Origin of the sequence: Actinomycetospora straminea (assembly GCF_028737255.1) — a bacterium.
GTDB classification, from domain to species: Bacteria; Actinomycetota; Actinomycetes; order Mycobacteriales; family Pseudonocardiaceae; genus Actinomycetospora; species Actinomycetospora straminea.
On record NZ_JAQZAN010000015.1, the window covers coordinates 1 to 57,275 of the forward strand.

The following is a 57,275-nucleotide window of genomic DNA, read 5'->3' on the forward strand; positions in this document are numbered from 1 at the left end:
CCGCGAGGCGAACCCACCGACCTCACCGCAAGATCCCCGAAATTCAACGCTACGCGACGCTACCGACGCGTCAGCCGGGCCGGAACGCCCGCCGCGCCACGGCGTGCAGGGCGGTGCGGCGGCGCTCGTGGTCGGCGGCCGGGTCGTCCGGCGCGGCGGTGACCACGGTCGCCGCCGGCGACCAGGACATCGACAGCGCGATCACCAGCGAGTAGACGTCCGCGGGTGCCAGGTCCGGGTCGACCAGCCCGTCGGCCTGGGCGGACCGGATCGCGTCGAGCTTCGCGGCCGTGACGTCGCCGACGGAGGTCAGCAGGTCGCCGGTCGGCACCCGCTCCAGGCGCGCCCATGTCGCGAGCAGGATGACCGACGGCTTCTCGAGGTAGGCGTCGTAGAGGCGCACCGCGTAGCCCGCCAGGTCGGTCGCGTCGAACGGGACGAGGTCCACGATGAGCGCGAGGTGCTCGGCGAACACGGCGTCGAACAGGCCGTCCTTCGACGAGAACCAGGCGTAGATCTGCGCCTTGTTGGCCTCGGCCGCGTCGGCGATCCGGTCGACGCGCGCGCCGGCGATGCCGTAGCGCGAGAACTCCGCGGTGGCGGCGTCGAGGAGTCGGCGGCGCGTGGCGGTCCCGTCCCTCGGCATGACCCGACCATAACCAACCGTTCAGTTGCGATCCACCGCCCGCCGCCCTACGGTGAAAGCAACCAACCGGTTAGTCATGAGGAGGATCCACCATGCGCCAGGTCACGGGATGGGCCGCCCACACCCCGGGCGACGCCCCGCGCTCCTGGGCGTTCGCCCGGCGCGACCCGCGCCCGGCCGACGTCGTCGTCCGCATCACCCACTGCGGCGTCTGCGCGACCGACCGGCACGCCCTCGCGTCCGGCGACCCGGCCGCGTTCCCGCTGGTCGCGGGCCACGAGATGACCGGGGTGGTCGAGGGGGTCGGCGACGAGGTCACCGACCTGCGCCCCGGCGACCGCGTCGCCGTCGGCAACATCATCGACTCCTGCCGGACCTGCCCGCCGTGCCGCGCCGGGCGCGAGAACGACTGCGAGGCCTTCCCGACCCTGACCTACGGCGGCGAGGACCGCGTCTCCGGCGGCGTCACCCAGGGCGGGTTCTCGACCGAGATCGTCGTCGACCGCCACTTCGTCTACGCCCTGCCCGACGCCCTCGACCCGGCGGGCGCGGCCCCGCTGCTCTGCGCCGGGATCACCACCTGGTCGCCGCTGCGCCGGTTCGGCGCGGGCCCGGGGACGACGGTCGGCGTCGTCGGGGTCGGCGGGCTCGGGCACCTCGCGATCAGGTTCGCCCACGCCCTGGGCGCCGAGACGGTCGCCCTGACCACCAGCGAGGCGAAGGCCGACGCCGCGAAGGTGCTGGGCGCCGACGACGTCGTCCTCACCCGTGACCCCGACGCGCTCGCCCGCCAGACCCGCCGCTTCGACCTGCTCGTCGACACCACGGGGCACCCGCTCGACCCCGCGCCGTACCTCAATGCGCTCGCGGTGGACGGCACCTACGTCCTCGCCGGCATCCCGCCGCAGCCGCTGCAGATCGACCCGATGAGCCTCGTCGTCGGCGAGAAGAGGATCGCCGGCACCGGCAGCGGCGGCGTGCCCGCCACCCGCGAGATGCTCGACGTCGCGGCCGAGCACGGGATCGTCGCCGACGTCGAGGTCGTGACGCCCGACCGTCTCGGCGAGGCCCTGGACCGGCTGGGGCGCGGGGACGTGCGCTTCCGGTTCGTGGTGGAGATGCCTAGCTGACCGCCCGGAGGTACCGCTCGCCCGTCGTCCGCAGCTGGGCGACGAGCGCGGGCGGACCCTCGACGCGGAAGTCGAGGTCGAGCATGCCGACGTAGGCCGCGAGGGTGGCGACGCTGTCCGCGCCTGTGACGAGCACGCAGGTCCGCGCGTCGCGGGTCTCGACCACCCCGACCGCGGGGTTGATCCGCGCCAGCACCGCCGACGCCGGCGCGTGGACGAGGACCCGCGCGTGCACCGTCCAGCCGCGGACGGCGACCTCGCGCAGCACCAGGTCGGTGAGGTCCTCGGGCGGCTCGACGGGGGTGAAGGGCGGGCCGCCCGGGACGCGCAGCTCCAGGCCGTCGGCGCGCAGCACGGTCCACGTCCCGCGCTCCGGCGAGCGCACCACGACGTACCAGCGGCGCTGCCAGCTCACGAGGCGGTAGGGCTCGAGGACCCGGGCGGGGCCCTCCGGGTCCGCGACCCGCAGCGCCGTGCGGTCCCGGATCGCCTCGGCGACGGTGCGCAGGAGGGCGGGGTCGACCTCGGGGTCGGGGGCGTCGGAGGTGGTGTTCGCCGGGCCCGCGGTCGTGGCCGCGGTCAGCGCGGCGACGGTGCGGCGCAGACGGTGGGGCAGGACGCGCTCGAGCTTGGTGAGCGCGCGTCCCGCCGCCTCGCGGGTCCCGGCGGGCCCGGTGCCGGCGCGCAGCCCGAGGGCGACGGCGACGGCCTCGTCGTCGTCGAGGAGCAGCGGCGGCAGCGACGCCCCGACGCCGAGCCGGTAGTGGCCGGCCCGCCCGGTCGCGGCGTCGACGGGGTAGCCGAGCTCGCGCAGCCGCGCGACGTCGTTGCGCACCGTCCGGACGCCGACGCCGAGGCGCTCGGCGAGCTCCGGACCGGGCCAGTCGGGCCGGGACTGCAGCAGCGAGAGGAGGGCCAGCATCCGGGCCGCGGTGTCGCGCACGATGGCGAGGATGCCGGAGAACGCCGGAGAACGAGGAACGATCGGTACCTGGTTGCTCCCTACCGTTCTCCCCATGAGCAGCGCGGACATCACCCCCTTCACCGTCGACGTCCCCCAGGCCGACCTCGACGACCTCGCCGACCGCCTCGCCCGCACCCGCCTCCCGCGGCCCGCGCCCGGCGACGACTGGGACTACGGCACCCCGAACCACTACCTCGCCGGCATGGTCGAGCGCTGGCGCACCACCTTCGACTGGCGCGCGCAGGAGGCGCGCATGAACGCCGTGCCGCAGTACCGCACCGAGATCGACGGCCAGACGATCCACTTCGTGCACGTGCCCTCGGCGGAGGCGGACGCGACCCCGCTGCTCCTGCTGCACACCTACCCCGGGTCGTTCGCCGAGTTCCTCGACCTCGTCGGCCCGCTCACCGACCCCGTCGCCCACGGCGGGCGTGCGCAGGACGCGTTCTCGGTGGTCGTGCCGTCGATGCCGGGCTTCGCGTTCTCGATGCCGCTGGACGAGCGCGGGTGGACCACGGCGCGCATCGCCCGCACCTACGACGCGCTGATGCGCCGCCTCGGGTACGACGCCTACGGCGCCCACGGCAGCGACGCCGGCGCGCTGCTCGCCCGCGAGATCGGCCTGCTCGACCCGCCCGGCTTCCTCGGCCTGCACGTGCTGCAGCTGTTCAGCTTCCCCTCGGGCGACCCGTCGGAGTTCGAGCGCCTCGAGCCGTCGGACTACGCCGGGCTCGAGCACATGGAGTGGTTCCAGCGGGTCGGCGGCTACAACACGATGAACGCCTCACGCCCCCAGACGGTCGCCGTCGGGCTCGCCGACTCGCCGGTCGCGCAGCTCGCCTACGACGAGCTCTTCAACGCCTTCGGCAACGGGACGAGCCTGGTCACCGAGGACCAGATCCTCACCCAGGCCTCGCTCTACTGGCTCACCAACACCGCGTCCACGGCCGTGCGCTTCTACCGCGAGGACGCGCAGGCCGGCGCGGAGGGTTCAGCGCCGCGGGTCAGCGCCGCGCGCACCGGGGTGCAGGTGTTCGCCGACGACTTCCAGACGATCAAGGTGTTCGCCGAGCGCGACAACACGGGTATCGTGCACTGGAGCCGCCACTCCCGCGGCGGGCACTTCGCGGCGCTGGAGGTGCCCGAGGCGATCGTCGCCGACCTGCGGGTGTTCTTCAGCCAGAGCTGATCTCCGCCAGGTCGCCGCCGGTCGCGGCGACCAGGTCGTCGGGGGCCAGCTCCACCTGCAGGCCCCGGCGACCGGCCGAGCAGAAGACGGTCGCGTGGTCGGCCACCGAGAGGTCGACCACGACGTCCAGCGGCTGCCGGCTGCCGAGCGGGGCGATGCCTCCGACGACGGAGCCGGTGAGCCGCTGGGCCACGGCGGGGTCGGCCATCACCGCCCGCTTCCCGCCCCGCGCGGCGGCGAGGGCCTTGAGGTCGAGGGTCCCGGCCACCGGCACCATCGCCAGCACCGGCGTCCCGTCCACCTCGGCGACCAGCGTCTTGAACACCCGGCGGGGGTCGAGGCCGAGGGCCTCGGCGGCCCCGGTGCCGTAGGCCCTGGTGCCGGGCGCCGTGTAGGGGTGCGTCGTGTACGCGACGCCGGCGTCGTCGAGCGCGGCCAGGGCCGGGGTCGCCGCCGCCGCTCGTCGCGCCACGGCGGCCGAGGGTAGTCCGGGGTGGGACGGTGTCGGTGGGGGCGGACCCGGGCAGGGGAATCGCGGACCTGGTCACGGCGTTGAGCCGGACATGCCAGCAGTGTTGACGATGGCGGCGCTCGACACGGCCGAGACGGCCGTGCCTGCTGCCGCGACGCCGTACCACGGCGTGACGTCGTCCGCGGGGCGGGATGTCCTGCGCCCGGCGCGGGTAGTCTCCCCGGGATTCAACGACGTCCCGACCGCGCCGAGGGCGCGGCCCGAAGGGAGCCCCGTGGCCGACGCGGCGAGGGCCCGTTCTCGCGACGAGACCCCTGACGAGAGCGACCAGGTCGACGTGGCGTCCGAGACGCCCGCCCAGCGTGCCGAGCGCTTCGAGCGCGACGCGATGCCCATGGTCGACCAGCTCTACGCGGCGGCGCTGCGGATGACCCGCAACCCCGCCGACGCCGAGGACCTGGTGCAGGAGACGGTGCTCAAGGCGTACTCCTCGTTCGCCTCGTTCACGCCCGGGACCAACCTCAAGGCGTGGCTGTACCGCATCCTCACCAACTCCTACATCAACACCTACCGCAAGCGGCAGCGCCAGCCCCAGCAGTCGCCCACCGAGGAGATCACCGACTGGCAGCTCGCCCAGGCCGGCGAGCACAGCTCGGCGGGCCTGCCGTCGGCCGAGGCCGAGGCGCTGGAGAACCTGCCCGACACCGACATCCGCGACGCGCTGCAGAACCTCCCCGACGACTTCCGGATGGCGGTGTACCTCGCCGACGTCGAGGGCTTCGCCTACAAGGAGATCGCCGAGATCATGGGCACGCCCATCGGCACGGTGATGTCGCGGCTGCATCGGGGACGCCGGCAGCTGCGCGAGGCGCTGACCGACACCGCCCGCGACCGCGGCTTCATCCGTGACGGCGTGGGCGGTGGTGTGGGCGGTGGTGACGGTGCGGCGCGCGACGGCGCGTCCCGTGACGACGCGGTCCGCGACGGTGCGGACCGGGTGACCACCCGAGAGGGGGCCGGACGATGAGCTGCGGGGAGCCCCACGAGACCGACTGCTCCGAGGTCCTCGCCGAGGTGTGGCTGCTGCTCGACCACGAGTGCGACGAGGACCGCGACGCCCAGCTGCGCCGCCACCTCGACGAGTGCGGCCCCTGCCTCGCGCGCTACGGCCTCGAGGAGAAGGTGAAGACCCTGCTCAGTCGCAGCTGCGGCAGCGAGCACGCCCCCGAGGGCCTGCACCAGCGGCTGCGCGAGCAGATCCGCGCCACGGTGCTCGAGCAGGCCGAGGTGACCGTCGAGCGCAGCGCCGCCGGCACCGTCGTCGAGGTCAACCAGACCCGCGTGGAGTCCTGGCGCAGCTGACACGACCCGGAACGCCGGAGGGCCCGTCCGCGATCGTCGCGGACGGGCCCTCCGTACGTCGTTCGTGCTGGGGGCAGGCGCTCAGCTGTTGGGGCGCTTGCCGTGGTTGCTGGCCTTCTTCTTGCGGTCCCGCTTCTGGCGCGCGCGCTTCGACATGTGCCCATCGTCCCACGTCGGTCGGCGGTGGCGGTGCGGTGGCATGATCCGGTGGTGAACCGCGCGCGACCGGTGTCGACGCTGCAGAACCTGCTCGCGGCCCACACGGCGCTCTCCGGGACCGCGGCCGCCCACCTGCAGCGCGTGGTCGCCGAATGGCAGCTGCTCGCCGACCTGTCCTTCGCCGACTTCCTGCTCTGGGTGCAGACCGCGGACGGCGGGTTCCTGTGCGTCGCGCAGAGCCGCCCGACGACGACGGCGACCGCCCACCCCGAGGACATGGTCGGCGCGGTCGCCTCGGCCAGCCAGCGCCCCCAGCTCGAGCGGGCGCTGCAGGACGCCGTGCTGCGCCGCGAGGACCAGCCGCGCTGGCACCGGGGCCGGTCGGTGCGCCGCGAGGTGGTGCCGGTGCGCGAGCCCGGCGGTGGCGTCGTCGCCGTCCTGGGCCGCGACACCAACCTCGCCGCGCCCCGCGTCCCGAGCACGCTGGAGATCTCCTACCTGGCCGTCGCCACCGACCTGTGCCAGATGATCGCCGACGGCACCTTCCCGACCGCCGAGGGGCACGACGAGGGCCGCTCGTCGCCGCGGGTGGGCGACGGGCTGGTGCGCATCAGCACCAGCGGTCGCGTGCTCTACGCCAGCCCCAACGCGTCCTCGGCGTTCCACCGCCTCGGCTGGAGCGAGGAGCTCGTCGGCGCGGACCTCGCCGCCGTCGTCCGCGAGGTCGCCGACGACGCCTTCGAGGGCAGCGAGGCGAGCGAGCACGTGCGCGGCGCGCTGGCCGGCACCCCCTCCCAGCGCGCCGAACTGACCGGTCACGGCGCCACCGCCGTCCTGCGGGCCCTCCCGCTGCACCCGCGCGGCGTGCCCAGCGGCGCGCTCGTCCTGGTCCGCGACGTCACCGACGTCCGCCGCCGCGACCGGGCCCTGCTCAGCAAGGACGCGACGATCCGCGAGATCCACCACCGCGTGAAGAACAACCTGCAGACCGTCGCGGCCCTCCTGCGCCTGCAGGCCCGCCGCACGCCGCACACCGAGGCCCAGGAGGCGCTCACGGAGTCGGTGCGCCGGGTCGCGTCGATCGCGCTGGTGCACGAGGCGCTCGCGGCGTCGGTGGACGAGAAGGTCGACATCGACGAGGTGCTCGACCGCGTCCTGCCGATGATGAACGACCTCGCCCGCCCCGGCGCCCGCGTCGACATGCGCCGGGAGGGCCGGGTGGGCGTGCTGCCGGCGGTGATGGCCACCCCGCTGGTGATGGTGGTGACCGAGCTGGTGTCCAACGCCCTCGAGCACGGCTTCGCCGAGCGGGCCTCGGGGTCGGTCGTCATCGCGGCGTCCCGGACCGCCGCCCAGCTGGAGGTGGAGGTCCGCGACGACGGGCGCGGCCTGCCCGAGACGTTCTCGCTGGAGCGGGCCACCGGCCTGGGCCTGCAGATCGTGCGCACGCTCGTCGACTCCGAGCTGGCCGGCACCCTGCGCCTGCGCCCGGGCGACGAGGCCGGCACGCGGGCGGTGCTGCGGGTGCCGCTGGAGCACCGGGGCCGCTGAGCAGGTCGCCGAGCAGGTCGCCGAGCAGGTCGCCGAGCAGGTCGCCGAGCAGGTCGCTGAACAGGTCCGGACGCACCGAGGCCCCGGTCCGTCCGTGGGGACGGAACCGGGGCCTCGGGGTCCTGCTGGGTTCCTGCTGGGGTTCGTGCTGTCAGCGGGTCTGTGTCGAGCTGGGTGCCGGACGCGTGGGGAGCGAGCGTCCGGCACGACCCGTGATCGCGACGCCGGGGAGCGTGGCGGCGCGATCAGAACCCGGTGTGCACCTCGGGCCGGATGCCGTGGCGCTTGAGCGCGCGGCGCTCGTCCTCGCTCGCGCCGCCCCAGACACCCGCGTCCTGACCCGACTCGAGCGCCCACTTCAGGCACTCGGTCATCGCCGGGCAACGCCGGCAGACACTTTTCGCGCGAGCGATCTGGGAGAGCGCGGGGCCGCTCGTACCGACGGGGAAGAACAGTTCCGGGTCCTCGTCGCGGCAAGCAGCGTCGTTCCGCCAGTCCATCGTTGATGTGCTCCTCGGTGGGGCGCTTCGGGGTGCGCACCCGTCGTGGTCGTCGTGTTCTCGACGTCGCCGCGGGCCCGTGGGGGGCCCGCGACCTGCCGGTGGAGACCGGGGACCTTCGCTGTCGCCCTGTCTCCCGCCCGCCGATCGCACTTCCACGACGGCGGACCCACCCGGTCCGAACTCGCGACCCTCACGGGCGGCGCGTCCTTCCCGGTATTCGCGGGGGATGCGAAACAATCTGCAGGACGTGACCGAGGAGATCGAGTGCCAAGCGGCTCGACGGGCGAACTCGGTCGGTGAGTGGAATAGCGCGGACCGTCATGACCGTCCGGCTGCGACGAGCGACGACCACAGCACGACGAACCGTCCACCCGTCCGGGGTTCCACGACGAGCGGTCAGCAGCTGGGCTCGATTCAGAAGCCCGCCGACGGCCGGTCACGGCTCACACCGAATTCACTCCCGGCCGGTTTCGGGCGCTCAGACGACCACGCGCAGGGCGTCCGGGACGGCCACGAACTCGACGTCGCTGCGCCGGCCGAGGTGGTCGCCGTCCACCTGGAGGTTGACCGGCTCCTCGCTGGTGATCCGCAGCGCGGGCACGTCGTCGTGCCGCACGACCGACGTCAGACCGCTCGCGCCCTCGGCGCTGAGGACCTGCGACACGAGGCGCAGCACCGTCGGCAGGCCGACCGAGCGCAGCGCGAAGAGCCCGAGGCCGCCGCCGAACGAGCAGCCGGGGTTGGTGCGCACCGGGCGGGCGCCCAGGTAGGTCCAGGGGTCGGTGTTGGACACGAGCGCGAGGCGCACGCCGTGGACCGGCTCCTCGCCGGCGATCTCGACGGTGAGGTCGGGCGGGTCGAGGCGGGTGCGCGTCCAGCGGCGGATCGAGGTGGCGACGTAGCGGGTCGGGGTCGCCTCCCGGCCCCGGCCGCGGGCGCGCTCCATCGACGCGATGACGTCGGCGTCCCAGCCGAGCCCGGCGTTGAAGCTGAACCACCGCTCGTCGGCACGCCCCAGGCCGACGGTGCGCGAGCGGCTCTCGGCGATGGCCCCCAGCAGCGTGTGGGTGGCCTCCAGCGGCTCGCGGGGCACGCCCAGCGCGCGGGCGAAGACGTTGGCCGAGCCGCCGGGCACGACGCCCAGCGCGGGCACGTGCTCGCCGGGCCCGTCGGCGAGCAGGCCGTTGAGCGCCTCGTTCACCGTGCCGTCGCCGCCGAGCACGATGACGAGGTCGACGGCCTCGGCGCGGGCGCGGGCCGCGAGCTCGGCGGCGTGGCCCCGGTAGCGGGTGGCGACGACGTCCAGCTTGATCTCGCTCGCGAGCGCGTGCGCGATGACGTCCTGACCGGCCGCCGTCGTCGTGGTGGCCGAGGGATTGGCCACGAGCAGCGCACGCACGGCGCTCACCGTAGACGGCCTTCCCCCTCCGGTCGGGGGGTGCGGTCCCTCGATGTCGCCGATCTCTCGGCCGACCGAGGGATGCGGGTGCTCGCGGCCTACCCTGTTCGGCGTGACACCACCGCGCCCCGTGCGTCTCGCGGCACTCGGCGTGCTCGCCGAGGGGGTGGTGGGCGTCGTCGTCGCGGCGCTCCTGGTGGCCGCCGGCGTGGTGTTCTCGGTGTGGGGCTTCGTCGCGCTGCTCGGCCTCGCGCTGGTGGTCGTGGCGGTGGCGTTGCTGCGCGGTCAGCGCAGTGCCCGGGGCCCGGCGCTCGTCGCGCAGCTGCTGACCATCGGCTGCGCCTTCTACGCCGCCGTGCCCTCCGGGCGCCCGGAGTGGGGTGTGCCGGTGCTCCTCGCCGCTGCCGTGGTGCTCTACGGCCTCCTGTGCGCGCCCGCGCGCGCGTGGGCGGAGGAGTAGGGAGTCTCCCGGCGGCCTGTCGGAGCCGGCGGCGGCGACCTAGCGTCGGTGGACGTGCCGATGAACGCGCTGCACCGCCGGTTGTGCCGCTCCGAACGCTGGGCCGCGCGGATGCACGGCGAGGTCCTGCCGTGGGCGCTCGAGGGCGTCGACCTCGGCGGCGACGTCCTGGAGATCGGGCCGGGCTACGGCGTGACGACCCACTGGCTCGCCGAGCGGGCCGGCGCGCTGACCGCCGCCGAGGTCGACCCGCGCCTGGCGAAGGACCTGGGCCGGGCGATGGGCGAGCGCGTCGACGTGCGCACCGCCGACGGGACGCGCCTGCCGTTCGCCGACGCCAGCTTCGACGCCGTCGTCTGCTTCACCGTGCTCCACCACGTGTCCTCGCCCGCCGCGCAGGACCGCGTCTTCGCCGAGGCGGCGCGCGTCCTGCGTCCCGGCGGGGTGTTCGCGGGCTCGGACAGCCGGCGCAGCCTGCGCTTCCGGCTGCTCCACGTCGGCGACACGATGGTGGTCGTCGACCCGGCCACCCTCCCCGACCGCCTGCGGGGGGCGGGCTTCCACGTGGCCACCGCGGACGCGGGGGAGCGGTCGTTCCGGTTCCGGGCGCAGCGGTAGCGACCGCTCAGTAGCGGTCCGCGGGCGGGGGCGGGGCCGCGACGAGCCCGCCGGGGGCGTTGAGCAGGTCGATGCGCGGCACGCCGCGCTCGTGCCCCAGCACCGTCACCGACGCCGCGTCGAACGCGAACCCGACCCCGGCGGGGGCGTCGAGGCCCAGGTAGCGGGCGATGAGCACCCGGCCGGCGTGGCCGTGGCCGACGATGACGAGGTCGCGCTCGGCGAGCACCCGCTCGGCGTCGGCGATGACGTGGTCGAGGCGCTCGGCCACCTCGGGCGCGGTCTCGCCGCCCGGGCTGGGGTGGGTCCACACCGTCCAGCCGGGGTCGTCCTCGCGGATCTCTGGGGTCGTGCGGCCCTCGTAGGCGCCGTAGTCCCACTCGACGAGGTCCTCGCGGGTGGTGGAGGGCTCCAGCCCGGCCAGGCGGGCGGTGTCGACGGCGCGCCGGCGCGGGCTCGTCCACACCTCGGGTGCGGGCAGGTCGGCGCCGCGCAGGGTGACCAGCAGGCGCCCGGCGGTCCGCGCCGCCGCCTCGCCCGCCTCGGTGAGGGGGAGGTCGGTGCGGCTGGTGTGCCGGCCGTCGCGCGACCACTCGGTCTCGCCGTGGCGCAGGAGGTAGAGGCGTCCGACGGGGCTGTCGCTCACGGCGGGCCGGGTACCCCGGGCGATCGGTGACGACGCGGCGGCCGTTGGGGGTCCCCCCACGACGACGCGCCCGCTCCCGCGGTGCGGGGACGGGCGCGTCGGGTGGTGCGCAGGGTCGCGGCGGGGCCGCGGAGGGGCTCAGCCCTTCTTGGTCTCCCAGAAGATGTCCGAGATCTCGGCGATGTAGTCCAGCACCTGCTGCCCGCTCTGCGGGTCCATCGACGACTTGGCGCCGCCCTCACCGCCGCCGGCGGCCTTCGTGGCCTTGTTGAACAGCTCGTGGAGCTGCGGGTACTTCTCGAAGTGCGGCGGCTTGAAGTAGTCGGTCCACAGCACCCACAGGTGGTGCTTGACGAGGTCCGCGCGCTCCTCCTTGATCTGGATGGCGCGGGCCCGGAACGCCGGGTCCTCGTTGGCCTGGTACTTCTCCTGGATCGCCTTGACCGACTCGGCCTCGATCCGGGCCTGAGCCGGGTCGTAGACGCCGCAGGGGAGGTCGCAGTGCGCGGTGGCCTCCAGACGCGGACGCAGGACCCTGGAGAGCAGTCCCATCTCGCCTCCCTGTTCCTCGTGGGGAATGGTGATCGTTCCGACGTCAGAGAACGTACCCCTGTGACCGGGGACCGACACGTGGAGCGCCGCCGGTGAGGACCCCCCGCGAGCTGCTGGTCACGGTCGTGCGACGCCTCCCTCGCCGCGTCCTCGTCCGTGGCGGCTCGATGGCGCCGACGCTGCGTGACGGGGACGTCGTGCTCGCGCGGCCGGGCGCGGTGGTGCGGCCGGGGGAGCTCGCGCTCGTGCGGTGGGCGTCGCGGCCGCGGCAGCTCTCGGTCAAGCGGGCCGCGCTGGCGTTCGACGACGGCTGGTTCGTCGTGGGCGACGCCCCGACGGCGTCCACCGACTCGCGCACCCTCGGCCCGGCCGAGGTCCTCGGGCCCGTGCGGTGGCGGCTGTGGCCCCGTCCGGGGCGGCTGCGGGCGCGCTGAGGAGGCGCCGGAGCGAGAGGAGCCGGGACGACCCGCGGCGCGCCGGGTGACGAGGGACGCAGACACGACCCCCGCGGACGCGCGAGGATCGCCCGCACCGGGCGCAGGAGCGCAGCAATCCGCACCCGGGCCGCGCGCCCACCCGCGCCGACGGCCCGCCCGGCGCTCGCCGACCGCGGGCGCCGCCTCCACGTCCTCCCGTCCGGGTACCCCGGTGCCGCGATGTCCGTCGCAGTGCCGCGACCCCTCGATCTCGCTTGGAGCCCCCGTGAGCGACGCGAACGCCGACACGACCAGCAACCAGCCCTCCCTCGACGGCCGCGACATCACCGAGGAGGAGGTCTTCACGGCGCACGAGGGCGGCAAGCTCTCGATCGCCCCGACGGTCGGGCTCGCCGGCCGGCGCGACCTCGCCATCGCCTACACGCCCGGGGTCGCGAAGGTGTGCCGCGCGATCGCCGACGACAAGGCGCTCACCGCCCGCTACACGTGGACCCACCGGCTGGTCGCCGTGGTCAGCGACGGCACCGCCGTGCTCGGGCTCGGCGACATCGGCCCGCGCGCCTCGCTGCCGGTCATGGAGGGCAAGTCGGCGCTGTTCAAGGCGTTCGCCGACCTCGACTCCATCCCGCTGGTCCTCGAGACCACCGACGTCGACGAGATCGTCGAGACGCTCGTGCACCTGCGCCCGAGCTTCGGCGCGGTCAACCTCGAGGACATCGCGGCACCGCGCTGCTTCGAGATCGAGCGCCGGCTCGTCGAGGCGCTCGACTGCCCCGTCATGCACGACGACCAGCACGGCACCGCGATCGTCGTGCTCGCGGCCCTGCGCAACGCCGCCCGCGTCCTCGACCGCGACCTCGCCTCGCTCAAGGTGGTGGTCAGCGGCGCGGGCGCGTCCGGCGTGGCCTGCGCGAAGATCCTGCTCTCGGCGGGGGCGAGCGACGTCGTCGTGCTCGACTCCCGCGGGGTCATCCACGAGAGCCGCGAGCGCATGAACGTGGAGAAGATCGCGCTGGCCGAGCAGACGAACCCGCGCGGGGTGCGCGGCGACCTCGCCGACGCCGTCGCGGGATCCGACGTCTTCCTGGGCCTGTCCGGGTCGACGGTGCCCGAGTCGGTGATCGCCTCGATGGCCGACGGCGGCGTGGTGTTCGCGCTGTCCAACCCGGACCCCGAGATCGACCCGGCCGTCGCGCGCAAGCACGCCGCGGTCGTCGCCACCGGGCGCAGCGACTACCCGAACCAGATCAACAACGTGCTCGCGTTCCCCGGGGTGTTCGCCGGGGCCCTCGACGCGGCGGCCCGGCGCATCACCGAGGCGATGAAGCTCGCCGCGGCCGACGCGATCGCCGACATCGCCGCGGGCGACGAGGAGTTCGGCGCCGACCACATCGTCCCCAGCGCGCTCGACCCCCGGGTCGCGCCCGCCGTGGCGGCCGCCGTCGCGCAGGCCGCCGCCGACGAGGGCGTGGTGCGCCGCCACGTCGCCGAGGTCGCGGCCGAGCACCACTGAGCCGCTCTCGGGAGAAGTCGGTCGCCCACGATGGTGTAGCGCGCCGACACGTCGGGTACCGAGGAGGTGCCCAGTGGTCCGACGTATCGATGTCGCTCGCCCGGAGCACGCAGGATCCACCGATCGGTGGTTGCCGAGCGCTCGCGGCAGAAACCGGACCGCTCGTGGCTCACGGGACGCACCGTCGGTAGGTCGGCGAGCCGCACGTGGGTGACCAGGCGGTCGATCGGCGCAGCAGCACTGGGCCGTGTGCCGCTCGTCGTGGACGCCGTCCGCTTCGGCGCGACGACCGGTCGGTGTCCTCAAGGTCGATCGTCCGTGTCGTGCAGCAGAACGCGTGCGGACTCGCGGTCGCCGCGTGCCGTCCCTCCACGGGGTGATCCACCCGGACCCCCCTCGCGTTTCCTTCGTTGCCTGAGACAGACGCGGACGCACCGTTCCACCTCGGGACGGCGGGGTCCCCGCGAGCGAGGAGCGCAGACGTGGGCAGTGCCGTGCCGGTGCCGGGCTCGCGCGGCCTCGCCGTCGTCCACGGGGCGACGGGGGGTCGGCGGTCCGAGGCGCTCGCGGTCCTGCCCGGTGGCGACGGCCCGGAGGGCCCGGGCGGTGCGGGCGCGCTGCCGCCGGGGGCGGCGCTGCGCCACGACGCGTGCGGACGCCTCGTCGCCGTCCGCGACGCCGTCGCCCGCCTCGTCGACCCGACCGGCGGCCTCGAGCCCCACCAGATGCTCGGCCGGAAGGTCACCGACCTGCTCGCCGACGTCCACGCCGCCGACGGCGCCCCCGAGGGCCTCCTGTCCGCGCGGGTCCGGCGCCTCCTGGCACCGTCGCTGCCGGTCCAGGTGGTCGTGTGGCCGGACCGGACGGGCGGCGCGGTGCTCGTCCTGGTGCCGCAGGCCGAGCAGGCCCCCGAGCCCGCCCGCGAGCCGGCTCCCGCCCCGGCCGACCGCCCCCTCGCCTTCGAGCCGCCCACCGAGCCCCTGACCGGCCCGAGCGCCGCCGACGTCGAGCGCATCGCCGGCCTCGGGCACTGGCAGGTCGACCTCGCGACGGGCTCGGCGTGGCTCTCGCCGGTGCTCACCGAGCTGCTGGGCCTCGACACCCGCCCCGAGTGGCGTGCCGAGGGGCTGCTCGCCGCGCTGCACCCCGCGGACCGCGCCGGCTTCGTGCGCCGCTGGGAGGCCCTGGTCGGCGAGGGTGCGGCGCTGGAGGCCGAGGTGCGCCTCGGCGACGGCAGCGGCCGCATCCTGCAGGTGCACGCCGCGCGGCGCCCCGACCGCACGGTCCTCGGCACCGCCGCCGACGTCACCGGCCGGCGCCAGGCCGAGGAGCGGCTGCGCGCGCTGACCCAGCGCTTCACCGACCTGCTCGCCGTCGCCCCCGTCGGCATCGCGCTGTTCGACGACGACGAGCGCCTGGTCAAGGCCAACCAGGCGCTGTGCCGGCTGCTCGGGCAGGGCCCGGAGGCGCTGCGCGGCCGGCGCGCCGACGAGCTGCTCGACCTCGGCGCCGAGGCCGCCGCCGGCGCCGGCCCGGCGACGCCGCTGCTCGCGCGGCCCGCGGGCTCGGCGGGGTCGGTGAGCTGGTCCTGCTCCCCGCGGGCCCTGCGGCGCCGCGAGCGCGGCGCGGGCGGCGCCGACGCCGACGCGGTGTGGTGCGAGCTGCACGTCTCGGTGTCGGTGCACGACGACGGCGGCGTCACCCACCTCGTGGTGTTCACCGACGTCACCGACGCCCGCAAGGTCGAGGCGAGCCTGCGCCACCAGGCGATGCACGACGAGCTCACCGGCCTGCCGAACCGCCGCGCGCTGCAGACGACGGTGTCGCGGCTGCTCGCGGGCCCGACGGCGCGGCGCACGGGGCTGCTGTTCTGCGACCTCGACAACTTCAAGCGCGTCAACGACTCGCTCGGCCACGACGCCGGCGACGAGCTGCTCGTCGAGCTGGCCCAGCGCCTGCGCGACCGGCTGCCCGCCGGGTGCGCCGCCTCGCGCAGCGCCGGTGACGAGTTCGTCGTCGTGTGCGCCGACGTCGACCTGCACGGCGGGCTGGACGCGCTCTCGGCGACCGTCGCCGGCATCCTGCGCACCGCCATCCCGGTGCACGGCCAGCTCGTGCGCATCTCGGCGACGGTCGGCGCCGCGGTCGGCGCGACGGTGGGGCTCGGGGCGTCCGCCGGTCCGGACGCCCGCACCGACCCCGGCCGGCCCGACATCGACCCCACCGGCGACCCGGTGGAGCAGGTGCTGCGCCAGGAGCGCGCCACCGAGCTCGCCGGCCTCGAGCCCGCCCCGGTGCACCCGGGCACCGGCGATCTCATGCGCTTCGCCGACGCGGCCCTGTTCGAGGCCAAGAGCGGCGGCAACGGCCGCTTCGCCCTCGCCGACGAGGCCATCATGCGCGGCGCCGACGAGGCGCTGCGGATGGAGACGCAGCTGCGCGAGGCCATGGTCAACGACGAGCTCGTGCTGCACTTCCAGCCGGTCGTCGGGGCCGACGGGCGGGTGCAGACCGCCGAGGCGCTCGTGCGCTGGCAGCACCCCGAGCAGGGCCTGATCTTCCCGGACAAGTTCCTGCCCGTGGCCGAGGCCGCCGACCTGCTCGGCGAGCTCGACCGCTGGGTGCTGCGCACGGCGGTGCGCGAGGCCGCGGTGTGGCCGTCGTCCGGTCCGGACGGGACCCCGCCGTCGGTGGCGGTGAACCTCGCGGGCCTGCTGCCCGGCGACCCCGACTTCCTCGAGACCGTGCACGAGGCCGTCACCGACGCGGGCCTGCCGTTGGACCGCCTGGTGCTCGAGCTCGTCGAGACCTGCCTCGCCGACCTGCCCGCCACCACGCTGCGCGAGATGAACGAGCTGATCGCGGCGGGCGTGCGCTTCGCGGTCGACGACTTCGGCACCGGCTACTCGTCGCTCTCGCGCCTGACCGGCCTGCCCGCGCAGATCGTCAAGCTCGACCGCGGTTTCGTCCGGGGCGTCGCCACCGGCGAGTCCGACCGCGCCGTGGCCCGGGCCGTCGTCGACCTCACCGCGGCCATCGGCCAGGTGTGCGTCGCCGAGGGCGTGGAGGACGCCGACCAGTTCGCGGTGCTGCGCGACCTCGGCGTGCACGCCTACCAGGGCTGGCTCTTCGCCCGCGCGATGCCGGGCGAGGCGTTCACGCAGCTCCTGCGCCGCGGGCCGCTGACCCCGGAGGACCGCGCGGCCGGCTGAGGTCGGCGCTGAGACCGGGGTCACACCGGGAGGTGTCGGGTGCCGGTGATCGGTCGCGGGCGTCGGGGGGCCCGGTTAGATTCACGCGCTGACCCGGTGGCCGACCCGTGAGCCGCCGGACACCGAACCCGGGGGCCAGGCACGTGATCGAGTTCCGGGGTGTGGGCAAGCGTTTCCCCGACGGCACGGTGGGCCTCGACTCCCTGACGCTGACGGCGCGCGAGGGCGAGATCACGGTGCTGGTCGGGCCGTCGGGCTGCGGCAAGACCACGTCGCTGCGCACGGTCAACCGGATGGTCGAGCCGACGTCGGGCTCGGTGCACCTCGACGGCCGCGACGTCGCCGAGGGCGACCCGGCGGAGCTGCGCCGCGGCATCGGCTACGTCATCCAGCAGGCGGGCCTGTTCCCGCACCGGCGGGTGATCGACAACGTCGCCACCGTCCCGGTGCTCCAGGGCCTGTCGCGGCGTGAGGCGCGCGCCCGCGCGGCCGAGGTCCTCGAGCGCGTCGGGCTCGACGCCACGCTCGCGCAGCGCTGGCCCGCGCAGCTCTCCGGCGGCCAGCAGCAGCGCGTCGGTGTCGCGCGGGCCCTCGCCGGTGACGCGCCGGTGCTGCTCATGGACGAGCCGTTCTCCGCGGTCGACCCCGTGGTGCGCGTCGAGCTGCAGGACGAGCTGCTGCGCCTGCAGGCCGACCTCGGCAAGACCATCCTGTTCGTCACCCACGACATCGACGAGGCGATCCGCCTGGGCGACCGGGTGGCGGTGCTGCGCGTCGGCGGCCGGCTCGCCCAGTTCGCCCCGCCGGACGAGCTGCTCGCCGCCCCGGCCGACGACTTCGTCGCCGGCTTCGTGGGGCGCGACCGCGGCTACCGGCGCCTGGGCTTCGTGCCGGCCACCGCGCTGCGGCTCTCCGACCTGCCCACGCGGGTCGAGGGCCCGGACGGCGCGGGCCCGCCGGGGGAGTGGACGGTGCTGCTCGACGGCGACCGGCCCGCGGCCTGGCTCGGTCCCGACGGCGCGCGCCACGACCTCGGCTCGCTCTACGTCACCGATGGGGGCCCGGACGGTACGGCCGCGTCCGACGGCGCCGGCACCCTGCGCGGGGCGCTCGACGCGACGCTGAGCTCGCCGGCGGGCCGCGGCGTGGCCGTCGACGGCGAGGGCCGCTACCGGGGCGGGGTGGACGCGGACGACGTCCTGGCGCTGCTGGAGAGGGACCCGGCCCGGTGAGGGCCTTCGGGTACGACCTCGACGTCCTCGTCGTCGCCCACGTCCTGCTGGCGCTGGTACCCGTGCTGGTCGGGCTGCTCCTCGCCCTGCCGCTGGGCTGGTGGGCGCACCGCTCGCCGGCCGCGCGACGGGTGCTCGTGCCGCTGTCCGGCGCGCTCTACACCGTCCCGTCCCTCGCACTGATCGTGTTCATCCCGGTCGTGCTGGGCACGCCCATCCTCAGCCCGGTCAACGTCGGGCTGACCCTGACGATCTACACGGTGGCGCTGCTCGTGCGCAGCGTAGCCGAGGCCCTCGACGCGGTGCCGGCGACGGTCACCACGGCAGCGGTCGCGGTCGGCTACCGGCCCGCGGGCCTGCTGTTCGGGGTGCAGCTCCCGCTGGCCGTCCCGGTGCTCACCGCGGGCGTGCGCGTCGCGTCGGTGTCGGCGTTCTCGCTGGTCACCGTGGGTGCGCTGGTGGGCATCCAGTCGCTGGGCACGCTGATGACCGACGGCTTCCAGCAGGACTACACGGCGATGGTGGCCACCGGCATCGTCGGCTCGGTCGTCCTCGCGTTCGTGTTCGACGCGCTGTGGCTCGCGCTCGGGCGCGCGCTCACGCCGTGGTCGCGGGCGGGGGTGTAGCCGTGCTCGGTCGTCTCGGCGAGTGGTTCAGCGACCCCGCGCAGTGGAGCGGGCCCGCCGGCATCCCCGCCCGCGTGCTCGAGCACCTCGGGTACACCGTCCTCGCCGTCGCCATCGCGGCGGTGATCGCGCTGCCGATCGGCGCGCTGATCGGCCACACGCGCCGCGGCGGGCTCGTCGTCGTCGGCGTCGCCAACGGCCTGCGCGCGCTGCCCGAGCTCGGCGTGCTCGTGCTGTTCGTGCTGCTGCTGGGCCTCGGGCTGCTGCCGCCGACCCTCGCGCTCGTGCTGCTCGCCATCCCGCCGCTGCTCGCCGGCGCCTACTCCGGGGTCGCCGGGGCCGACCCCGGCGCGGTCGACGCGGCGCGCGGCATGGGGATGCGGGAGCGCCAGATCCTGCTGCAGGTCGAGGTGCCCGCCGCCGTGCCGCTCGTCCTCGGCGGGCTGCGCTTCGCGACGCTGCAGGTGGTCGCGACGGCCACCATCGCCGCGTACGTCGGCCTCGGCGGGCTCGGGCGCTACATCATCGACGGCTTCGCCGTGCGCGACTTCCCGCAGATGCTCGGCGGCGCCCTGGTCGTCGCGGTGCTCTCGGTCGTCGTCGAGCTCGTGCTGCAGGGCCTCGGCCGCCTCGTCACCCCCGGCCCCGACCGGCTGCGGCTGCGCCGCGCGCCCGTCCCGGCCGCCCCGATCCCGGCCGCCCCTACCCCGACCGCCCCGACCTCGCCCGCCCCGACCCCGGACGCGTCGACCCAGGCGTCCTCGTGAGAAAGGCCCGACCGTGATCCGATCCCCGCGCGCGCTGATCGTGGCGGCGCTCGCCGCCGTCGGCGTGCTCCTCGCCGGCTGCGGCGGCGAGTCCGACCCGCTCGCCACCGCGCCCGCCGGCCCCTCGGCCCAGGGCACGGTCCGCATCGGCTCGGCGAACTTCACCGAGAACCGGCTGCTCGCCGAGATCTACGCGACGGCCCTGGAGACCCGCGGCGTCACCGTCGAGCGGCGCTTCGGCATCGGCAGCCGCGAGACGTACTTCCCGGCCGTCGAGCGCGGCGAGATCGACCTCGTGCCCGACTACACCGGCAACCTGCTGCAGTTCCTCGACCCGCAGACCACCGCCACCGCGTCGGACCAGGTCTACCAGCAGATCACGGGTCGCCTCCCGCAGCAGCTCCAGCTGCTCGAGCAGAGCCCCGCGGAGGACAAGGACGCCGTCGTCGTCACCCGCGCCTTCGCCACGCAGAACAACCTGCGCTCGATCGAGGACCTCGCCCCGCTGTGCCCGACGATCGCCTTCGGCGGCCCGCCGGAGTTCCAGCAGCGCGCCTACGGCGTGCCGGGCCTGCAGCGGCTCTACAACTGCACGTTCCGCGAGTTCCGCGCCCTCGACGCCGGCGGCCCGCTGACGGTCGCGGCGCTGCGCGACGGCACGGTGCAGGCGGCCGACCTGTTCACCACCGACGCCTCGATCCCCGAGAACGACTTCGTCATCCTCGAGGACCCGCGGTCGAACTTCGCGGCGCAGAACGTGGTGCCGCTGGTCAACCGGGCGAAGGCGGCCGACCCGCGCGTCACCGACACGCTCAACCAGATCTCCCAGCGCATGGACACCACGCAGCTCACGGCGCTCAACCAGCGCCTCGCGGGGCCCGACCGCCCCGATCCGGCCCAGGTCGCCCGCGACTGGCTGAACCAGGCGGGCATCCGGTAGCGCGCCTGTCCCCCCGGAGCGAACGGGTATCTCGCGGCCTCTACGCGCGCGAACTCCCCGTTCGCTCCGGGTGCCGGGCCGCCCAGGGTCGGCGTGCGAGGGTGGACGCGTGCCCCGTCGCGTCCCCGTCGTGCTGGTCGCCGGTCGCCTCGGGGTCGGCAAGTCGACGCTGGTCAACCATCTGCTGCGCCGCGCCGACGGGATCCGGGTCGGCGTCGTCGTCAACGACTTCGGGGCGATCGGCATCGACGCGATGCTGGTGGCGGGGCAGGCCAGCGCGGTGACCTCGCTGGCCGACGGGTGCCTGTGCTGCACCACCGACGCCAACGGCCTCGCCGGGCTGCTCGCCGAGCTGACGGCGCCGTCGGCCCGCCTGGACCTGGTCGTCGTGGAGGCCAGCGGCCTCGCCGAGCCCCGCGAGCTGGTGCGCCTGCTGCTCGACGCGGTCGCGGGCGAGGCGCGGCACGCGGCGTACGGCGGGCTGGTGGTGGTCGTCGACGCCGGCGCCGAGCCCGGCGCCGCGGGGGAGCAGGACGGGGTGATCCGCCTCGCCGACCTCGTGGTGCTCAACCAGGTCGACCGTGTCGCCGACCCCGCCCCGCTGCTCGCGTCCCTGCGGGCGATCGCCCCCGGTCCGGTGCTCCCCGTGGTGCGCGGGGCGCTCGACCCCGCGCTGCTCGTCGACCCGCCGGCCCGCCGCCGCCCGCCGCGGTCGGGCCAGCTGTCGTTCGACGTGCTCCTGCGCGAGGAGCACCCCGCCGACGAGCACGCCCACGCCGCCTGGGAGAGCGTCGCGGTGGAGCGGGACGCCCCGCTCGACCCGGCGCGGTTCGCGACGTTCCTCGAGGCGGGGCCGGCCGGGGTGTTCCGGTCCAAGGGCGTGGTGCGCTTCCCCGGCGCCGCCCCGTTCGTCGTGCAGACGGTCGGGACGGCGATCCGGGTGCGCCCCGCGCCGCGCTCCGTGGACGTCGCCGGCGCCCGGCTGGTGTTCCTCGGCGCCGGGCTCGACGGGGCGGGTCTGGAGGCGGCGATCGACGCCTGCGCGGCCGACCCCGCCCGCCCGGAGCCCTCGCTGCTGCCGGTGCTGCGCTACGAGGAGTCCGAGCGGGTCGACGCCGTCTGAGCACCCCACCACGGCAGCGAACGCGCTGTTCGCTGCCTCTAGGCGCGCGAACTCCCCGTTCGCTCCGGCTGCCGGGTCGGCCGGGGCGACGCGGCTACTCGTCGTCGCTGTCGTCGCGGGCGAGGAAGGTCGCGAACCGGTCGGCCGCCCCGGCGTGCTCGGGGTGGGCGTCGACGAAGGCGCGGAGGCGGTCGGCCAGCCAGGCCAGGCTGACCTCCTCCTCGCCCCGCCGGTCCTCGAGCTCCTCGATCCCGCGGTCCGTGAAGTACACGACCGGCTAGTCCGCGAGCGCCTCGGCGATGAGCGCCTTCTGCTCCACCTCGTGCACCTTCGCCACGCCGGCGGCCGGGGCGGCCATGCGGCGCCGCGAGATGCGCGTGATGTGGGGCAGGCGGCCGTTCATCCGCTCCGGCAGCCACAGGCCCAGGAACGGCCAGGCGCCCTGGTTGGCCGGCTCCTCCTGCACCCAGCGGACGTCGCCGCCCGCGTTCGGGTACCGGTCGAGGACGGCCGCGAGCTCCTCGGTGGCCAGCGGGTAGAGCTGCTCCATCCGCACGATCGCGGTGTCGTGGGTGCGGCCCGCCTTCTCCCGCGCGGCGACCAGCTCGTAGTAGATCTTGCCGGCGCACAGCAGGAGGCGGGTGACGCCGTCGGTGCCTCCGTCGGCGAACGCCGGGTCGTCGAGGATCGGCCGGTAGCCGCCGGAGGTGAACTCCTCCACCGGGCTGACCGCCGCCTTGTTCCGCAGCATCGACTTCGGCGTGAAGACGACCAGCGGGCGGCGCACCCCGTCGGTGGCGTGGCGGCGCAGCAGGTGGAAGTAGTTCGCCGGGCTCGACGGCAGCGCGACCGTCATCGACCCCTCGGCGCACAGCTGCAGGAAGCGCTCGATGCGGCCCGAGGTGTGGTCCGGGCCCTGGCCCTCGTGGCCGTGCGGCAGCAGCAGCACGACGTCGGAGGTCTGGCCCCACTTGGCCTCGCCGGACGAGATGAACTCATCGATGATCGACTGGGCGCCGTTGACGAAGTCGCCGAACTGGGCTTCCCAGAGCACGAGCGCCTCGTGGTTGGCCACCGAGTAGCCGTACTCGAAGCCGACCGCCGCGAACTCCGAGAGCGCCGAGTCGTAGGGCATGAACTTGCCCTGGTCGGCGGTCAGGTGGCGCAGCGGCACGTACTCCGAGCCGTCGTGGCGGTCGATGATCACCGAGTGGCGCTGGACGAACGTGCCCCGCCGCGAGTCCTGGCCGGACAGCCGCACGAGCTTGCCGTCGATGAGCAGCGAGCCCCACGCCAGCAGCTCGGCGTACGCCCAGTCGATGCCCTCCTCGGTGTCGGTCGCCGCGGCCTTGCCCCGGCGGTCGAGGACGGGCTTGACGCGTGGGTGCACCGCGAAGTTGTCGGGCAGGTCGGTGTGCGCCCGGGCGATCCGCTGGATGACGTCCAGCGGCACCGCGGTCTGCAGCGAGTTCGGCACGGCCTGCTCGTACTCGACCGAGGGGCTGGGCTCGGGGTCGGCCTTCTCCAGCTCGCGGACCTCGTTGAACACGTGCTCGAGCTGGCTGCCGTAGTCGCGCAGCGCGTGCTCGGCCTCGTCGAGGGAGATGTCGCCGCGGCCGATCAGCGACTCGGTGTAGGTCTTGCGCACCGAGCGCTTGGCGTCGATGACGTCGTACATCTCCGGCTGGGTCATCGAGGGGTCGTCGCCCTCGTTGTGGCCCCGCCGGCGGTAGCAGATCATGTCGATCACGACGTCGGAGTTCCAGCGCTCGCGGAACTCGACGGCGAGGCGCGCCACCCAGACGCAGGCCTCGGGGTCGTCGCCGTTCACGTGGAAGACCGGCGCGTCGATCATCTTCGCCACGTCGGTGCAGTAGTGCGTCGAGCGGGTGTGCTCGGGCGCGGTGGTGAAGCCGACCTGGTTGTTGACGATCACGTGCACGGTGCCGCCGGTGCGGTACCCGCGCAGCAGCGCGAGGTTCAGCGTCTCGGCGACCACGCCCTGGCCGGCGAACGCGGCGTCGCCGTGCAGGGCGACGGGCAGGACGGTGAAGCCCTCCGGGCCCTTGTCGAGCATGTCCTGCTTGGCCCGCACGATGCCCTGCATCACGGGGTCGACGGCCTCGAGGTGCGAGGGGTTCGACGTCAGCGACACCGTGGTCTCGCCGTCGCCGAACATGCGGAAGAACTTGCCCTCGGCGCCGAGGTGGTACTTCACGTCGCCGGAGCCGTGCGCCTGGCCCGGGTCGAGGTTGCCCTCGAACTCGCGGAAGATCTGCGACACCGGCTTGCCGACGATGTTCGCCAGCACGTTGAGGCGCCCGCGGTGGGGCATGCCGATGACGACCTCGTCGAGCTCGTGCGCCGCGGCCGTGTCGAGCACCGCGTCGAGCAGCGGGATCACGGTCTCCGCGCCCTCGAGCGAGAAGCGCTTCTGCCCGACGTACTTGGTCTGCAGGAACGCCTCGAACGCCTCGGCCGCGTTGAGCTTCGAGAGGATGTACTTCTGCTCGGCGACCGGCACCTTCTCGTGCGGGCGCTCGATACGCTCCTGGAGCCAGGTGCGCTTCTCGGGGTCGAGGATGTGCATGTACTCGACGCCCATGGTGCGGCAGTACGAGTCGCGCAGGACGCCGAGGACGTCGCGCAGCTTCATGCACCCGCGCCCGGCGAACCCGTCGACGGGGAACTCGCGGTCGAGGTCCCAGAGCGTCAGGCCGTGCGACGCGATGTCGAGGTCGGGGTGCTTGCGCTGGGGGTGCGACAGCGGGTCGGTGTCGGCCATGAGGTGGCCGCGCGTGCGGTACGCGTCGATCAGCTCGATGATCCGCGCAGTGCGGTCGATCTGCGACGACGGCAGGTCCTGGCGCCAGCGGATCGGCTCGTAGGGGATCCGCAGCGACGCGAAGATGTCGTCGTAGAAGCCGTCCTCGCCGAGCACGAGGTGGTGGATGCGGCGCAGGAAGTCGCCGGACTCGGCGCCCTGGATGATCCGGTGGTCGTACGTGGACGTCAGCGTGATGATCTTGCTGATGCCCATGTCGGCGAGCTTCTCCTCGCTCGCCCCCTGGAACTCGGCGGGGTACTCCATCGCGCCGACGCCGACGATGGTGCCCTGGCCGACGGTCAGGCGCGGCACCGAGTGGTTGGTGCCGATGGTGCCCGGGTTGGTCAGCGAGATGGTGACGCCGGCGAAGTCCTCGCTGGTCAGCGAGCCGGTGCGGGCCTTGCGCACCATGTCCTCGTAGGCGGCCCAGAACTGGGCGAAGCTCATGTTCTCGGTGCCCTTGAGGGCCACCACCACGAGCGAGCGCGAGCCGTCCTTGCCCGGCAGGTCCATCGCCAGGCCGAGGTTCACGTGACCGGGGTCGACGACGGCGGGCTTGCCCTTCTCGTCCTCGCCGTAGTGCCGGTTCATGTTGGGGAACGCCTGCAGGGCGCGCACCATGGCGTAGCCGAGCAGGTGGGTGAACGAGACCTTCCCGCCGCGCGTGCGCCGCAGGTGGTTGTTGATGACGATGCGGTTGTCGGCGAGCAGCTTCGCCGGCACCGCGCGCACGCTGGTGGCCGTCGGCAGCTGCAGCGACGCCGTCATGTTCTTGGCGATCGCGTTCGCGGCACCGCGCAGCGGCTTGGTGGTCTCGACCGCGCCGTTCGAGGCGCCCGGCTGGGCCGACTTCGCCGGGCTCGTCGTGCCGGCCGCGGGCTTGCTCGCCGCGTCACGGTCGCCGGTCGGGGTCGAGGTCGGCGTGGCCGGGCGGCTCGGGGTGGTGGCCTGGCTGCCGGCCTGGCTGTTCTTCCTCGCGGGCGCCGTCGCGGAGCCGCTCGAGGACGACGTGCTCGTCGTGCCGCTGCTCGCGGTGGTCGACGAGGTGGTCGACGAGGTGGTCGACGAGGTGGTCGACGAGGTGGTCGACGAAGAGCCCGACGCGGTGCCCGCCGGCGGGGCCTCGGTGCTCGCCGGCGCGGCGTCGTCGCCGGCGTCCTGGTCCGCCTCGGCAGCCTCGGCCGACCCGCCCGACAGCGGCCGGGAGCCGTTCGCGGCGTTGCCGGCGCTCGCGTGGGCGCCCGCCTCGTCGGGGGCGGTGTCCGGGCTGTAGTCGGCGAAGAAGTCGTGCCACGCGGAGTCGACGGAGTCGGGGTCGGCCAGGTAGCGCTGGTACATCTCGTCGACCAGCCACTCGTTGGGTCCGAACTGGGCGGTCGGGCTACTACTCGACACGACTAGGGATCGCCTCAATCAATCGTCGCGGTGGCGTCGGAAGCGTGTCCAGATTAGCGCTTGACACCGCGCGGGGCCGGTGCCCTGTCGCCTACTGCACCGGTCCACACCCGCCCGGACAGCTGCTCCGGTGGTGCTGCGCCGTCCGCTCCACACGGTACGTGCCCGAAATCACGCGTTCGGCGGTCGACCGCGGCGGTTCCCCCGGTTCCTGTCCGTCAGGGTGAACCGCGAGCGGGGCTGCTCGCGCCGGACGCCACCCTCAGCCCACCCGCGCGAGGTCGTCGTCGGCGAGCCCGTCGACGCCGTCGCTGCCGAACGCGTCGTCGACCGTCCCGGCCCCGGCCAGCCACAGGCGCGCGTAGGCGCCGTCGCGGGCGAGGAGCTCGTCGTGCGTGCCCTCCTCGAGGATGCGGCCGCCGTCGATCACCACGATGTGGTCGGCCCGCGCGGCGGTCGCGAGCCGGTGGGCCACGACGAAGGTGGTCCGCGGGGCCGCGAGCCGCTCGCCGGCCGCGAGCACCGCGCCCTCGGTGGCGGGGTCGAGGGCGGCGGTGGCCTCGTCGAGCAGCAGCAGGCGCGGGTCGACCAGCTCGGCACGGGCGAGGGCGACGAGCTGGCGCTGCCCGGCGGACAGGCCGCCGCCCCGCTCGCCGACGGGCTGGCGGAAGCCGCCCGGCAGGGTGCCGATCATGTCGAGCGCGCCGACGTCGCGCGCCGCCTGCTCGATGCGGGCCGGGGTGGCCTCGGGGTCGCCGTAGGCGATGTTCGACGCGACGTCGCCGACGAACAGGTGCGCCTCCTGCGGGACGACGCCCAGGTGCCGGTGCAGCGTCGGCAGGTCGTGGTCGCGGACGTCGACACCGTCGATGAGCACCGCGCCCGACGTGGCGTCGTAGAACCGCGCGACGAGCTTCACCACGGTCGACTTGCCCGCACCCGTGGCGCCGACCAGCGCGACGGTGCGCCCGGCCGGCACGTGCAGCGAGAAGCCCGACAGCGCCGGCGTCTCGGCGCCGGCGTAGGAGAAGCCGACGTCGCGCAGCTCGACCTCGCCGCGCAGGTCGCCCCGCGCCACCGGGTGCTCGGGTGCGGGCACCGACGTCGGCGTGCGCAGCAGCTCGCCGATGCGCAGCAGGCCGATGCGGGCCTGCTGGTAGCCGTCGAACACCTGCGAGAGCTGCTGGACCGGGCCGAAGAACATCGCGAGGTAGAGCAGGAACGCGGCGAGCACGCCGGGGGACAGGCCACCGGTGGCCACGCGTGCCGCGCCGACACCGAGCACCGCGGCCTGGGCGAGGTCCGAGAGCATCGCGGCGAACGGGAAGTACGTGGCGATGAGGCGCTGGGCCCGCAGCCGGGCCCGGCGGTAGGCGTCGCTGTTGTCGGCGAAGGTGGCCGCCGAGATCGCCTCGTGGGTGTGCGCCTGGGCGACCCGCAGGCCCGCGACGTTCTCCTGCAGGTCGGCGTTGACGACGCTGACCCGCTCGCGCGCCTCGGCGTACGCCACCGACACCAGGCGCCGGAAGATCACCGTCGCCACCACGAGCACCGGCATCACCGCGAGCGCGACCAGGGCCAGCTCGACGTCGGTGACGAGCAGGGCCACCGCGACGCCGATGATCGTCAGCAGGGCGACGACGGCCTGGGCGAGCCCGGTCTGCAGGAACGACGACAGGGCGTCGACGTCCGTCGTCATCCGCGTCATGATCCGGCCGCCGAGCTCGCGCTCGTAGTAGTCGAGGCCGAGGCGCTGCAGGTGGGCGAAGCTGCGGGTGCGCAGCAGGTAGAGCCGGCCCTCGCCGATCCGCGCGGTGAGCACGGTCTGCGCGGCGACGACCAGCCAGTCGACCGCCACCACGACGACGCCGAGCCCGACCGCCAGCCACAGCACGTCGAGCGAGCGCGACTGGATGCCGCCGTCGACGGCGAGGCGCGCGAGCGACGGGAAGGCGACGGTGGCGGCGGCGTCGAGGCCGATGAGCACGACGGCGACCGCGAGCGCCCACCGCACCGGACGCAGCAGCCGGCCCAGGCGGAAGGCCGGGTCGGGCGCCGTCGGGTCCTCGCCGTGCAGGTCGGGCTCCTCGGTGGCGGGCGGGAGCCGGTCGATCTGGGTGCGCATCTCGGGCGACCCGCCGCCGTCGATGCCGCCCGCGAGCGCCTCCGCCCCGACCGACACCACCGCGGGCGCCGGCGCGGGCACCGGTCGGTCGGGCGCGGGGTCGTCGGGCCAGAGGGCGCGGGTGATGGTGGGGGCGGGCACCGCGTCCACCGCGGGCACCGACTCCACCGCGGGCACCGCGTCGTCGCGGGCTGGGGCGTTCGCGTCCTCGTCGACCCGGCCGGTCTCGTCGATGCGCTCCGCCGGCCCGGCGAGCAGCTCGCGGAACAGCCGGCAGCGGGCCTCGAGCTCGGCGCGGGTGCCGACATCGACGACGCGGCCGCCGTCGAGCACGGCGATGCGGTCGGCGAGCGCCAGCGTGGAGCGCCGGTGGGCGATGACGAGCGTCGTGCGCTGGGCGGTGACCCGGCGCAGCGTCTCGCCGATGGCCGCCTCGGTGGTGGCGTCCACCGCGGAGGTGGCGTCGTCGAGGACGAGCACCCGGGGGTCGTAGAGCAGGGCGCGGGCGAGCGCGACGCGCTGGCGCTGGCCGCCGGAGAGCGTGAGGCCGCGCTCGCCGACGCGGGTGTCGTAGCCCTCGGGCAGCGCGGCGATGAAGCCGTCGGCCTGGGCCGCGACCGCGGCGGCGCGGACCTGCTCCTCGGTGGCGTCCGGGCAGCCGTAGGCGATGTTGGCCCGCACCGTGTCGGAGAAGAGGAACGCCTCCTCGAACACGACGCCGACCGCGCGCCGCAGCTCCTCGAGGTGCACGTCGCGCACGTCGACGAGGTCGTCGGCCGGGCCGATGCGCAGCGCGCCGCCCTGCACGTCGTAGAACCGCGGCGCGAGCAGGGCGACCGTCGACTTGCCCGAGCCCGCCGTGCCCACGAGCGCGACCGTCTCGCCCGCCCGGATGTCCAGCGACAGCCCGTCGAGCACCGGCTCGCTGCGCGCGTAGCCGAAGCGCACGTCGTCGAGCTGCACGCCGAGCGGGCCCTCGGGGATCGGGCGGGCGTCCGGGGCGTCGACGATCTCGGGCTGGGAGTCGATGAGCTCGTACACGCGCTCGACGCCGGCCCGCGCGAGCTGGCCCATGACGACCAGGCCCGCCACCAGCCGCGCCGGGCCGACGAGGGCCGCGACGTAGGCGGTGAACGCGATGAACACGCCCAGCGAGATCTGCCCGCCCACCGCGAGCACGCCGCCGAGCGCGAAGACGACGAGCTGCCCGACGGTCGGCAGCGCCGAGAGCGTGGGCGTGAGCTTCGCGTTGAGCCACGCCGCGCGCAGGCGCTCGGCATAGAGCCTGCGCGCCGCCTCGCGCAGCCGCCCGACCTCGCGCGTCTCCTGGCCGAAGCCCTTGACGACGCGCACCCCCGTGACGGTCTCCTCGACGTGCTGGGCGACCTCGGCCGCGCGCTGCTGCGCCGACCACGTCGCGGGGAAGAGCCGCCGGCGCATCCGCCCGGTGAACACCACGCCGATCGGCAGCACCACGAGCGAGACCACGGTGAGCAGCGGCGAGAGCCACATCATGATCGCCACCGACACGACGAGCTGCCCGAGCGTGCCCGCGACCAGCGGGACCATGCCCAGCAGGCCCTGGACCTGCTGGAGGTCGGAGTTCGCGCGCGAGACCACCTGGCCGGTGCGCAGCGCGTCCTGCTTCGGGCCGTCGAGCCGCGAGACCGACCCGAACACGCGGCGCCGCAGGTCGTGCTGGACGCCGAGCGACAGGCGTCCGCCCAGGTAGCGCCGCAGGAACGCCGCGCCGAACCGCACGACCGCGATGACGACCATGGCCGCGACGAGCAGCCCGAGGCCCTCGGTGGAGCCGGCGACGGCGCGGTCGACGGCGGTGCCGATGAGCAGCGGGCCGATCGCCTCGAGGCTGACCCCGAGGACGGAGGCGGTGAGGGACGCGACGGTGAGGGTGGGGCGACGCCAGCAGTCGCGGGCGAGGCGGCGGACCCATCCCTGGGTGGGGCGGGCCTGCTCGGTGGTGCGCTCCGTGGTGCCCTCCGGGGTGTGGTGGTGCGGGCGAGCCCCTCCACAGTAGGTCGGCCCACCGACAGCGCGCCGCGCCGAGCGCACACCATGATCGACACCGGGCCACGACCCGGAGGTGACGCGCCCCGGGCGGCGTGGTCCAATGTCGCCGTGCAGCACTTCCTCCTCGGCCCCCTCTGGGAGAGCCGTCGTGCGCACCTGTTCGACCAGTGGTGTCGCCGGGCCTGACGAGCCTCGTCGCGTGCCGACCGGCCGCGACGTCCCTCGCCCGCGCACCGCACCCCCACCCAGGACCGGCCCCGACGGCCGGGTGCGTGCGCGGACGCCCGCACCCCCGGAGGACGAGTCCCGTGACCGCCCTGGTCGACCACCCCACCCCCGTCACCACCCCCGCCGGCCCGGCCACCACCCCCGCCGGCCCCTTCACCCGCCCCCGCTCGCGGCGCCCCGACCGTCGTCGCTGGCAGGACGGCCCCACCCCGGCGAGCCTCGCCGACCTCGTCGCGCTCACCCGCGAGGTCGCCGCCGAGGTCGCCGTCGACGGGCGGGCCGGTCGCCACGACGTCACCGTCGACCCGGTCCACCGCTGGTCACGGCGCCTGCACGCCGACGAGCACCTCGACGTCTGGCTGATCTCCTGGACCACCGACCAGGCCGCCGAGCTGCACGACCACGGCGGCTCGCTCGGCGCGCTGACGGTCGTGCGCGGCGCCCTCACGGAGTGGCGCTGGAGCCCCGGCAGCGAGGACGACGGCACCTGCGCGGCCGAGGAGATCGCCGCCCGCGGGCCCGGGCTGCGCCGCCGCGTCGTCGACCCCGGCCGCAGCGTCGCCTTCGGCCTCGGCCACGTCCACGACGTCAGCAACCGGGCCGTCGAGACCGCCGTCAGCGTCCACGCCTACTCGCCGCCGCTGTCGGCGATGTCCTACTACGCGGTCGAGGGCGGCGTGCTGCGCCGCACGCGCTCGGAGCTCGTCGCGCCGGGAGAATCGCCCGAGTGAGCACCGCATGAGCACCGCATGAGCACCGTCGACGACCTCCTCGCCGCCGCCCGGGCCCGCCTGCACCGCCTCGAGCCCGACGAGGCCGCGGCGGCCGTGGCCGACGGCGCCCGACTGGTCGACATCCGGCCCGGCTGGCAGCGCCTCGACGAGGGGACGGTGCCGGGCGCCCTCGTCATCGAGCGCAACCACCTGGAGTGGCGCCTCGACCCGACCTCCGACGCGCGGGTCGCCGAGGTCACCGACCACGACCAGCAGTGGATCGTGCTGTGCTCCGAGGGCTACACGTCCTCGCTGGCCGCGGCGGCGCTGCTGGACCTCGGGCTGCACCGCGCCACCGACGTCGCCGGCGGCTTCCGCGCCTGGTCCGCGGCGGGCCTGCCCACCGCACCGGGGTCCGACGAGCGCCCGGGGTACGCGCAGCGCCGAGAGCACGGGGCCTCCCCGACGCACGGAGGCACCTCGTGACGGCACGGCTCGGCACCGGGCTCGACGACCGGCTCCCCGACGTGGTCGCGCTCTACCGCGACCTGCACGCCCACCCCGAGCTCGCCTTCGCCGAGCACCGCACCGCCGCACGGCTGGCCGAGCGGCTGCGCGCGCTCGGCCTCGAGGTGACGACGGGGGTCGGCGGCACCGGGGTGGTCGGGGTGCTGCGCAACGGCGACGGGCCGACCGTGCTGCTGCGTGCGGACATGGACGGCCTGCCGGTGGCCGAGGTCGACACCGTCGCGCACCGCAGCCGCGACACCGCCGTCGGCGCCGACGGGGTGACCGTGCCGGTGATGCACGCGTGCGGCCACGACACGCACATGGCGGCGCTGGTCGGCGCGCTGGCCTGCCTCGCGGCCGACCGCTCGGGCTGGTCGGGCACGGTCGTCGCGGTGATGCAGCCGGCCGAGGAGGTCGGCGGCGGCTCCCGCGCGATGCTCGCCGACGGGTTCCTCGAGCGCTTCGGGCCGATCGACGTGTCCCTCGGTCAGCACGTGACCTCGGCACCGGCGGGCCACCTCTACGCGCGCGGCGGGGTGTTCATGGCCGCCGCCGACAGCCTGCGCGTCACCGTGCTCGGGCGCGGCGGCCACGGCTCGACACCCCACGTCACCGTCGACCCGGTCGTCATCGCCGCCGCGATCGTGCTCCGACTGCAGACGATCGTGGCCCGCGAGGTCGCCCCGGCCGACACCGCGGTGGTCACCGTCGGGTCGCTGCACGCGGGCCACCAGGAGAACGTCATCCCCGACCGCGCCGAGCTGAAGATCAACGTCCGGACGTTCGACCCGGACGTGCGGGCGCGGGTGCTCGCGGCGGTCGAGCGCATCGTGCGCGCCGAGGCCGCGGCGGCCGGTGCCCCGGAGGAGCCGGTCATCGCCCCGCTGACCGACTTCCCGCTGCTGGTCAACGACGTCGAGGCCACCGAGCGGGTGCGGGCGGCGTTCGCGGCGGCGTTCGGCGAGGACGCCGTCCACGAGGCCCCGCGCCGCTCGGGCAGCGAGGACTTCGGGTGCTTCGGCGAGGCCGCCGGCGTGCCGTCGGTGTTCTGGAACTTCGGTGGGCTCGACCCGGACCTCTACGCCGCCGACGCGCAGCAGCCCGAGGCCGCCGTGGCGAGCGGGCGCGCCCCGGGCGTGCACAGCCCGCACTTCGTGCCGACCGCGCTCGACCCGGTGCTGCGCCGCGCCGTCGAGGCGGTGCTCGTCGCCGCGGGGTGCTGGCTGGCCGACTAGGTCGTGCTCTCCTGCACGTGCCGTCCGAGTGCCGCGCGGAACGCCTCGGGCGTCTGCGGCGTCACGAGCGCCCCGACGATCGCGATGACCGCCCCGACCACGAGGAACGTGAAGGCGACCTCGTACGAGAACGCCTCGGCCAGGGCGCCCATGACGAACGGCGAGATCGCGCCCGCGAACTGGCCGCCGAAGTTGACCATCCCGCCGCCGACACCGGCGTAGCGCGCCGGCAGCATCCGCAGCGGCAGGCCGAAGATCTGCATGTACGCGAGGTACATGACGAGCGTCCCGCAGGTCTCCCAGGCCACGAACTCGACGGCGCTGTCGGCCTGCACCATGAGCAGCAGGAGCACCGCGGTGACCAGCATGACGGGCACGACGACGCGGCGGTGGTTGCCGCGCATCCACCGGTCGAAGATCACGCCGCCGAGCACCATGCTGATCGCCGCGCCCACCCACGGCACCCCGGAGAGCAGCCCCGCCCCGGTCAGCGACACGCCCTTGGTCTCGCGCAGGAACGACGGGACCCACGACACCAGGCCCCAGCCGATGATGTTGAAGCCACAGAACATCAGGGTGAAGCGCCACATCACCGACGACCGCAGCAGTCGCAGGGCCTGCCTCGGCGGGACCTGCTCGGGGAGCCCGGCGTCCTGCTCGTCGGCGGTGCCCGCCTCGGCCGGGGTCAGGCGGCGCGGCAGGCCCCGCCACAGGACGAGCACCATGAGCACGCCGAGCACGGCCGCCGCGAAGAACGCGCCACGCCAGCCCAGCGCGAGGATCAGCGGGGCGGCGACGACCGGGGCGATGGCCGAGCCGAGGGGGTTCGACGCCGACATCGCCCCGTTGGCGGTCATGCGCTGGGCGCGGGTGGTCCGCTCGCTGATCGCCTTGATCGACGCGGCCGGGAAGATGCCCTGGAAGACGCCGAACACCGCCCGGATGACGATCATCGACCAGAGGCCGCGGGCGAGCCCGCACGCCGCGGTGAACACCGACCAGCCGGCGGCGGCCACCAGCATGGTCCGCTTCGCGCCCCAGCTGTCGGCGAGGATCCCGCCCGGGATCTGGAACAGCGCGTAGGTCACGAAGAACGAGGTGAGGACGAGGCCCTGCAGGGTCTCGCCCGCCCCGAACTCGGCGCCGATCTCGGGCAGGGCGAGGGTGATGACCAGGCGGTCGATGTAGTCGACGAGCCACGTCACGAACAGCACCACCACCGTGACCACGGCGATCCGCCGCGACGGGCCGCGCTGTTCCTGACGGGCAACTGACGTCTCGGCGGACACGCGGCGACCTCCCTGGTGAGCGGTGCGCAGGAGTGTGCCGAGCGCGGACCACCCCGGTGCTCGTCGACGCGGACAGGGTCCGCGCTCATCCTTCGTCGGATGCGCCAAGCTCCGCGGGCTCGACGAGCAGGGCCACCGCGGCGGCCAGGCGCTGGTCGGGGTCGGCGAGGTCGAGGCCGGCGAGCTCGGGCAGGCGTGCCAGCCGGTAGCGCAGGGTGTTGGCGTGCACGTCGAGGGCGCGTGCCGCCACGGCGACGTCCCCGAACGCCGCGAGGTAGGCGGCCAGCGAGGCCGTGTAGTCGGTGCCGCGCCGGACGTCGTGCGCCCGCAGGGCGGTGACGGGGCCGTGGTGCCAGTGCGGGTCGCGACGCGCGGCGTCGGCCAGCGCCACGACGCCCGCCGACGCCCACACCTCGTCCAGGTCCGCGCACCCGTGCTCGTTCCGGCGGGCCAGCGCGCGCACCACGAGCTCCGCCGTGCGACGGGACGCCGCGACCGCCCCGAGGTCCGCGGCGTGGCCCCCGACACCGACGCGCAGCGGCACGCCGACCGTCGTGGCGACGGCGTCGGTGAGCGTCGCGAGGTCGCGCCGGGCACCGGCCGCCGAGCGTGCCTCGAGCAGGACGAGGACCACCCGCCGCGGCCCCACGGTGGCCACCGCCCGCCGCCCGTAGCCGGCGAGGGTGCGCAGGGCCTCCTCCCGGACGCGGTGCAGCGCCGTCCCGTCGTCGTCGCCGGGCGTCACCGGCTCGACCACGGCGACGACGGCCGGCGCGTCCGGGGTGGTGCCCAGATGGCCGGCGACGGCGGCCGGGTCGGCCTCCCCGAGCAGGAGCCGCCCGAGCAGCTCCTCCGCGAGCCGGCGCCGGGCGAGGTCCTCCGAGTCCCGTCCGAGCAGCCGGCCGGCGGCCACCCCGGCGGCCTCGCGCAGCAACGCCCCGGTGTTCTCCGCGAGCGGGCCGTCGCCCTCGGCGACCCAGATCGAGCCGAGGTTCTCGTCGCCCGCCCGGATCGCGATCGCCAGCCGCCGCCGAGCGCCCAGCTCGGGCACCGCGTCCGCCGCCACGACGCCCTCGTCGGACCACAACCGCCGGTAGAACCCGGTCTCGGCCAGCCGGCGCCGGTACTCCGCGGGCCCCGCCCGGTCGAGCACCGCGCCACGCCGCACCTCGTCGTCGGCGGCGGTGAGCCGGGAGGCGGCCAGCAGCCGCTGGGACGGCGTGAAGATCATGACCGAGCCGCCCGTCAGCTCCGCGAGACCGCCCGCGAGCCCGGCGAGGTCCTGCTGGCGCCCCAGCACCGCGCCGGGCGGCGGAGGTGGACCCGCCGCGGTCGCGAGCACCGCTCGGAGGCGTCCGACGACGTCGGCCCACTCGCGGTCGGGCGCGAGGGCGAGGACGGCGACGCCGTGCGTGCGGGCACTCCCGGTCAGGGCCCGGGCGACGGCCCTGTCCGGCGCCCTCGTCCGGCCGCGGGCGACCACGGCGACCGCACCGGCCTCCGCGGCCGCCTCGACCACGGCGAGCACGGCCGGGAGCCCCTCGGCGTCCGCCCGGCGTCCCGGCAGGAGCCACAGGTCCGCGCCCGCGGGCGGCGCCACGCCGTCCTCGTGGACCGCGAGCGCCCGCACGGGCACGTCCAGCCCGTCGGGTGCGGCCAGGACCGCGAGCCCGTCCGGGGCGAGGGCCTCGACGACCGACGCGAGCACCGCGGGCGCCGCGAGCGGATCGGGGTTGTGCGGGTCCACGGCACTCGGCTCCCGGTCTTGGTGGGACGGCCAAGCATGGCAGCCACGACGGCGGGAGACGCTGGACCCGTGCCGCTCGCCGACGCCGACACCGACGACACCGACGACACCGCCGACACCGCCGGGCTCCGCGACCGCCTCGAGGGCCGCGCCGGCGCGATGGTCGCGGACCTGGAACGGCTGGTCGTCGCCGAGTCGCCGTCGTCGGACCCGACCGCGCTGCGCGCCTGCCGGGACGTGCTCGCGGAGATCGGGACCGCGCGGCTCGGCGTCGACCCGACCGAGCTCGACGGGGGACCGGACGGGGAGCCCGGCGGCCTGCTCTGGCGTCTCGGTCCGGCCGCGGCGGCGCCGGTCCTGCTCGTCGGGCACCTCGACACCGTCTGGCCGCGGGGCACGCTGGACCGCCGGCCGTTCACCGTCGCCGACGGCCGGGCGACCGGGCCGGGGGTCTTCGACATGAAGGCGGGCCTCGTCCAGGGACTGCACGCGCTCGCCGCCCTGCAGGAGGTCGGTGCCGGCGTGCCCGTCGCGTTCGTGGTCACCGCCGACGAGGAGGTCGGATCCGCGGTCGGCGGTCCCGCCGTCACCGCGGCCGCGGCGGAGGCGCGCGCGGCGCTCGTGCTCGAGGGCAGCGCGGACGGCGGCGCGCTCAAGCACGCCCGCCGGGGCTGGTCGTTCTACGAGATCGAGGTGGCCGGCCGCGCGGCGCACGCGGGCCTCGAACCGCACGCCGGCCACAACGCCCTGCGCGACCTCGCGCGGATCGTCACGCGTCTCGACGAGCTCGCCGACGACACGACGACGGTGACCCCGACGCTCGCCGCGGCGGGGACCACCCGCAACACCGTCCCGGACGCCGCCCGGGTCACCGTCGACGTGCGCTGCGCCGACCTCGCCGCCCAGGAGCGGGTCGATCGCGGCCTGCGGGCGCTGGTCGAGACCGAGGCCGGCCTGGGGGCACGGGTCGCGGGCGGGGTGAACCGGCCACCGATGGAGGCCGCGCAGGCGCAGGACCTGCTCGCCACCGCCCGCGCGTGCTGCACGCGGCTCGACGTCGCGTGGCCCGGGTCGGCGGCGGTCGGCGGGGTGTCCGACGGCAACCTGTGCGCGGCCGCGGGTACGCCGACCCTCGATGGGCTGGGCGCGGTCGGCGGGGGTCCGCACGCCGAGCACGAGTGGGTCGACGTGACCCGCATGCCCGAGCGCGCGGCGCTCGTCGCCGCGCTCGTGACCGACCTGGCCGCCGTCGCGGACCGTCCGGCCCGGACCCTCGCGCCGGACCCCGCCGAGGCGCGATGATCCGGGCGTGACCGCGCCCGAGACCTGGATCACCCCGCTCACGCCGCTGGCCTTCCTGCGCCGCTCCGCCGACGTCTACCCGGACAAGGTCGCGATCGTCCACGGCACAGACCGCACGACCTACGCGCAGTTCGCCGAGCAGGCCCAGCGCCTGGCCCGCGGGCTGCGGGCGAGCGGCGTCGGGCCCGGCGACCGTGTGGCGTGCCTGCTGCCGAACGTGCCGGCGATGCTCGTCGCCCACTTCGGGGTGCCGCTGGCGGGCGCGGTGCTCGTCGCCGTGAACACGCGGCTGTCGAGCGAGGAGGTGCGCTACATCCTCGACCACTCCGGCGCGACCGTGCTGGTGGTGGACTCGGCGCTGCGCCGCACCGTGGAGCCGATCGCGGACTCGCTGGAGACGGTGCGCGAGGTCGTCACGCTCGTCGACCCGCAGGGCCCCGACGCGGGCAGCGCCGTCGAGGGCACCACCTGGGACGACCTGCTCGCCCGCGGCGAGACCGGGGAGGACCTGCCCTGGGCGGTCGACGACGAGCGCTCGACGATCAGCATCAACTACACGAGCGGCACCACCGGACGCCCCAAGGGCGTGCAGTACCACCACCGCGGGGCGTACCTGAACTCCTTCGGCGAGATCGTGCACAGCTACCACGACCCGTCGAGCGTCTACCTCTGGACGCTGCCGATGTTCCACTGCAACGGCTGGTGCACGCCGTGGGCGATCACGGCGATCGGCGGCACGCACGTCTGCCTGCGCGAGGTCCGCGGCGACGCCATCTGGGGCCTCATCGGCGAGCACCGGGTCACCCACCTCAACGGCGCCCCGACCGTCGTCACCACCATCATGAACGCGGCGGAGGCGCGGACGCTGGACTACGCGCTGGTCGTCACCACCGCCGGCGCCCCGCCGAGCCCGACCACCATCCTCGAGATGGAGAAGATGGGCTTCCGGATCGTCCACGTCTACGGGCTGACCGAGACCTACGGGCCGTACTCGGTGTGCCAGTGGCAGGAGGAGTGGCGCGGGCTCGAGGAGCACGCGCGCGCGAGGCTCCAGGCCCGCCAGGGCGTCGGGATGCTGCAGACCGAGCCGCTGCGGGTGGTCGAGGTCCTGCCCGACGAGGCGAGCGGGGCGACGGGAGAGGGTGGCGAGGTCACCGACTGGGCGTCGGTCGAGCTGGTCGACGTCCCGGCCGACGGGACGACCATGGGCGAGATCGTCATGCGCGGCAACAACGTCATGTCGGGCTACTACCGCGACCCCGACGCGACCGCCAAGGCCTTCGCGGGCGGCTGGTACCACTCCGGCGACCTCGGGGTCATGCACCCCGACGGCTACGTCGAGCTGCGCGACCGGGCCAAGGACGTCGTCATCTCCGGCGGCGAGAACATCTCCACCGTCGAGGTCGAGCAGGCGGTGCTCTCGCACCCCGCGGTGCTCGAGGCCGCCGTGGTCGGGGTCCCCGACGACCGCTTCGGCGAGCGCCCCAAGGCCTTCGTCGTCCTGCGCCAGGGCCAGTCCGCGGAGCCGGACGACATCATCGAGCACGTCAAGGGCGTCATCGCCCGCTACAAGGCGCCGCGGGACGTCGAGGTCGTCGCCGAGCTGCCCAAGACCTCGACCGGCAAGATCCAGAAGTTCGAGCTGCGCGCCAAGGAGTGGGGCGACAGCGAGACGCGCATCCGCGGCTGAGGCGTGCCGGCGACGTGCCGTCACGGACACCCGGTGTCCGTGTCGGTACGTCGGTCACCGCCGCTCGTCGCCGCGCCGCCGTCACCGGCCGCGCCGACGGCATGGCGGGGGCCGGTGGGGGGAAGGGCACGGGGACGGCGGAGGATGTCCGCCGTCGTCACACCCGAGGAGCGAGGTCGCGTGAGCGAGGAGTCCGTCGAACGGGGCGAGGCCGTCCTGGACAACGACGTGTCGGCGCTGGACACCGAGCCGGCGGTCGTCATGGACGAGGACCGCATGGGCGCGGACCCCCTCGAGGACGGCATGGACGCCCCCGAGGGGTACAGCCGTGACGTGCGCCTGGGCGGCACCCAGGAGTGGGAGAAGACCTCCCCGAGCATCGACTACCGCCTGCCGCAGGAGGAGCCGGAGCCGACGGCCGAGCAGCCGCCGGACCGTCCGCTCGCGGCGACGCCGATCGACGAGCTCGACGAGTCCGTCGACGACCCGGCGAACGCGGTGGACGGTGTCGGCGGCGGTGTCGTGCTCGACGCCGACGGGGCCGACGGGGCCACCGCGGGCGAGGTGCTCGCCGACGAGCGGCACGAGGTCGAGCTCGGCGTCTCGTCCGCGGTGGACGCCGCGGAGCCGACGGGCCTGCCGAGCGACGACGCGATCGGCGAGGTCGCGGCGATCGACAACGAGCCGGGCACGGCGGAGGAGCAGGCGCTGCGCGTGGAGCAGGAGAACTGAGCGCCGGGGGGACGGCGCGCCCGGCCGTGTCGCGCCGCGTGGTGGTGGCCGCCGGGGCCGTGGCGGCCGTCCTCGTGGTGCTGCTGGCCGGGGCGCTGATGGGCGGATGGCGCCCGTTCGCCGCGGACCCGGACGTCCTCACGTTCGGGCCGGACGGCGACCTCGCGGCGTTCACCCTGTTCGAGGGCCAGTGCGCCCGCGGGCAGGTCGCCCCGGGCGACGGGTTCGGCCCGGCCGCCGACGAGCAGTGCGGCAACCCCCACGACGTCGAGGTGGTCGCGACGGTCGCGCCGATCGGTGAGGGACGCCCGGTGTCCTACCCCGGAGAGGCCGCGCTCGCGGCGTTCGGGCGAGAGTTCTGCGCCCTCTACGTCGACTCCGACCTCCTGGTGCCCGCCGCCGGCGGTGTCGACCGCGACGACCTGCGCATGACGGCGATCGTGCCGAGCCGCGCCGCGTTCGCGGACCCGCAGTCCACCGGGCCGGTGTCGGGTGGGCGGCAGGTCAGCTGCCTCATCTCGAGCGATGACGGAGAGCAGCTGACCGATCGCTTCTCCGTGATCTGAACGGACCAGCGGCGTGTGGTGCGTGTGAGGTCTTGCCGCGACGCCGCGTGATCGCGAACATACTCTCGCATGAGCACCGTTCCCGCCGGAGTCGACCGTCGGGCGCTCAAGCGCCGGGCCGTCGTCGCGAGCACCGTCGGCACCACGATCGAGTGGTACGACTTCTTCCTCTACAACACCGCGGCCGCACTCGTCTTCGGCCCGCTGTTCTTCAACAACTCCGAGGCCGGCGGCGTCCTGCTGGCGTTCTCCACGCAGTTCGTCGGCTTCGCCGCCCGGCCGATCGGCGCGGCGATCTTCGGGCACTACGGCGACCGCATCGGCCGCAAGTACAGCCTCGTCGCGACGCTGCTGCTCATGGGCGGGGCCACCGTCATCATCGGCCTCCTGCCGACCTACGAGACGATCGGCGTCGCCGCGCCGATCATCCTGACGCTGCTGCGGATCCTGCAGGGCATCGGCGTCGGCGGTGAGTGGGGCGGCTCGGTCCTCATGGCCATGGAGTGGGGCCACCGGCGCCAGCGCGGCCTCATGGCGGCCTGGCCCCAGACCGGCGTGCCGATCGGTCTCGCGCTCGGCACCGCGGTCGTCTACTTCTTCTCCGGCCCCGAGTTCCTGGAGTGGGGCTGGCGCGTCCCGTTCATCGCCAGCGTCGTGCTCATCGGCATCGGGCTGTGGGTGCGCCTGACGGTCCTCGAGTCGCCGGCGTTCGCGCAGGTCAAGACGTCCGGCAAGGTCGCCAAGCTGCCGCTGGTCGAGACGCTGCAGACCCAGTGGCGCGACGTCCTCAAGGCCCTGCTGGTGCGCACCGCCGAGCAGGCGCCGTTCTACCTGTTCACCTCGTTCGTGCTGGTCTACGGCACCCAGAAGCTCAAGCTCGAGCGCAGCGACCTGCTGCTCTACCTCATCATCGCGGCGTGCATCGGCATCGTCAGCGTGCCGTTCTTCGGGTGGCTGTCCGACCGGATCGGGCGCCGGCTCGTGTACGGGATCGGGGTGGTGCTCACGGGGCTCTACGCGTTCCCGTACTTCGCCCTGCTGGACACCCGGGTCGGCGGCCTCGTGCTGCTCGGGATGATCCTCGGCCTGGTCTTCCACGACATGATGTACGGCCCGCAGGCGGCGCTGATCTCGGAGAGCTTCGGCACCGGCATCCGCTACACCGGCGCCGGCCTGGGCTACCAGCTGGCGTCGATCACCGCGGGCGGGCCCGCGCCGCTCATCGCGGCCGCGATCCTGGCGGCGACCGGGTCGAGCTTCTGGATCTCGATCTACATCCTGGCGTGCGCGGTCGTGTCGCTGCTCGCCCTGCTGACCATGCACCCGCGCGATCCCGCGCTCGACGAGGCCGACCAGGCGTCGGAGGAGGACCAGGACGCGGTCCGCGGGGGCGCGCAGGCGTAGCGGCGGCGGGCAGGGCATCGTGGCCCGCGATGCCCATCCGCCCGCTGACCCCCGAGGCCCTCGCCGACGAGCTCGTCGGCGCGATCGAGCGCGTCGGGCCGGGGCACGTGCGGGTGCTCGTCGACGGTGCGCCGCCGGCGCGCCCGGAGGTGCTCGCCGACGCGCTGGTCGACCCGCTGCGGGTGCGCTCGCGGCCGGTGGTGCGGGTGTCGGCGTGGGACTTCCTGCGCCCCGCGTCGGTGCGCCTCGAGCGGGGGCGCACCGACCCGGACGCGTTCTACGACGACTGGCTCGACGCGGGCGCCCTGGTCCGCGAGGTGCTCGGCCCGCTCGGTCCCGGCGGGAGCGGCGAGGTGCTGCCGCGGCTGTGGGACGTCGAGGTGGAGCGGGCGGCCCGCGCGTCCCGCGTGGCGCTGCCGGCGGCGGGCGTGGTGGTGGTCGACGGCCCGCTGCTGCTCGGCCGCGGCCTGCCCGCTGACCTCACGGTGCACCTGGCCCTCTCGGCGACGGTGCTGCAGCGCCGGACCCCGGCCGACGAGGCCTGGACCCTGCCCGCCTACGCCCGCTACGAGGACGAGGTCGACCCGGTCGCCGTCGCCGACCTCGTCGTCCGCGCCGACCACCCCGACCGCCCGGCCCTCCAGACCGCGTGAGGCACGGGGTGTGTCAGCCTGGCGTCCACGCTGGCGTCAGACGTCAGGGAAACCGCCACGATCACGCGCCTCGGGCGCTCGCCCGCTCCTGCCGCGCCCGCAGCGCGAGGCCCGGGTAGCCGGCCTGCGCCTCGGCGTCGCACATCGCGCGGTACCGCGCGAACCCGCCGGCGTAGGGCAGGAACACGCGCGGCTTGCCCGGCACGTTTGCGCCCAGGTACCAGGAGCTGGCGGCCTGGGGCAGCAGCGTCGCGTCGGCGGCCTCGCGGACGTGCTCGGCCCAGCGCGCCTGCGCCTCCGGGGTCGGCTCGGCGGTGAGGTCGTGGGCGCGCAGGTGCACGAGGAGGTCGGCGATCCAGTCGACGTGCTGCTCGATCGAGGTCGGCATGTTGGTGAGCACCGAGGGGCTGCCGGGCCCGGTGATCGTGAAGAGGTCCGGGAACCCCGCGACGCCCAGCCCCAGGTAGGTCGCCGCGCCCTCGGCCCACGCGTCGGCGAGCGCCACCCCGCCGGTGCCGCGGATGCCGAGGCGCAGCAGCGGGCCGGACAGGGCGTCGAACCCCGTCGCGAACACCAGCACGTCGAGCGGGTGCTCCGCGCCCGAGGCCAGCCGCACCCCGTCCGGCGTGATCGCGGCGATCGGGTCGGCGCGCACGTCGACCAGCGACACGTTCTCCTGGTTGTAGGTCGCGAAGTAGTCGGTGTCGATCGGCGGGCGCTTGGTGGCGAACGGGTGGTCGCGGGGGCTCAGGGCCTCGGCGGTGGCCGCGTCGTCGACCGTCTCGCGGATCTTCGAGCGGATGAACTCCGACGCCGTCTCGTTGACCGCCGGGTCGGTGAGCACGTCGCGCACCGCCGCGCGGAACCGCAGCCCGCCGCGCTCCCACGCCCGCTCGAACAGGGCGCGGCGCTCGTCGTCGGGCAGGGCGAGCACGTCGACGTCGCTGACGACGAACGGGTGCCCGTTGGTGGAGGCCTGCTGGATCGCGCGGATGGCGGCGTAGTCGTCCTTGTAGCCCGCCGCCTCCGCCGCCGACAGCGGGGCGTTGCGGGCCGGGATGCTGTAGTTCGCCGTGCGCTGGAAGACCGTCAGGTGCCCGGCCGCCGCGGCGAGCACCGGGATGGCCTGGATGCCGGTGGACCCGGTGCCCACGACGCCGACCCGCCGGCCCGTGACGTCGACGCCCTCGTGCGGCCACTGCCCGGTGTGGTGCCACTCGCCGGCGAAGCTGTCCAGGCCGGGGATGTCGGGGACGTTCGCCGACGACAGGCACCCGACGGCCGTGACGAGCCAGCGGCAGGTCCACGTGCCGCGGTCGGTCTCGACCACCCAGCGGCCGGCGGCCTCGTCGCGGCGAGCGCCGAGGACGCGCGTCGCGAAGGAGATGTCGCGGCGCAGGTCGAAGCGGTCGGCCACGTGCTCGAGGTAGGCGAGGATCTCGGCCTGGCCGGGGTAGCGCTCGGTCCAGTCCCACTCCTGCTCGAGCTCGCGCGAGAAGGAGTAGCAGTAGTAGTAGCTCTCGGAGTCGCACCGGGCGCCCGGGTAGCGGTTCCAGTACCAGGTGCCGCCGACCCCGTCGGCCGCCTCGAGCCCGTGCACCGCGAACCCGAGGCTGCGCAGGCGGTGGATCGCGTAGAGGCCGGCGAAGCCCGCACCGATGACGAGGACCTCGGGGTCGGCGGGGGGATCGGCCGGGAGATCGTTGCCCATCCTCACCAGTGTCGGCGGTCACCGCCCGCCGGACAACCGCACCGCGCAGCCGGGGTTGAGCACGCCGTCGGGGTCGAGCGCCGCCCGGACGCGCCGGAGCACGTCGAGGGCGGCGGGGTCGCCGAAGGTCTCGAGCGCGTGGGCCTTCGCGCGCCCGACGCCGTGCTCGCCCGACACCGCACCGCCCAGGGCGACGCCGGCGGCGAAGACGTCGTGCAGGGTCGCCCCGAGCCGCTCGGGGTCGGGCTGGAACACGGCGAGGTGCACGTTGCCGTCGCCGGCGTGCCCGCAGCCCAGCACCCGCGCGCCGTGCGCGTCGCCGGCCGCCCGGGCCCGCGCGAGGAAGGTGGCCATGGCCGAGCGGGGCACGACGAGGTCGACGATCTCGTCGGCGCCCGCGGCCTTCACCGCCCAGAACGCGCCCTCCCGGGCCTCGACGAGGCGGCGCGCCGAGCCCACGGGCAGGTCGAACACGTCGGCGGCGCCCAGCTCGGCGAGCAGGCCCGCGAGCTCCTCGGCGTCCTCGTCGACCCGGTCCGGGCGCCGTCCGGCGAGCTCGACGAGCAGGTGGTCGGCGTCGAGGAGCTCCTCGGGCAGGCCGAGGGTGAGGTCGGCGGCGGCGCAGACCGCGCGCATCGTCGGGCCGTCGAGGTACTCGCAGATCGTCGGCGCGAGCCCGGTGGCGAGGACGCGCCCGACGGCGGCGGTGACGGCCTCGGCGGACGGGAAGGGCGCGAGCACGGTGCGCCGCGCGGGCAGGTGGGGGTGCAGGCGGACGGTCACCTCGGTGACCAGCGCGAGCGTGCCCTCCGAACCCACGAGCAGCTGGGTGAGGTCGTAGCCCGAGGAGATCTTGGCCAGCCGGCCGCCGGTGCGCACGACCGACCCGTCGGCGAGCACCGCCTCCAGCCCGAGGACGTGCGAGCGGGTCACGCCGTAGCGCACCGCGCGCATGCCGCCGGCGTTGGTCGCGACCGTGCCGCCCAGCGACGCCGACTGCTCGCCCGGGTGCACGGGGTAGGTCAGCCCGTGCTCGCGCGCCGCGGCGTCGAGGGCGGTGAGGGGGACGCCGGGCTGGACGACGGCGACGGCCTCGACGGGGTCGACCTCGAGGATCCGGTCCATCCGCGCGAACGACACGAGCACCGCGCCGTCGTCGGGGGTGGCCGCGCCGGAGAGCCCGGTGCCCGCGCCGCGCGCCGTCACCGACATCCCGGCCGCCCGCGCGGCGCGCACGACCGCGGCCACCTCGTCGCGGTCGGCGGGCCAGACCACCCACGCCGGCTTGCCCGCGGGCACGCCCAGCGCCTCGTCGGCGCAGAGGTCCGCGACGGACGGGTCGTCGCCGGCCACGACGTGCGCGGCGCCGACGGCCGCGACGAGCTCGGACACCATTCCCGAGTCCTAGCACGACCGCTACGCTCACGGACCAGTTGTGGTTTGCAATCGGTGGAGGGCGCGACGATGGGCCGGCTGATGTACTCGATGATGACGACCCTCGACGGCTACGTCGCCGACGCCGACGGCGACTTCGGCTGGGAGATGCCCGACGACGCGGAGCTGCACCGCTACGCCGAGGAGATCACCCGGCCCGTGCGGACCTACCTCTACGGGCGGCGCATGTACGAGACGATGGTCTTCTGGGAGACCGCGCACGACCTCCCGGACGCGCCCGACTTCATCGTCGAGTACGCGAAGACGTGGCAGGCGGCCGACAAGATCGTCTACTCGCGCACCCTCGGATCGGTGTCGAGCGAGCGCACCCGCCTCGTGCGCGAGTTCGATCCCGCCGCCGTGCAGGAGCTCAAGGACGGCGACGGCGACCTCACCGTCGACGGCCCCGGACTCGCCGCCGCGGCCCTGCAGGCCGGGCTCGTCGACGAGATCGGGCCGATCGTCGTCCCGGTCGTCGTCGGCGGCGGCACGCCGTTCCTGCCCCCGGGGCTGCGGCTGCGGCTCGAGCTGGTCGACGAGCGCCGGTTCGACAAGGGAGCGGTGCACCTGCGCTACCGCGTCCGCTGACGCCGTCGCGCGGCGCCCCGGAGTGCCGGCCGGGCGCGGCGTTAGCGTGAGTCCCATGGTGGTCCGCGACGCCCCGATCGTCTCGCACGTCGAGCACCCGCCCGACGTGGTGCGCCCGCGGCGGGTCGAGGTCGTCGACGTCGTCGACCTGACCCCGCGGATGCGCCGGGTGCGCCTGGCCGGCGACGTGCACGACCTGCCGGTGACCGGGCCGACCGACCACGCCAAGGTCTTCTTCCCGGCCGCGCCGGGGGAGGAGCCGCCCGCCCCGACGCTGAACGCGCGGGGGCTCGTCGTGCCGCCCGCGGGCGGGCCGCGGCCCTACCGCGAGTACACGCTGCGCGCCCACGACCCGGGGACCGGCGTCGTCGACATCGACCTCGTGCGCCACGGCGCCGGGCTGGCCGGGGCGTGGGTCGAGGACCCGCGGGGGGCGCTGTGGCTGCACGGGCCGCGGTCGAGCACGTCGGTCGAGGCCCGGGACTGGTACCTGCTCGGCGGCGACGAGACGGCGCTGCCGGCGCTCGCGCGGTGGGTGTCGCGGCTGCCGGCGGTGCCGGTGCACGTGGTGGTCGAGGTCGCCGACGCCGCGGAGGAGGCCTACCTCGGCGAGGTGCCGGCGCACGTGACCGTCGACTGGCGCCACCGCGAGGGTGCCGCGCCGGGCACGACGACGCTGCTCGACGACGGGGTCGCCGCGTTCACCCCGCCGGCGGGGGAGGGCTTCGCGTGGATGGGCGCCGAGGCGGGGGCGCTGCGGCCGGTGCGCCGGCGCCTGCGCGCGCTGCTGCCCACCGCCGCCGTGGACCTCGACGGCTACTGGCGCCGCGGCGTCGAGGGGACGGGGCTGGGCTGACGTACGTGCGTGATCTTCTGAGCTATAGCTCAGAACATCGCTCACGAGGGGTGGTCCAACAGGCGCGTGCTCAGGGCCCGGAGGACGCGCAGGCAGGCGTCGAGGTCGCCCGGGTCGAGGTGGGTGTCGAGGTCGGCTTCCAGGTTCCCCAGCTCCCGGCGCTCGGCGTCGCGGACGTCGGCGAGCACCTGCTCCCCGGCGGGCGTGAGCGCCACCAGCACCGAGCGGCGGTGCGCCGGGTTCTCCCGCGTGCGGACCCACCCGCGCTCGCCGGCGTCGTCGACCGAGCGCTGCACGAACTGGCGCGAGAGCGCGAGCGTGCGCCCCAGCGCCGGCACCGTCGCCGTCCCGCACCCGGCGAGGGCGTCGAGCACCGCGCGCACCCCGACCGGCATCCCGCCCTCCTGCTCGACCGCCCGCACCCCGCGGCGGTAGAGCGGACCGAGGACGTCGAACACCGCGGCGAGGCGGGAACCGGGCTCGTGCATGACACCCATGTTGTCATGCGGCGCCGCGAGATGACACCCTGGGTGTCGTGTTGAGCCACGTCGACCGGGGCACCGGCCCGCCCGTCGTCCTCCTGCACGGCGGCGCGCTGGACCACCGCCTCTGGGACCCCCAGATCGCCGCGCTCGCCCGCACCCACCGCGTGATCGCCCCCGACCTGCGCGGCCACGGCGCGTCGCCGACCCCGACCGCGCCCTTCCGCCACGTCGACGACGTCGCCGCGCTCCTGCGCCACCTCGACGTCGGACCCGCGGCCGTCGCCGGCGTCTCGCTCGGTGCGAGCGTGGCGGTCGACCTCGCCCTCGAGGCGCCGGAGCTGGTGACGGCGCTGGTGGTCAGCGGCGCGGGCGCGAGCGGCGCGGAGTTCCGCGACCCCGCGACCCTCGACCTGCTCGCCCGGTGGGCGGCCGCCGAACAGGCCCGCGACCGGGCGCTCTGGACCGCGATCTTCCTGGAGCTGGGCTTCGGCGTCGGGCGCCCGCTCGCCGACGTCGCGCCGGACGTGCTCGCCCACGTCCGGCGGATGACCGACGACACGCTCGACCACCACGTCCCCGACGGCGCGCCGGTGCTGCCGACCCCGGTGCCCGGCGCCACCGCCCGGGTCCCGACGCTGCGCCTGCCCGTCCTCGCCGTCGTCGGGCTGCTCGACAGCCCCGACCACCGACGCATGGCCCGCGAGGTCGCGCAGGCCGCCGGCGGGCGCGTCGTCGAGGTCCCGGGCGCCGGGCACTACCCGAACCTCGAGCACCCCGCGCTGGTCACCGGCGCGCTGCAGGCGTTCCTCCGTGCGTGATCTCCTGAGCCATGGCTCAGAAGATCACGCACGTGAAGCGCGGCGGATCCAGAGCAGCCCCAGGATCGGCAGGACGACGGGGACGAAGCCGTAGCCGACGCCGAAGTCCGACCAGACCGTCGGGTCGGGGAAGTCCTCCGGCCGCAGCAGCGACAACGTCCCGATCCCGAGCACGCCGACGAGCTCCACGACCACGGCCGCCAGCGCCACCCGCCGCGCGCCCCGGCCGAGCGCGACCGCCGCGACGAGGTAGACCGCCGCCGCGAACGCCGAGAGGACGTAGGCCTCCGGCGCGCGCTCGAACTGCACCGCGATCTGGTAGACGGCCCGCGCGCCCGCCGATATCGCGAACACCACGTACACGACCAGCAGCACCCGCCCGGGCCCCGCCGACAGGCGACGCTCAGCCACCCGTCACCGTCCACACCTGCCCGGTGCGCAGCGACAGCACGGCGAGCGTCACGCCCGCGACCGCGAGCACCACCGAGCCGTACCGGGTCCGTTCCGACTGGGCGAGGGCCGCCCCGATCGGCAGCACGATCAGCGACGCGACGAGGTACCCGACGATCTCGACGACCGCGCCGGCAGTGCGCCCGCCCGCGACGGCGAGCGCGACCACCACGACCACCGCCTGCACCAGCGCGACGCCCTCGAGCACCACCAGCCCGAGGCGGTGGTTGCGCGTCGGGGCCTGGCCGAGGGCCGCCGACACCCCGCACCACAGCGCCCACGCCAGCGCGAGCGCGAGGACCGCGAGGGTCAGGCCGACGATCACGGGCGGCAGCCTACGAGCAGCGGCGGCGCGCGCCCGTCACCCCGTCACCCCCACCTCGGTGAGGTAGTCGGCCATCGCGTCGACGCTGCGGAACCGGTCGATGTCGAAGTCGTCGAGCGGCAGCCGCGTGCCGAACGCGTCCTCCATCCCGACGATCAGCGTCACCAGCGCCAGGGAGTCGAGCAGGCCCTCGGCCACCAGGTCGGTCCCGGGCGAGGGCACCTCGACGCCGAGCTGGTCGCGGACCAGGTCGGTCAGGCGCTCGACGAGGGCCCCGGCGGTGGCCTCCTCGGTCATGCTCATCGTCCTCCTGTCGCGGCCGTCGTCGCGGGAGCGGGCGCGAAGCGCTCCCGCAGCGCCGGCCGGTCGATCTTGCCGTTGACGTTGTGCGGCAGGTCCTCCATCTCGGCCCACCGCGCGGGCACCATGTACTTCGGCACCAGCTCGGTGAGCCGGCGCCGCACGTCGGTGGCGGGCAGCACGTGGCCCTCGGCCACCGAGTAGGCGCCGCAGATCGTCGTGCCCTCGAAGCCCCCGGTGTCGATGCCGACCACCGCGCACTCGCGGATGCCGGGCACGGTCGCGAGCGCGGCCTCGATCTCGCCGAGCTCGATGCGGTAGCCGCGGCTCTTGACCTGCGAGTCCACCCGCCCGAGGAAGTGGACGACGCCGGCGTCGTCGACCCGCGCGAGGTCGCCGGTGCGGTAGAGCCGCTCGCCGTCGGCGTCGGGGACGAACGCCGCGACCGTCTTCTCCGGGTCCCGCCAGTAGCCCGGCGAGAGCCCGGCCCCGCCGATCCACAGCTCGCCCACCTCGCCGGCCGGCACCGGGGCCATGTCCTCGTCGAGGACGCGCAGCTCCTCGCCGTCGCAGGCGCGGCCGATCGGGACCGGCACGGTCTCGTCGGGCGGCACCTCGGGCACGTCGAACCACGACGACGCGATGGTCGCCTCGGTCGGCCCGTAGAGGTTGGTGAACCGCACGTGCGGCAGGCGCCGCATCCAGTGCGCGAGCACCGGCGTCGGCAGCACCTCGCCGCACCACAGCAGCCGCTCGAGCGCCGGGAAGTCGTCCTGGGCCACGGCGTCGAAGCGCGCGAGGTAGGTCAGCACGCTGGGCACCGAGAACCACTGGGTCAGCGCCCGGTCACGGATGAACGCTGCCGTGCCGCGTGGGTCGATGCCCAGCGCGGCCGGCACGAGGTGCAGCTCGGCGCCCGCGGCGAGCGTCGCGTAGATGTCGAAGGTCGACAGGTCGAAGTGCAGCGGCGGGTGCCCGGAGACGCGGTCGCCGGGGCGGGTGCCGAAGTGGCGCAGCGCCCAGTCGACGAAGGCGAGGACGGTGTCGTGGGTGATCATCACGCCCTTGGGCACGCCCGTGGAGCCCGACGTGAACAGCAGGTGCGCGAGGTCGACGGGCGCGACGCCCGGGCTCGCGGTCGGCGCCAGGAACAGGTCCTCCCGGCCGAACGCGACGCCCTCCTGCTCATCGAGGGCCCCGACCAGGGGCGGCCTCCCGGGCAGCTCGGCGAGCACCTCGTCGAGCAGCGCGCGCGACGCCGCGTCGACGAGCACGATCTCGGGCTCGGCCGCGCCCACGATCCGCGCGACCCGCGACGCCGGCCCTGCGGGGTCGACGGGGACGTAGGCGCCGCCCGCGCGCAGGGTCCCGATCAGCGCGGCGATGGTCCACGGCGCCTTCTCCGCGAGCACCGCCACCCGCGCGCCCGGCGTCAGGCCGTGGCCGAGCACCACGTGCGCGACCCGGTTCACCGCCCCGTCGAGGTCGGCGTAGGTCATCGTCTCGTCGGCGCCGACCAGGGCGGGCCGGTCGGCGAACCGCTGCGCGGAGTCGGCGAGGAGGTCCTGCAGGTGCCGGCTCACGCCCGCACCGCCGCCCCGGCCCGGGCGAACACCTCGCCGGCGTGCCCGAGGTCCTCGGGTGCGGGCGGGATGTCCAGCACGAACACCTCCGTACCGCGCTCGAGGTAGCGGGCGACCTCGGCGGCGACCCGGTCGTGCGAGCCGACGAGGTAGGGGCAGAACGACTGGTAGTTCTCGAACGGGCCGAGCCAGTAGGGCTCGGGCTCGGCGTCGAGGTCCGCCCGGGGCGTGGTCTTCCCCGCGGCCGCGGTGAGCTCGTGGTGCCAGTGCGAGTCCGAGACGCGCATGGCCATCGCGTGCGCGACCTGGCCCTTGCGGTCGGCGGGGAAGCGCTCGTGGGCGACGCGCCAGGCCTCGTCGGCGTCGTCGCGGGCGATGATCCCCATGCGGACGCCGCCCCCCGAGGCGGTGTCGTCGGACGCGGTGCCCAGCGGCTCCGGGTAGCGGATCGGCGTCGCGCCGATCTCCGCCGCCGCGGCGCGCCCGGCGGGCGACGAGCCCGAGATCAGCACCTCGGGCATCAGCTCGGGCGGCAGGGCCGGGGCGAGCTTGAGGTTCTCCACGGTGTGCCACCGTCCCTGGCGGGTCACGGTCTCCCCGCGCAGCAGGGCGGTGAGGATCTGCGTGTACTCGACGGTGCGGGCGTAGCGGTCGTCGTGCTCGGTGGTGTCGCCGAGCGCGAGCAGGTCGTGGCGGAACCCCCCGGCCAGCATGTTCAGGTGCACCGCGCGCCCGTGCAGGTACGCGAGCGACGAGACCATGGACGCCGCGGTGTACGGGTGCATGTACACCGGCTGCACGGCGACGAGCGGGGCGAGGTGCTCGGTCGCGGCGATCGCCGTCTGGGCCACCAGCCACGGGTCGGCGATGCCGTTGTCGGTGTAGACGAGCATGCCCGCGCAGCCCGCCTCCTCGCTCCACCGCGCGGTCGCGGCGACCGCGTCGAGGTAGTCGGCGGCCGGCACGTCCTTGGACTGCGGGCACGTCGAGTAGACGGTCAGGCTCATGCGGGGTTCCCTCCTCGCCACAGCAGGTGTGGGGCCATCCACCACTCCCCGTCGAGGCGGGTGAGCAGTGCGTCGGACGACTCGAGGAGCCCCAGGAGCCCGTCGTCGTCGGCGTTGACCAGCGACCACGTCGCCGGACGGATCAGGCACCGGCGCCGCCGGACGGCGGCGACCAGCGACGGCTCGACCCGGCCCGCGACCGCCGCGGCGCCGTGCGCGTCGGCGTGGGCCAGGAGGTGGTCGAGCACGGGCCCGGGGTCGGGCCCCGTCGACGCGATCTGCTGGACCTGGGCGGTGCCGCCCACCGGCAGGAAGTACACGTACCAGCCCGCGACGCGGCCGGCGCCGGTGCGCACCAGGTGCGCGACGAGGCGGCCGCGGACGGGCGTGACCGCCTCCAGCTCGTCGAACAGCCACCGCAGGTAGCGCTCGTCGTAGTCGGGGAACAGTCGCCAGCGTCGCGGGGCCGTGCTCATCTGCTCGAGCAGGGCCTCGACCGTGAGGGGTTCGGCGGTCAGGTCCTCGGGAGGCGTGGCGCGCAGCCGTCCCCCGACGCGGGGCAGCCGCCGCAGCGGCCCGTCGCCGGCGGCGACGGCCCGGCCCGCGGGGCGCGGCAGCGCGCGTCCGCGCTCGCGGAGCAGGGCCGCGACGGCGCCGCCGGGACGCAGGATCCGCTGCCACTGGAACGACGCCGCCACCCGCACCCGCCCGCGCAGGGTGGTCCAGAGGTGGTGCATCGAGTCGGAGGCCCCGTCGGTGAGGGTCACCTCCTGCGGCCCGGCGAGGAAGGCGCGCGTGAGGAGGATGCCGGTGCCGGGGTGGTCCGGGTCGATCACCATCGGCCCGCCGCACGCGAGGCGCACCGGCCGGGAGTCGACGCGCAGCCGACGCGGGTTGACCGCCTGGAAGCCGATGAGGCGCCCGTCGCGGTCCTCGGCGACGAGGGAGGGGAGGTCGTCGTCGCGCCACGGGGCGTCGAAGGACTGGCGCTCCAGGAACGACACCAGCGCAGCCGGCGCCTCCGTGGTGCCGGAGCGCGACCTGCGCTCGAACAGGGCGGCCGCCGCGGGGACGTCGTCGCGACGCATCGGCCGGATCGTGGTCATGCGCCGCCGGTCTCCCTGGTGCTCTCGACGCTCACGCTCGCCCCCCGTCCCGCGCCGCCACGGCCTCGTGAGCGACGCGTTCGTCCGGATTCTCCTGCGGTGCCGGCCACTCGCCGCACCCGGGTGTCTCCGGACAGTCAACATCCGCCTTCCGTACAGAGAACGAATCGGACACCGAGGTGGTTCCGCGGTCGGGCCGAGGCCGCGCGGGCACCGACCCATCGGGCGACGGGCGTGAGGTGCCGGCCGCGTGGGCACCATGCCGACCATGGCTCCCCGCGACGACCTCGCCGCGTCCCTGCGTTCCCTCGACGGTGCGAGCTACGGGCGCTACAAGTCGCTGACCGGCGCCTGGCGGGTGGCCGGCGTCGAGCTCGAGGTGCTCCGCGTCCAGGCCGACCCGTTCGCGCCGCCGAGCCGGGTGCGGCTCACCGTCACCGACGCCGGGCTGCCCGCCGACCTGTACGCCACCCCGGATCGGCGCCGCGCGCTCGCGTCCTCCCTGCTGCGCGGGCTGCGCCGGGCGCTGCGCGGCACCCCGGTCACCGTCGACGCCGGGGGGCCCGAGGTGCTCGACCGCAGCGCCGGCACCGTCCGCGACGACGGTGTCGTGGTGCTCGAGGTCGGGGTGCCGTTCCCGGGCCCGAAGCGGCGCATCCTCGGGCGCGAGGCCGCGACGCTGCTCGGCGACACGCTCCCGGCCGCGGTGCGGGAGGCGGTGCACGGCGCCGACCACGCGGCGGCGCGGCGGTTCGTCGAGACCGTCGAGGACGCCGTGGCCCTGCGGGGCGCGCTCGCCGACCGCGGGCTCGTCGCGTTCGTGGCCGACGGCGCGGTGCTGCCGCGGCGCAGCGGCGTCGACGACCGGCCGATGGAGGACGCGACCCCGTTCGCCGGCCCGGACGCGCTGCGCGTGACGCTGACCGCGCCGAACGCCGGCGAGGTGAGCGGGCTCGGGGTGCCCGAGGGCGTCACGCTGATCGTCGGCGGCGGCTACCACGGCAAGTCGACGCTGCTGCGCGCGATCGAGGCGGGCGTCTACGACCACGTGCCCGGCGACGGCCGCGAGCAGGTCGTCACGCGGCCCGACGCGGTGAAGCTGCGCGCCGAGGACGGGCGCGCGGTGGTCCACGACGACGTGTCCGCGTTCGTCGCGCACCTGCCCTCCGGCGAGCCCACCGACGACTTCTCCACCACCAACGCCTCGGGCTCGACGAGCCAGGCGGCGTCGACGGTCGAGGCGGTGGAGGCGGGCGCGGACGTCCTGCTCATCGACGAGGACACGTCGGCGACGAACATGATGATCCGCGACGCCCGGATGCAGCAGCTGATCGCGACCGAGCCGCTCGTGCCGTTCGTGGAGCGGGTGCGGCCGCTGCACGCCGAGCACGGGGTGTCGACCGTGCTGGTGATGGGCGGGTCGGGCGACTACCTCGGCGTCGCCGACACCGTGGTGATGATGGACGCCTACCGCGCCTCGGACGTCACCGCGCGCGCCCACGAGATCGCCGCGGCCGGCCCGTCGCGCGCGGTGGAGCACACCGGCTTCCCGGCGGTGAGCCCGCGCGTCGTCGACCCCTCGTCGCTCGACCCGACGGCGCGGGGCAAGCGGAGGGTCAGCGCGCGGGGCCGCGACCGGCTGACCTTCGGCGAGGACGACATCGACCTCACCGCCGTGGAGCAGATCACCGACCGGTCCCAGGTGGCGGGCATCGGGCGGGCGCTGGCGCTGCTCGGGGACGGTGTCCTCGACGGCACGATCACGCTGTCCGAGGGGCTGGACCTGCTCGATGCCGAGCTCGACCGGCGGGGCCTGGACGCCCTGCTCGACGGCCGGTCGGAGGACATCGCCCGTCCCCGACGCCACGAGGTCGCCGCGGCCCTCAACCGCCTGCGCTCGCTGCGGCTCAAGCGCATGTGAGTAGTTGTCACGGCTATAGGCGTGACAACTGCTCACATGGCTACGGGAGGATCTGGACCTTGTCGTAGACCTCGAGGCCGTTGAAGAAGGCCTGGGCGTCGGGGTCGGCCATGCGGACGCAGCCGGCCGACTGGCGCGAGGGGTCGCCGCCGTGGAAGGCGCGGCCGTTGTCGTCGAAGAACACCGACCAGGGCATGCGCGCGCCGTCGTACTCCTTGGAGAGGTGGACCTCCTCCTTGCGCTGCACGGCGAACATGCCGGTCGGGGTCTCCTTGCCGGGCGCCCCGTGGTTCATCGGCACCGGGCCGCGCAGCACGGTGCCGGCGCCGTCGGTCAGCCACGCCTCGTTCGTCGACAGGCGGGCGCAGGCCTTCACCGCCGCCTCGCAGGGCGAGACCGCCGCGGGCGTCGCCGGAGCGGCCATCGCCACCGCGCCGACACCACCCAGGCCCGCGATCGCGACCAGCCCGAGGCCGATCGCGGCGGCCCGCTGACCGACCCGACGCCGCGCGCGCCGGGCGCCGTCACGCGCCCCGTCCATCCAGGTGTGCCGACCCACCGTGCTCCTCCCGACGGTCTGCGCCGCTGCCCGCGGCGCCTCCCCTTCAACGGCACGCCGGGGGCCACGGACGAGTGGTCTGTCCGGGTGGTCTCCCGCTGCGCTCCGTGGCCCAACGTTGGCTGCCGGGCGGGGACTCTCTCATCCGACGATCACCGCGCCGGGCCCCCGGGGTGGCTTGCCGGGCCCGCCCGGGCGCAGGAAGGTGACGCGGTGGCGCGAACCGGATCCGGCGGGCGGGACGAGGGTGAGGAGCGCGACGGCGTCGCCCTGACGAACCTGGACCAGGAGCTGTTCGCCGGCGCCGGGGTGACCAAGCGGGAGCTCGTGGACTACCTCGACGCCGTGGCGCCGCGGCTGCTGCCGGCGCTGGCCGGGCGCCCGCTCTCGGTGGTGCGCGCGCTGCGCGGGCAGAAGCCGTTCATGCAGAAGAACGTCCCGAAGTACGCGCCGGAGTGGGTACGCACGGTGTCGTTCTGGGCCGAGTCGTCGCACCGCGAGGTCGCCTACGCGCTCTGCGACGACCGGCGCACCCTGCTGTGGTTCGCCAACCAGCGCGCGATCGAGTACCACCCGACCCTCGTCCGCGCGGCGTCGATGGCGACGCCGGAGCACCTCGTGCTCGACCTCGACCCGCCCGAGGACGCGGGCTTCGACGCCGTCGTGGCCGCGGCGCACCTGGTGCGGCGGGCGCTCGACGACGCGGGCCTCGTCGGCGTCGTGAAGACGACCGGCGCGAAGGGCGTGCACATCCTCGTCCCGCTCGCGCCCGGCCCGACCCATGAGGACGTCGCCGGCGCCACCCGCGCGCTCGCCGCGCGCACCGAGCGCCTCGACCCCGCCATCGCCACCACGGCGTTCATCCGCGCCGACCGCGGCGGGAAGGTGTTCGTCGACCCCACCCGCGCGGGCGGGTCCACCGTCGTCGCGGTCCACAGCCCGCGCGTGCGGCCCGGGCTGCCCGTGTCGTTCCCGGTGTCGTGGGACGAGCTCGACACCGTGGTGCCGTCGGAGATCACCGTGCGGACCGCGCCCGACCGCCCCGACCCCTGGGCCGACCCCGGCGCCCGCCCGGCGCCCCAGGAGCTGCCCGAGGACCTCGTCGCCGAGGGCCGCACCATCCCCGTCGCCCGCGTCCAGGCCATGCACGAGGGCAAGCGGCGCAAGCGCGCGGCGGCGAAGGCCGAGGAGGACGGCGACTAGTCAGCGACGTGCCCCTCTCGGCGTGCGTACGTCGATCACTCGGCAGATCCCTCAGCAGATCCCTCGGGCCGGGTGCCGACGACGACGGTCGCGTCGCGCTCCTCGTCGTGCGCCACGTCGACGGCGACGAACCCCGCCCCGGCCAGCGCCGCCCGCGCCAGCTCGCCCTGGTGCTCCGCGCACTCGACGAGCAGCCGCCCGCCCGCGCGCAGCCACGCCGGCGCCTGCCCCGCGAGCCGGCGCACGACGTCGATCCCGTCGCCGCCGCCGTCGAGGGCCACCCGCGGCTCGTGCTCGCGCGCCTCCGGCGGCATGGCGGCGACGGCGTCGCTCGGTACATACGGGGTGCTCGCGACGACGACGTCGACGCGCCCGGCGAGCTCCGCGGGCAGGGCCGCGAGCAGGTCGCCGGCGTGCGCGCCCGCGGCGCCGGGGAGGTTCGTGCGCGCGCAGGCGACCGCGGCGGGGTCGACGTCGGCAGCGTGGAGCACGAGGTCCGGGCGCGCGGCGAGCAGCGCGGCCCCGAGGGCGCCGGTGCCGCAGCAGACGTCGACGACGGTCGCGCCCGCCCCGGTCACCGCCAGCGCCCGCTCGACGAGGAACTCGCTACGGTGCCGCGGCACGAACACCCCGGGCGCCACCGCGACCCGGTGCCCCGCGAACTCCGCCCAGCCCAGCACCTGCTCCAGCGGCTCGCCGGCCACGCGCCGGGCGACGAGGTCCTCCGGTGCACCGGCCAACAGCGCCGCCTCCTCCTCGGCGAACACGCACCCCGCCGCGCGGAGGCGGGCCACCAGCGAGCTCACAGTCCGAGGATCCCGCGGGTCTCCGCGATCGTCGCGGGCCGGCGCCCCAGGTCGGCGAGCAGCGCCACGATCTCGTCGACGAGCTCGGTGTTGGTCGGCGTGGACGGGCCGGCGTAGTCCTCGAGCCCCACCCGCACGTGCCCCCCGCGCGCCACCGCCGTCTCGGCCAGCCCGC

Annotated in this window: 53 protein-coding genes and 1 pseudogene (1 of these 54 running past the window's edge); 29 read left to right on the plus strand and 25 right to left on the minus strand. The window is 75.3% G+C overall.

Going from position 1 to position 57,275, the window contains the following annotated elements; genetic code table 11:
- Nucleotides 1-70: 70 nt before the first annotated feature.
- Nucleotides 71-646 (minus strand): TetR family transcriptional regulator, encoded by a 576-nt coding sequence (locus PH190_RS19645; protein WP_274233222.1) that lies wholly within the window; start codon nt 644-646, stop codon nt 71-73.
- A gap of 92 nt (nt 647-738) precedes the next feature.
- Here PH190_RS19645 and PH190_RS19650 point away from each other — a divergent pair, with 92 nt between their 5' ends.
- The gene (locus tag PH190_RS19650) at nt 739-1,776 is read left to right on the plus strand and encodes an NAD(P)-dependent alcohol dehydrogenase (RefSeq protein WP_274233223.1); all 1,038 of its coding nucleotides are present in this window, start codon (nt 739-741) and stop codon (nt 1,774-1,776) included.
- Here the strand turns inward: PH190_RS19650 and PH190_RS19655 are convergent.
- On the minus strand, nt 1,769-2,719 hold the full coding sequence (locus tag PH190_RS19655) for a helix-turn-helix transcriptional regulator (protein WP_274233224.1): 951 nt from the start codon (nt 2,717-2,719) through the stop codon (nt 1,769-1,771). The two genes, PH190_RS19650 and PH190_RS19655, sit on opposite strands and share 8 nt — an antisense overlap.
- Before the next feature lie 73 nt (nt 2,720-2,792).
- Here PH190_RS19655 and PH190_RS19660 point away from each other — a divergent pair, with 73 nt between their 5' ends.
- Entirely contained in the window at nt 2,793-3,929 is a 1,137-nt protein-coding gene (locus tag PH190_RS19660) for an epoxide hydrolase family protein (RefSeq protein WP_274233225.1), read from the plus strand.
- On the opposite strand, the gene PH190_RS19665 is transcribed toward PH190_RS19660, so the two are convergent.
- Nucleotides 3,916-4,401 (minus strand): aminoacyl-tRNA deacylase, encoded by a 486-nt coding sequence (locus tag PH190_RS19665; protein ID WP_274233226.1) that lies wholly within the window; start codon nt 4,399-4,401, stop codon nt 3,916-3,918. The two genes, PH190_RS19660 and PH190_RS19665, sit on opposite strands and share 14 nt — an antisense overlap.
- Nucleotides 4,402-4,738: 337 nt before the next feature.
- Here PH190_RS19665 and PH190_RS19670 point away from each other — a divergent pair.
- Nucleotides 4,739-5,311 (plus strand): annotated as a pseudogene (locus tag PH190_RS19670) (sigma-70 family RNA polymerase sigma factor); the annotation flags it as partial.
- A 113-nt stretch (nt 5,312-5,424) separates the two neighbouring features.
- Nucleotides 5,425-5,763, plus strand: a complete 339-nt coding sequence (rsrA, locus tag PH190_RS19675) for a mycothiol system anti-sigma-R factor (protein ID WP_274233227.1) — start codon at nt 5,425-5,427, stop codon at nt 5,761-5,763.
- Between the two features lie 81 nt (nt 5,764-5,844).
- Here the strand turns inward: rsrA and PH190_RS30865 are convergent, their stop codons facing one another.
- Nucleotides 5,845-5,919, minus strand: coding sequence for a 50S ribosomal protein bL37 (locus tag PH190_RS30865; protein ID WP_378034828.1), 75 nt, complete (start codon nt 5,917-5,919; stop codon nt 5,845-5,847).
- Between the two features lie 72 nt (nt 5,920-5,991).
- Between PH190_RS30865 and PH190_RS19680 the strand changes: the two genes are divergently transcribed.
- Nucleotides 5,992-7,473 carry a sensor histidine kinase gene (locus tag PH190_RS19680; protein ID WP_274233371.1) on the plus strand — a complete coding sequence of 494 codons (1,482 nt, stop codon included), beginning with the start codon at nt 5,992-5,994 and terminating at the stop codon, nt 7,471-7,473.
- 245 nt (nt 7,474-7,718) lie between these two features.
- Here PH190_RS19680 and PH190_RS19685 read toward each other — a convergent pair whose 3' ends face one another.
- Entirely contained in the window at nt 7,719-7,973 is a 255-nt protein-coding gene (locus tag PH190_RS19685; protein WP_274198967.1) for a WhiB family transcriptional regulator, read from the minus strand.
- A 481-nt stretch (nt 7,974-8,454) separates the two neighbouring features.
- The gene (locus PH190_RS19690) at nt 8,455-9,375 is read right to left on the minus strand and encodes a diacylglycerol/lipid kinase family protein (RefSeq protein ID WP_274233228.1); all 921 of its coding nucleotides are present in this window, start codon (nt 9,373-9,375) and stop codon (nt 8,455-8,457) included.
- Nucleotides 9,376-9,487: 112 nt separating this feature from the next.
- On the opposite strand from PH190_RS19690, the gene PH190_RS19695 reads away from it, so the two are divergent.
- On the plus strand, nt 9,488-9,835 hold the full coding sequence (locus PH190_RS19695; RefSeq protein ID WP_274233229.1) for a hypothetical protein: 348 nt from the start codon (nt 9,488-9,490) through the stop codon (nt 9,833-9,835).
- A 60-nt stretch (nt 9,836-9,895) separates the two neighbouring features.
- Nucleotides 9,896-10,453 (plus strand): class I SAM-dependent methyltransferase, encoded by a 558-nt coding sequence (locus PH190_RS19700; protein WP_274233372.1) that lies wholly within the window; start codon nt 9,896-9,898, stop codon nt 10,451-10,453.
- Nucleotides 10,454-10,460: 7 nt separating this feature from the next.
- Here PH190_RS19700 and PH190_RS19705 read toward each other — a convergent pair whose 3' ends face one another.
- Nucleotides 10,461-11,099: a histidine phosphatase family protein gene (locus PH190_RS19705; protein ID WP_274233230.1), complete on the minus strand. Its 639-nt coding sequence runs from the start codon at nt 11,097-11,099 to the stop codon at nt 10,461-10,463.
- A 138-nt stretch (nt 11,100-11,237) separates the two neighbouring features.
- Nucleotides 11,238-11,651: a superoxide dismutase, Ni gene (gene sodN, locus PH190_RS19710; protein WP_274233231.1), complete on the minus strand. Its 414-nt coding sequence runs from the start codon at nt 11,649-11,651 to the stop codon at nt 11,238-11,240.
- A gap of 92 nt (nt 11,652-11,743) precedes the next feature.
- Here sodN and PH190_RS19715 point away from each other — a divergent pair, with 92 nt between their 5' ends.
- The 8 genes from PH190_RS19715 to PH190_RS19750 all read left to right on the plus strand — a co-directional run bounded on the left by PH190_RS19715 (nt 11,744) and on the right by PH190_RS19750 (nt 21,501).
- Nucleotides 11,744-12,085: a S24 family peptidase gene (locus tag PH190_RS19715; RefSeq protein WP_274233232.1), complete on the plus strand. Its 342-nt coding sequence runs from the start codon at nt 11,744-11,746 to the stop codon at nt 12,083-12,085.
- A gap of 268 nt (nt 12,086-12,353) precedes the next feature.
- Complete coding sequence (locus PH190_RS19720; RefSeq protein ID WP_274233233.1) at nt 12,354-13,601, plus strand: NAD(P)-dependent malic enzyme; 1,248 nt, start codon at nt 12,354-12,356, stop codon at nt 13,599-13,601.
- A gap of 482 nt (nt 13,602-14,083) precedes the next feature.
- Complete coding sequence (locus PH190_RS19725; RefSeq protein WP_274233234.1) at nt 14,084-16,813, plus strand: putative bifunctional diguanylate cyclase/phosphodiesterase; 2,730 nt, start codon at nt 14,084-14,086, stop codon at nt 16,811-16,813.
- A gap of 143 nt (nt 16,814-16,956) precedes the next feature.
- Nucleotides 16,957-18,045, plus strand: coding sequence for an ABC transporter ATP-binding protein (locus PH190_RS19730; RefSeq protein ID WP_274233235.1), 1,089 nt, complete (start codon nt 16,957-16,959; stop codon nt 18,043-18,045).
- Entirely contained in the window at nt 18,042-18,671 is a 630-nt protein-coding gene (locus PH190_RS19735; protein ID WP_274233236.1) for an ABC transporter permease, read from the plus strand. Before PH190_RS19730 ends, PH190_RS19735 begins: the two co-directional genes overlap by 4 nt.
- 2 nt (nt 18,672-18,673) lie before the next feature.
- The gene (locus tag PH190_RS19740; RefSeq protein ID WP_274233237.1) at nt 18,674-19,438 is read left to right on the plus strand and encodes an ABC transporter permease; all 765 of its coding nucleotides are present in this window, start codon (nt 18,674-18,676) and stop codon (nt 19,436-19,438) included.
- A gap of 13 nt (nt 19,439-19,451) precedes the next feature.
- Entirely contained in the window at nt 19,452-20,378 is a 927-nt protein-coding gene (locus PH190_RS19745) for an ABC transporter substrate-binding protein (protein WP_274233238.1), read from the plus strand.
- Between the two features lie 109 nt (nt 20,379-20,487).
- Nucleotides 20,488-21,501: a CobW family GTP-binding protein gene (locus PH190_RS19750; RefSeq protein ID WP_274233239.1), complete on the plus strand. Its 1,014-nt coding sequence runs from the start codon at nt 20,488-20,490 to the stop codon at nt 21,499-21,501.
- A gap of 94 nt (nt 21,502-21,595) precedes the next feature.
- On the opposite strand, the gene PH190_RS19755 is transcribed toward PH190_RS19750, so the two are convergent.
- The 3 genes from PH190_RS19755 to PH190_RS19765 all read right to left on the minus strand — a co-directional run bounded on the left by PH190_RS19755 (nt 21,596) and on the right by PH190_RS19765 (nt 29,921).
- Nucleotides 21,596-21,772, minus strand: coding sequence for a DUF6104 family protein (locus PH190_RS19755; protein ID WP_274191560.1), 177 nt, complete (start codon nt 21,770-21,772; stop codon nt 21,596-21,598).
- Nucleotides 21,773-21,778: 6 nt separating this feature from the next.
- Nucleotides 21,779-25,666: a multifunctional oxoglutarate decarboxylase/oxoglutarate dehydrogenase thiamine pyrophosphate-binding subunit/dihydrolipoyllysine-residue succinyltransferase subunit gene (locus PH190_RS19760; RefSeq protein WP_337993835.1), complete on the minus strand. Its 3,888-nt coding sequence runs from the start codon at nt 25,664-25,666 to the stop codon at nt 21,779-21,781.
- A 319-nt stretch (nt 25,667-25,985) separates the two neighbouring features.
- Nucleotides 25,986-29,921: an ABC transporter ATP-binding protein gene (locus tag PH190_RS19765; RefSeq protein ID WP_274233241.1), complete on the minus strand. Its 3,936-nt coding sequence runs from the start codon at nt 29,919-29,921 to the stop codon at nt 25,986-25,988.
- A gap of 266 nt (nt 29,922-30,187) precedes the next feature.
- On the opposite strand from PH190_RS19765, the gene PH190_RS19770 reads away from it, so the two are divergent.
- From PH190_RS19770 to PH190_RS19780, 3 genes are read left to right on the plus strand one after another with little or no spacing between them, the layout of a single operon-like run.
- Nucleotides 30,188-30,838 (plus strand): cysteine dioxygenase, encoded by a 651-nt coding sequence (locus PH190_RS19770; protein WP_274233242.1) that lies wholly within the window; start codon nt 30,188-30,190, stop codon nt 30,836-30,838.
- A gap of 18 nt (nt 30,839-30,856) precedes the next feature.
- Nucleotides 30,857-31,306: a rhodanese-like domain-containing protein gene (locus PH190_RS19775; RefSeq protein ID WP_274233243.1), complete on the plus strand. Its 450-nt coding sequence runs from the start codon at nt 30,857-30,859 to the stop codon at nt 31,304-31,306.
- A complete protein-coding gene (locus tag PH190_RS19780; RefSeq protein WP_274233244.1) occupies nt 31,303-32,565 on the plus strand; it encodes an amidohydrolase in 1,263 nt (420 codons plus the stop codon). Before PH190_RS19775 ends, PH190_RS19780 begins: the two co-directional genes overlap by 4 nt.
- On the opposite strand, the gene PH190_RS19785 is transcribed toward PH190_RS19780, so the two are convergent.
- Complete coding sequence (locus PH190_RS19785) at nt 32,562-33,854, minus strand: MFS transporter (RefSeq protein ID WP_274233245.1); 1,293 nt, start codon at nt 33,852-33,854, stop codon at nt 32,562-32,564. The two genes, PH190_RS19780 and PH190_RS19785, sit on opposite strands and share 4 nt — an antisense overlap.
- Before the next feature lie 85 nt (nt 33,855-33,939).
- Nucleotides 33,940-35,601 carry a helix-turn-helix domain-containing protein gene (locus PH190_RS19790; RefSeq protein WP_274233246.1) on the minus strand — a complete coding sequence of 554 codons (1,662 nt, stop codon included), beginning with the start codon at nt 35,599-35,601 and terminating at the stop codon, nt 33,940-33,942.
- Between the two features lie 69 nt (nt 35,602-35,670).
- Here PH190_RS19790 and PH190_RS19795 point away from each other — a divergent pair, with 69 nt between their 5' ends.
- The 6 genes from PH190_RS19795 (at nt 35,671) to PH190_RS19820 (ending at nt 41,948) form a co-directional block, all read left to right on the plus strand.
- Nucleotides 35,671-36,903 carry a M20/M25/M40 family metallo-hydrolase gene (locus PH190_RS19795; protein WP_274233247.1) on the plus strand — a complete coding sequence of 411 codons (1,233 nt, stop codon included), beginning with the start codon at nt 35,671-35,673 and terminating at the stop codon, nt 36,901-36,903.
- A 7-nt stretch (nt 36,904-36,910) separates the two neighbouring features.
- On the plus strand, nt 36,911-38,593 hold the full coding sequence (locus tag PH190_RS19800; RefSeq protein WP_274233248.1) for an acyl--CoA ligase family protein: 1,683 nt from the start codon (nt 36,911-36,913) through the stop codon (nt 38,591-38,593).
- A gap of 180 nt (nt 38,594-38,773) precedes the next feature.
- Nucleotides 38,774-39,325: a hypothetical protein gene (locus PH190_RS19805; protein ID WP_274233249.1), complete on the plus strand. Its 552-nt coding sequence runs from the start codon at nt 38,774-38,776 to the stop codon at nt 39,323-39,325.
- 26 nt (nt 39,326-39,351) lie between these two features.
- Nucleotides 39,352-39,891, plus strand: a complete 540-nt coding sequence (locus tag PH190_RS19810; protein ID WP_274233250.1) for a hypothetical protein — start codon at nt 39,352-39,354, stop codon at nt 39,889-39,891.
- Nucleotides 39,892-39,960: 69 nt separating this feature from the next.
- Nucleotides 39,961-41,295, plus strand: a complete 1,335-nt coding sequence (locus tag PH190_RS19815; RefSeq protein WP_274233251.1) for an MFS transporter — start codon at nt 39,961-39,963, stop codon at nt 41,293-41,295.
- A 29-nt stretch (nt 41,296-41,324) separates the two neighbouring features.
- Nucleotides 41,325-41,948: a nucleoside/nucleotide kinase family protein gene (locus PH190_RS19820; RefSeq protein WP_274233252.1), complete on the plus strand. Its 624-nt coding sequence runs from the start codon at nt 41,325-41,327 to the stop codon at nt 41,946-41,948.
- A 61-nt stretch (nt 41,949-42,009) separates the two neighbouring features.
- Here the strand turns inward: PH190_RS19820 and PH190_RS19825 are convergent, their stop codons facing one another.
- Nucleotides 42,010-43,659 carry a flavin-containing monooxygenase gene (locus tag PH190_RS19825; protein ID WP_274233253.1) on the minus strand — a complete coding sequence of 550 codons (1,650 nt, stop codon included), beginning with the start codon at nt 43,657-43,659 and terminating at the stop codon, nt 42,010-42,012.
- A gap of 18 nt (nt 43,660-43,677) precedes the next feature.
- Nucleotides 43,678-45,054, minus strand: a complete 1,377-nt coding sequence (locus PH190_RS19830; RefSeq protein WP_274233254.1) for an FAD-binding oxidoreductase — start codon at nt 45,052-45,054, stop codon at nt 43,678-43,680.
- Nucleotides 45,055-45,123: 69 nt separating this feature from the next.
- On the opposite strand from PH190_RS19830, the gene PH190_RS19835 reads away from it, so the two are divergent.
- Together PH190_RS19835 and PH190_RS19840 are read left to right on the plus strand one after the other, a co-directional pair.
- A complete protein-coding gene (locus PH190_RS19835) occupies nt 45,124-45,681 on the plus strand; it encodes a dihydrofolate reductase family protein (RefSeq protein ID WP_274233373.1) in 558 nt (185 codons plus the stop codon).
- A 55-nt stretch (nt 45,682-45,736) separates the two neighbouring features.
- On the plus strand, nt 45,737-46,537 hold the full coding sequence (locus PH190_RS19840) for a siderophore-interacting protein (RefSeq protein ID WP_274233255.1): 801 nt from the start codon (nt 45,737-45,739) through the stop codon (nt 46,535-46,537).
- A 41-nt stretch (nt 46,538-46,578) separates the two neighbouring features.
- Here PH190_RS19840 and PH190_RS19845 read toward each other — a convergent pair whose 3' ends face one another.
- Nucleotides 46,579-47,025, minus strand: coding sequence for a MarR family winged helix-turn-helix transcriptional regulator (locus PH190_RS19845; protein ID WP_274233256.1), 447 nt, complete (start codon nt 47,023-47,025; stop codon nt 46,579-46,581).
- A 47-nt stretch (nt 47,026-47,072) separates the two neighbouring features.
- Between PH190_RS19845 and PH190_RS19850 the strand changes: the two genes are divergently transcribed.
- On the plus strand, nt 47,073-47,840 hold the full coding sequence (locus tag PH190_RS19850; RefSeq protein ID WP_274233257.1) for an alpha/beta fold hydrolase: 768 nt from the start codon (nt 47,073-47,075) through the stop codon (nt 47,838-47,840).
- 24 nt (nt 47,841-47,864) lie between these two features.
- Here PH190_RS19850 and PH190_RS19855 read toward each other — a convergent pair whose 3' ends face one another.
- Genes PH190_RS19855 through PH190_RS19880 form a run of 6 tightly spaced genes read right to left on the minus strand, consistent with a single transcriptional unit; the run spans nt 47,865 to nt 52,611 of the window.
- Nucleotides 47,865-48,251, minus strand: coding sequence for a hypothetical protein (locus PH190_RS19855; RefSeq protein WP_274233258.1), 387 nt, complete (start codon nt 48,249-48,251; stop codon nt 47,865-47,867).
- Entirely contained in the window at nt 48,244-48,615 is a 372-nt protein-coding gene (locus tag PH190_RS19860) for a hypothetical protein (protein ID WP_274233259.1), read from the minus strand. The genes PH190_RS19855 and PH190_RS19860 overlap by 8 nt, the downstream gene beginning before the upstream one ends.
- A gap of 36 nt (nt 48,616-48,651) precedes the next feature.
- Entirely contained in the window at nt 48,652-48,918 is a 267-nt protein-coding gene (locus PH190_RS19865; RefSeq protein WP_274233260.1) for an acyl carrier protein, read from the minus strand.
- The gene (locus PH190_RS19870; RefSeq protein ID WP_274233261.1) at nt 48,915-50,498 is read right to left on the minus strand and encodes an amino acid adenylation domain-containing protein; all 1,584 of its coding nucleotides are present in this window, start codon (nt 50,496-50,498) and stop codon (nt 48,915-48,917) included. Before PH190_RS19870 ends, PH190_RS19865 begins: the two co-directional genes overlap by 4 nt.
- Nucleotides 50,495-51,505 (minus strand): LLM class flavin-dependent oxidoreductase, encoded by a 1,011-nt coding sequence (locus PH190_RS19875; protein WP_274233262.1) that lies wholly within the window; start codon nt 51,503-51,505, stop codon nt 50,495-50,497. The genes PH190_RS19870 and PH190_RS19875 overlap by 4 nt, the downstream gene beginning before the upstream one ends.
- Entirely contained in the window at nt 51,502-52,611 is a 1,110-nt protein-coding gene (locus PH190_RS19880; RefSeq protein WP_274233263.1) for a GNAT family N-acetyltransferase, read from the minus strand. The genes PH190_RS19875 and PH190_RS19880 overlap by 4 nt, the downstream gene beginning before the upstream one ends.
- Before the next feature lie 259 nt (nt 52,612-52,870).
- Here PH190_RS19880 and PH190_RS19885 point away from each other — a divergent pair, with 259 nt between their 5' ends.
- A complete protein-coding gene (locus PH190_RS19885; RefSeq protein ID WP_274233374.1) occupies nt 52,871-54,532 on the plus strand; it encodes an ABC-ATPase domain-containing protein in 1,662 nt (553 codons plus the stop codon).
- A 40-nt stretch (nt 54,533-54,572) separates the two neighbouring features.
- Here the strand turns inward: PH190_RS19885 and PH190_RS19890 are convergent, their stop codons facing one another.
- Nucleotides 54,573-55,091 carry a L,D-transpeptidase gene (locus PH190_RS19890; protein ID WP_274233264.1) on the minus strand — a complete coding sequence of 173 codons (519 nt, stop codon included), beginning with the start codon at nt 55,089-55,091 and terminating at the stop codon, nt 54,573-54,575.
- A gap of 213 nt (nt 55,092-55,304) precedes the next feature.
- Between PH190_RS19890 and ligD the strand changes: the two genes are divergently transcribed.
- Nucleotides 55,305-56,294 (plus strand): non-homologous end-joining DNA ligase, encoded by a 990-nt coding sequence (gene ligD, locus PH190_RS19895; protein WP_274233265.1) that lies wholly within the window; start codon nt 55,305-55,307, stop codon nt 56,292-56,294.
- Between the two features lie 35 nt (nt 56,295-56,329).
- Here ligD and PH190_RS19900 read toward each other — a convergent pair whose 3' ends face one another.
- Nucleotides 56,330-57,100: a putative protein N(5)-glutamine methyltransferase gene (locus PH190_RS19900; protein ID WP_274233266.1), complete on the minus strand. Its 771-nt coding sequence runs from the start codon at nt 57,098-57,100 to the stop codon at nt 56,330-56,332.
- Nucleotides 57,097-57,275: the 3' end of a beta-keto acid cleavage family enzyme gene (locus PH190_RS19905; protein WP_274233267.1), read on the minus strand. Its footprint extends 694 nt past the window's final position; 179 of the gene's 873 nt are visible here — the last part of the coding sequence; the start codon falls outside the window, past its right edge; it ends in the stop codon at nt 57,097-57,099. Before PH190_RS19905 ends, PH190_RS19900 begins: the two co-directional genes overlap by 4 nt.

Bases quoted from the DNA above. Each gene is read 5' to 3' on its own strand.
- PH190_RS19820 (WP_274233252.1), top strand. From the start codon at position 41,325: ATGCCCATCCGCCCGCTGACCCCCGAGGCCCTCGCCGACGAGCTCGTC.
- PH190_RS19700 (WP_274233372.1), top strand. From the start codon at position 9,896: ATGAACGCGCTGCACCGCCGGTTGTGCCGCTCCGAACGCTGGGCCGCG.
- PH190_RS19865 (WP_274233260.1), bottom strand. From the start codon at position 48,918: ATGAGCATGACCGAGGAGGCCACCGCCGGGGCCCTCGTCGAGCGCCTG.
- PH190_RS19840 (WP_274233255.1), top strand. From the start codon at position 45,737: ATGGTGGTCCGCGACGCCCCGATCGTCTCGCACGTCGAGCACCCGCCC.
- PH190_RS19885 (WP_274233374.1), top strand. From the start codon at position 52,871: ATGCCGACCATGGCTCCCCGCGACGACCTCGCCGCGTCCCTGCGTTCC.
- PH190_RS19830 (WP_274233254.1), bottom strand. From the start codon at position 45,054: ATGGTGTCCGAGCTCGTCGCGGCCGTCGGCGCCGCGCACGTCGTGGCC.
- PH190_RS19815 (WP_274233251.1), top strand. From the start codon at position 39,961: ATGAGCACCGTTCCCGCCGGAGTCGACCGTCGGGCGCTCAAGCGCCGG.
- PH190_RS19760 (WP_337993835.1), bottom strand. From the start codon at position 25,666: ATGTACCAGCGCTACCTGGCCGACCCCGACTCCGTCGACTCCGCGTGG.
- PH190_RS19835 (WP_274233373.1), top strand. From the start codon at position 45,124: ATGGGCCGGCTGATGTACTCGATGATGACGACCCTCGACGGCTACGTC.
- PH190_RS19645 (WP_274233222.1), bottom strand. From the start codon at position 646: ATGCCGAGGGACGGGACCGCCACGCGCCGCCGACTCCTCGACGCCGCC.
- PH190_RS19685 (WP_274198967.1), bottom strand. From the start codon at position 7,973: ATGGACTGGCGGAACGACGCTGCTTGCCGCGACGAGGACCCGGAACTG.
- sodN (WP_274233231.1), bottom strand. From the start codon at position 11,651: ATGGGACTGCTCTCCAGGGTCCTGCGTCCGCGTCTGGAGGCCACCGCG.
- PH190_RS19825 (WP_274233253.1), bottom strand. From the start codon at position 43,659: ATGGGCAACGATCTCCCGGCCGATCCCCCCGCCGACCCCGAGGTCCTC.
- PH190_RS19880 (WP_274233263.1), bottom strand. From the start codon at position 52,611: ATGACCACGATCCGGCCGATGCGTCGCGACGACGTCCCCGCGGCGGCC.
- rsrA (WP_274233227.1), top strand. From the start codon at position 5,425: ATGAGCTGCGGGGAGCCCCACGAGACCGACTGCTCCGAGGTCCTCGCC.
- PH190_RS19875 (WP_274233262.1), bottom strand. From the start codon at position 51,505: ATGAGCCTGACCGTCTACTCGACGTGCCCGCAGTCCAAGGACGTGCCG.
- PH190_RS19660 (WP_274233225.1), top strand. From the start codon at position 2,793: ATGAGCAGCGCGGACATCACCCCCTTCACCGTCGACGTCCCCCAGGCC.
- PH190_RS19650 (WP_274233223.1), top strand. From the start codon at position 739: ATGCGCCAGGTCACGGGATGGGCCGCCCACACCCCGGGCGACGCCCCG.
- PH190_RS19845 (WP_274233256.1), bottom strand. From the start codon at position 47,025: ATGCACGAGCCCGGTTCCCGCCTCGCCGCGGTGTTCGACGTCCTCGGT.
- PH190_RS19775 (WP_274233243.1), top strand. From the start codon at position 30,857: ATGAGCACCGTCGACGACCTCCTCGCCGCCGCCCGGGCCCGCCTGCAC.